Origin of the sequence: Calothrix sp. UHCC 0171 (genome assembly GCF_034931845.1) — a bacterium.
Taxonomy (GTDB): Bacteria; Cyanobacteriota; Cyanobacteriia; order Cyanobacteriales; family Nostocaceae; genus Brunnivagina.
In genome coordinates, this window is the sequence record NZ_JAYGHN010000004.1 from 57672 (window position 1) to 115342 (window position 57671).

Sequence of the window (57671 nt, forward strand, 5' to 3'; positions counted from 1 at the left end):
GATTCAAGAAATATATTTTTTCGTCATTTTTCATGACTGTCGCAATTGACTCGCGAGACAGAGGCGATTTTCTGATTAGCCTTATTTTGACAACTTTTTTTGCTTTTTTTGTTTGCTGCTTTACCAACAATATTGTCTTTGCTCCGAAATCCTACTGCAACCAGTTGAAGTAATCAACATGTGCTGATTGTTTTAATCACCGTTGTCAAAATATCAATGCACCGAATTCTCTTTTGGGTATTTTCTCCTTTGAGCTTGCTCCTCAATTTTTGGCAATCCAGGCTAAAACTAGACCCATCTGCCATACCTGTAAATACTCATAAAAATACACACTCCGATATTTCTGTGAAAGAAAATACTTTATCGCCTCTAGAACAACAGGTGATTGTGGAAATGAATAAAGCCAGAACCAACCCAGTCGCGTATGTGGCAATTTTAGAGGCTTACAAGCGGCGCTTTGAAGGTAAACGAGTCAAACTGTCAGCCCAGATTTATCTACAAACCCAAGAAGGAAGCATAGCAGTCGATGAAGCAATTCGCTACCTCAAAAAAGTCCGTCCAGTGCCAGCGTTAACAGCATCCACAGGTTTGTCACTTGCGGCACGCGATCATGTTAAAGACCAAAGTCAAACAGGTATGGTAGGTCATTCCGGAAGCGATCGCAGCACCCCATTTTCTCGGATAGAACGTTATGGCAGTTGGCAAAATACAGCCGGAGAAAATATTAGTTATGGCTCCCATACAGCCCAAGATATTGTCATGCAATTAATTATTGATGATGGAGTAGCAGACAGAGGTCATCGAATTAATATGTTCAATCCACAATTTCTAGTTGCAGGGGTTGCATTTGGGGTTCACTCTCGATATAGACAAATGTGTGTAATTGATTATGCTGGGGGATTTATAGAGAAAATCGCTGGAAATAGCTATAAAACTAGATGAAAAACCAGATTAATTAAATAATTTTTGCAAAAATACTTTTGATTTAGTAGACTCTATTTTAAAAAAGATAGTTGCTAGACAATAACAAAATAATATCATTCCAAATAGAACAAAAATTATATTTAAAGGAATACTTCCACTTACTGTCACTAATTCTGGAAAAGCTAGCTGAATTAGCTGAATAATTCCGACTATAAATATCATCAACAGCGAATAAATTAAAGGACTTGACCAAACAAATAAAAAGCAAATAACTATCAGATTCAGTCGCATTTTTAAGTCAATACAACATCCTGCTTTTGCTGACTTGATTTCACCCTGAATCACTGGCAAAAAGGAATTTCTATAATTTATTACTCGACGTATCTTAAACTTATATCCAATAATTTCTCCTCGATATGGCTTAATTACTGAAGCCCGAAAATTTCGATTTGAAGCAGAATCAACGACATCAATCAATTTTTGTATTGCTGATTCTTGAGTTAACTGAGAATAAATTATTAACCGTTCGTAAGGTAGAAATTTCATATTTTTTTCTGAGGATTAGATACCACAGCTTTCAAGTCAGAATTTCTGTAAAATTTATTCTTGTCTACGTCTAGAAGTAAATCATATTCTATACATGAGTTTTCTCAGTATAATAGTAATTTCGGGGATTGTGGAGTAAATATCTTGACTCAGAACTAATCCGCACCAGTCACACTATGTCCAAACCAACAATCAACTTACTAAAGATAAAATATTAGTACCAGACAATTCCTCTGAACTTGCTGAATTATGGCTGAATTGTGGAAATAATGCGATCGCAAACAATAAATGACTGTAAATAGGCATAATTTCAGATATTCTTGATTTTCTATTGTTAATTTTTTTAATGTCCTATCGTCCAGCGAATCTTAAAACTTACATTCAAGGTCAGGGTTTCCCCGTACTCTGCTTACATGGACACCCCGGTTCAGGTTTGAGTATGTCTGTATTTACTAACCATCTATCGACACGCTTCCAAACTATCGCCCCAGATTTACGAGGATACGGCAAAAGTCGATTTCACGGCAATTTCAACATGCACGACCATTTAGCCGATTTGGAAAACTTATTGGAACAATACCAAATTCAAAAATGTCTGGTTTTGGGTTGGTCACTGGGTGGAATTTTGGCGATGGAATTGGCACTACAATTACCTGAACGCATCGCAGGTTTGGTTTTAATTGCTACATCTGCTAAACCCAGAGGGAACCACCCACCAATTAGTCTACGAGATAATATTTATACTGGCATTGCTGGAATTTGCAATCTCATCAAACCAGGTTGGCAGTGGAATATCGACACTTTTGCCAGAAAATCCCTATTTCGCTATCTCATCCAGCAACATACCCCAAGTACCTACAAATACATTGCTGCTTATGCGGTTTCTGCTTACTTGCAAACCTCTTCCTCAGCGACAAATGCCTTATTTAAAGCTATTCGCTCTGGCTACAATCGCTTGCCGGATTTGCACCAAATCCAATGTCCAAGTTTAGTGCTGGCTGGTGCAGAAGACCGTCACATTACAGCTAGCTCTAGCCTGGAAACCTCCAGACACCTGAAATCTTGCGATTGGAAATGTTACCAAAATACAGCCCATCTTTTGCCGTGGGAAATTCCAGAGTTGTTATTAAACGACATTGATAAATGGCTTGTAGAACACCCAGAAATCACGGGATTTTAATTAAACAGCAAAATATACCCACAGCTTTTGGGAGAACTGCGGGTAATTATGTTTAAGCCCTAGATTAAATTTGACCGCTAAAGACAGGCTTAACTTTGCGGTCTATCCATTCCCCCAGGTCATCTGCAATTGTTAAAACTGAAGGTTTACAACGCTTAATATCTATTGATATCCCTTGTGCCCCTTCTTGTTCTAAGTCTTCGACATAACCTTTGATTGCGACTTTGGCATCAGCCGAACTCAGAAATGGTCCAAAATAATATGTACAATTTGGTGTTTGGGTCTTTACTTCCACCCACCACGCTAAACCAAGGTTTTGGTATGCATTAATTAACAATTCTTTGAAGTTATTCCAAACGATTTTCATGGTTTTCACCAAGTAGATGTTTTGAACTGTGTGTAAAAGAGTACCTTGAAAAAAAATTGTGCTTTACATTTCTTTATACTCTTTTACCTTAACTTTTTCCAAGAAATTGTTTCTTATTTATCAAGATGCAGGGTATTTTCCCAGCGTTGACGATAAATTTCGTAAAGAGCCATACCTGCGGCTACGGAGGCGTTGAGACTGGGTGTTTTCCCAGCGAGGGGAATTGATACTAAAACATCACAACAACGTTGTGTTAGCAGGCTTAGACCCTCGCCTTCAGAGCCAATTACCAAAACAATGGGGCTAAGTTTTTTGTTGGGGTCTTTGCGGTTACCAAAATCGGCTGTATGCAAAGGGACATTCCCATTACTGGCTGTACCGTAAATCCAGAAACCTGCTTCCTTGAGTTCTTCGAGGGTACGGCTGAGATTCACAACTCTGGCAACTGCAAAATTTTCGATCGCACCTGCAGCAACTTTCATCACGGTGGATGTGATCCCGGCAGAGCGACGTTGAGGAATAATTAAACCCTTTGCGCCAATGGCTTCAGCTGTACGAATGATTGCTCCTAAGTTGTGGGGATCGGTAATTCCATCAGCCACGACAAGCACTGGTGCATCGTTGCCAACAAAGGCTTTTGTGACTAAATCGTTGAAACCAGTATAGTCGTAAGGAGCAACTTGTGCAGCGACACCCTGGTGATTGGCTTGGGAGGTAATTTGATCTAAGCGTCTGGGTTCAACTTCATCAATTACCGTGCCGTTGTCTTTTGCCTGGATAATGAGGGAGTGAAAGCGGGGGTCATAACGCAAACGGGGTGTAATCCAAATGCGGTTGAGGTGACGTTTGTTTTCTAAGGCTGTTAAAACCGGATGGCGACCATAAATCATATCGGTTTCTTCAGCTTGCTGTTCGGATGCGAACGGTTGGGAGTTTTGTTGGGAATATTTACGATATGAACTGCGATCGCTGTTTTTTGCCCCGCTTCGATAATTATCATTTCGATAGTTATCATTTCGATAAGTGTCACTGCGGTAGCTATTTCCTCGACTTGTTTCTCCTGCTGCTTTTCGAGGAGTTCCTACCACACGGGAAACAACACGTTTACCCTTAATTTTTACTGGTTGTGGGCTAGAGCTTTTCTCGCCATAGCTTTTCTCGCCATAGCTTTTCTCACCATAGCTTCTATCGCCGTAGCTCTTATCACCATAGCTTTTATCACCGTAGCTTTTACCACCATAGCTTTTCTCGCCATAGCTCTTATCGCCATAGCTTTTCTCGCCATAGCTTTTATCACCGTAACTTCTTTCACCCCGTTCAACTTTCTTTGGTGCAGTAGTCGGTGGGGTAAACTTATCGCGTTTTCGTCCAGTAAATCCTTGTCCTTCAGGGGCAGATTTGCCAAGAGAGTACCGCCCAGTTGGTGGATTCTCTTCATCTTTAAATTTTCGGGGAGCGCCGACTGAATGCGAAACGATACGCTTTCCCTTAATTTTCAGGGATTGCCCGCGCTGCTTTTCGCCGCTTTTAGGATTAAACTTTTTGCTTTTGTTAATAGCCATGATTTTTTTTGGTGTACTTACAACCGGGCATCACTGTCATCCCAATATACAAACTAATTAATCACAAACTAACTAATGTAGTGTTGCCATTTTGAGATATTGATACTGATACCGCTATTTTTCTAGATTTAGTTTTTGCAGGAGTTCGGTTAAACGGGCTTTATCAGTCAAATATAAATAACCGATTAAAGTTTCTAAACTTGTCGCCTGTTGGTAGATATCGGGATCGACTCGCTTTCGTCGTCCTGTGGCGGCATTGCGACCCCGACGGACGATTTCTAATTCATTACCTGTTAAATGCGGTGCTAGCGATCGCAGATGGAGCGCCTGCATTTCAGCTCGTACCTGTCCCACAACCGAAAGGTGATAGCGATCGATTCTTTTTGGTGGTAGCAGATAATGCATTCTTACATATAGCTCGTAGACTGCATCTCCCAAATACGCTAAAGTTGCCGGGGAAAGTTGTTGAAGTTCGGAGCGAGATACCTGAGTCAGCATTTCCTCACAAATAGGATTGAGAAACTGATTCCCAGATGAATCTTGGCTATCAGGTAATGTATGCTCCTTTGAATTCACAAATTGATGATTCCTCACGACGAGATTTGGGAAACTTGCTATTGAATAAACTAGTTAGGCAAATGAGTCGAGCAAATTAGTTGAGCAAATTAGTCGAAACAATCTAAAAAATCCTGCAATCTGCCATGCAGGTTTATCACGCATAATTAAGGCTACATAATCAAAGAAATTTTTAATGTCAGCTTTAGAATCCAAGCTGTTTGGGAATACATGTATTTGAATTACACTTTAGCGCATTACATGGGTTGAAGTTGCAAATTTTCATCTGCAAATTTGAAATTTTACGCATTCACACAGTCCCTACTTTGCATTTTCAGCAACAGAGGAGAGATTATGGATAATTTAATTACCAGGGAAACGTTTAATAGGCGCTAATCAGACTTTATTCATTTTTTGACCATGCATCAACCCAATCGGGATGCAATTGCTATTCACCTACATACTTTTACCCTCATGACCCAAGTAATGCACCACAAAAATTATTCTAATCGAAATTGAGTAAAAATTAAGCTATCCAGATTTAATATCGGATAGCTAATCGGTCAGTTTGGTCAAACAATCCAGTTTGCTTAACTTTGCCCAGAGATATTACCTAGGGCAGAATCAACGCTGGTTTGTAAGGCGAGAAACTTCTCTAGGCGCACAAGCTTAACTGTTTGAGTCACACGGGCATTTGTGACAATTTGCAAAGTGCCTTCATTTGTTTGTGCTTGCTTTGCAAGTTGCACTAGCGCGCCCAAGCCTGAACTGTCAACAAAGTCAATTTGCGAGAGGTCGAGAATAATATTTTTTGGACCCTCGTCTATTTTGCCTCCGATTACCTTACGGAATGTCGGTTCGGAAAAGGCATCTAATAAGCCGGTGAGGCGGAATAGCTGACAGTTATCCCGGACTTCACGAGTGCCTCGCAGGCTAACGGTTAAATTTAATGGTTCAGCTATAACTTCCTCCTCCTATTTAAAGCGAACGCTCCAGTATAAATGGTTTTTGTGCATCTTGTCCATAATAGATTGGTTAACGGGAAATTGGGAATGCGGATTGGGCAATATTCCCAGGCGAAAATAATTATTTTCCCACACCACATCACAGATACCGATTAACCACCGACCATCAACTATCAACCATTAATTTTCTTATTTTTACCTGACACTGGCAATTTCTGCTTGTTTTGCTGTTTGCATTGTTTGTACAAATTGCTCAAAGAGGTAATCAGCATCGTGGGGACCAGGACTAGCTTCGGGGTGATATTGTACAGAGAATATCGGCAATGTCTTATGGCGGACTCCTGCTACCGTCTGGTCGTTGAGGTTCAGATGACTAATCTCGACTAGATTTTTGGGCAGCGAATCGGGATCAATGGCAAAACTGTGATTTTGGCTAGTAATTTCTACATGCCGTTGCAATCCCGCAGGTTGATTTAAGCCTCGATGTCCAAATTTGAGTTTAAAGGTTTCTGCCCCTAATGCATGTCCTAAAATTTGGTGCCCCATACAAATGCCAAACATCGGTTTTTGAGCCTTGAGCAGTGCTTTGGTGGTTTCGATGCCTTCTGTGACAGCTGAGGGGTCGCCAGGACCATTGGAGAGGAAAATTCCATCCGGATTATATTTGAGAATATCTTCAGGGCTAGTGTTTGCAGGGACAACAATAACACGACAACCATAGCTGGCAAGACGACGGAGGATGTTACGTTTTACACCAAAATCTAGCGCCACAACTGTATATTTAGGAGATGAATTTCCTTGACATCCTGGGTTAAATTCCCAAACATCAGTAGTTGGGTCAGACCATTCGTATACTTCTTTAGTCGTAACTTCACGGACAAGATTCAAGCCTTTCATAATCGGGGCTGCTTGGACTTGTTCGAGTAGTTCGGCAGGATCGAGAATTTCGGTAGAGATACCGCCATTCATGGCTCCGTACATGCGAATTTTCCGGGTTAGGGCACGGGTATCAATACCATAGATACCGGGGACACGATGTTGTTTGAGATAATCAGGTAAGGATTGGGTAGAACGCCAATTACTGGGACGATGGCAGATGTTTCGAGCGATCGCACCGCGAACTTGGGGAGCGCTGGATTCTTCATCTTCTGGATTAACACCCGTATTTCCGAGTTCGGGATAAGTAAATACTACTATCTGACCGTTGTAACTAGGGTCAGTGAGGACTTCCTGATATCCAGTCATCCCAGTATTAAATACCACTTCCCCAATAGTGGTATTGGTGGCTCCAAAAGACCAACCGCGATAAGATGTTCCATCTGCTAGTACAAAAAGGGCAGGTATTGCGTCAGATAGTGGCATAAGCAATGTAAAAAGGGGAAAGGAAAAATGTGAAGGTGGAGGGAGATGGGGACGGGGAGACAGAAGGATTGATTCTTCTTGTCCCTTATTCATATACTCCCGCTTCGATGGTTAATTATGACATGAGTCGATTCACTGCGAGGTTTGCTTCTATGAATAAAAATGAAATATTTGACTTTCAGAATTTTGTCTTTATTTTAAAGAAAGCAGGAAAAATTATCTCAGGTAGTAGATTTGTACAGCTTTGGGCGAGTAAAATCTGTTGTAATTATGTTTAATTATCTTTCCTTACGCGCGACGCTCTATTCTGTCTCGATTTCCTTGGCAATTTTGACTGTTGCTTGTGGGAAGGGCAACCAAAGTCAATTTAACCAAGCAAACAGTGAAATTCGCTCACCCAATCAATCTGCTTCGGTTCGGGTAGAGGCTAACTCTCAAAGTGGTACTGATGGCACTAGGTTGTCATCATCCTTAACACAGACTGCAAATGAAGTCAACCTTTTTGAACGGGGACTTGATAAAGCTGCGGGCGCTTTCAGCATCAGTCAGTCAGCTCAATCAATTTCTGACTGGGGTTTAGTAATTAACCAGTATCAAGATGCGATCGCATTAATGAATCAGGTACAGCGTGGTAATCCCTATTTTGACGTTGCCCAGAGCAAAATCAGTGAATACCGCCGCCAAGTTGAGTATGCCCAAATCAAAACTGTAGCCAATCGCCAAAAATCATTATCACCAGTCCAAAAACAAGTTGTGTCTTCTGCCTCTGGAGTGAATGTAGCTTCTAAATCTCCCACATCTGCAACTGGATTATCTCAAATTGCCTCACGTCCAAAATCTGTTGCCCCTGTTCAGGTGCCAGTTCCCCAAACAAAGCCTGTGCAGCGTGAGATTGTCCCTGTATATGTGACACAACCCATGCCAGAATTATTACAAGCGCAACTAGCGCAGCAAAGCGAAGAAAAGTTAGTTTCCATACCAATTAAACGCCGCATGGGTGGAACGCCAGTTATTGAAGTGACTTTTAATGGCAATCAATCATTTGAGATGATAGTTGATACGGGGGCTAGCGGGACTGTAATTACTGAGGATATGGCAAATGCACTGGGAGTAATACCCGTTGGCAAAGCAAAAGCCAATACCGCGAGTTCCAAATCTGTTATTTTCCCAATTGGTTATGTTAGTTCGATCGCAGTTGGAGCAGTTAAAGTCAATCGTACCGCCGTTGCGATCGCTGGGAGTGAACTGGAAACTGGACTTTTAGGACATGACTTTTTCGGTAATTATGACATCACGATTAAGCGGGATGTTGTCGAATTCCGCCCTCACGTGAATACTTCCACAAATAATCACTTAGCTAATCCCGTAGAACACAAACCATCTGTTCCAATTTATCCTTAGGAATGTGGATTAAATAAATTACAAAAGTAGGGTGCCGTTAGCGCAGCGTCACTAATACAGTCGAGATTTTAAATTTGAATAGCAAGAACGGGAATTTATAGAAATACACAAAGATGAAAATATAATTTAGAAGGGCACAGCGATCGCTATGCCCCCAAGGTAGCCTGGTAAGTTGTGGCGTAGTTCATAATTAATAGTCCATAGTAGATGACTAATGACTAATAACCCAAACTACACAGAAGAGAGAGAATAAACCTGACCATCAATCAATAAACGGGTGATGCCCTTAGCTTGCAGATGATAGCGAGCCTTGTGCAACATACGGCTGTCAGGAACCTTAATCACGCGATCGCGTTTTGTCGAGAAGCGCTTGGCAACCCGATGGTTATCAAACACAGGCAAGGTACGTTGTTGTGTTTCCGGGTTGGGAATTTGCCCTAAGTCACCAAAATCCCGTAGGGGGCGAGTGATAAGTTCAGCCGAACGGTCGATGACAAGGTAGCAAGTTCTCGGTAAGCTGGCGGCTGATAACGGCAGAACCGGAACTAAACTATCACCACTGCGAGAACGATTAACTAAAGGACGAGGAGCTTCCCACTCATCCTCATCATCTTCGTCATCCTCATCGTCACCGAAGTCATCATCCAAATCATCCAAATCATCAGTATCATCATCATCAAGTAAATCTTCACCAAACATTTCGGCGATCGCAGTTGTTTGGGAATTTACATCTACTAATAATGGACTTTGGATACTGGTAACTTCTGGCTCCTGTTCCAGTAAATCTAACTGTCTGGCGACAGGTAAGGGAGTTTGCAGTTCTTCATCGGCATTCAACGAACGCTTTCGCACTCGCCTAACTCCACCTTTGGGTTCGGGCACCTCGGTTTTGGATGGCATTTCTACCACCACAGGCTCTTTAGTAATAGATTTAGCTTTACGAGGTGTCGGCTTTGGCTTCGGTTCCGGCTCAGGTTCAGGTTTTAGTGTTGGCGCTTCCTCAACCTCCTCTCGAACAAACGCCGTTGGCAGATTATCGTAACTTACCTGCGCTCTCCCTTCAGGGGTTCGTGCAGCCCGTTTGAGGGAAACGAGAAATTCATACTCGTCTTCCTGTAAGGTACTTTTAAGCAAACGGCTAATTGTCGAGTTACTAACTTCATACTTTTCCGCCAAAGTAGAAGTTGTTTCCGCACTCTCGCGGTATAACTTGAGTATCTCTTGTTTATCTGATTCTGTTAGTTTTCTCACGGTAGACCCACATTTGCTAGTTTCGTTTTCGTCCTCGATCGCGTCGCGAACGTGATAGCGATGCGTCGTATTCTAAGACAGCACCCATACCAAATAACACACCACTCCACACATAGAACACTTCTAGTATCCCTCCACTTTGGTATTCGGGAATCGAAGTTGTGGCATATTTTTGCCACATATCTGCAATGTAGAGCGAAAATGCTGCGGCTGCAATCATTCGCCAAGACAAAGAAACACGTCCACCCCAAAATGCTAGCAGTAAAGTAGTCGCAACGATCAACAGCAATACATCGCAAACGACGTAAAACCAATTTAATATGGGAGCAATTTTAACTGCCCAATCAGCAACTGGGCTGCCTGCACTCGACGTTTGGTTGGAGATTAACCATGCTAGCGCACTTCCTGACACTGCGATCGCAATAATAATCATCCATTGCCAAAGTTCAAGGTTAATTCGTTTGGAAAGCAATGCCGAAATCATGGCGAAGCCTACGAATAGATAGGTAATTACAAAGAATATATCGCCGATTGAAGGGAATGGCTCCTCTTTGAGAACAATTTCGGTGTATCCAAAAAATATTCCTCCCAAACAAAACGAAAGCATTCCAATTCCAATTGCCAGCCAAACACCTCTACCACTGACAATTTGTTGACTTCGCCAATTTCTTAGGCAGAGGACACCCGCACCCAGATAAGCGATCGCCTCAAAAATATTTGTACCGATTATGTACCATTCAGCTCGCAGTTCTTCTATTCCTTGTGGTGTTTGTGTGGGTATTTGGGCGCTAAACAATAAAAAGTATAGCAATGCGAGTACACCCCAACCCATACAGACCAATACAATATTTTGGGTTGATAAAACTGGCTTCAAGCGATAAGACTTATTGTAAACATGACTCATATTCATCAAACCATGCCGATGCAACTTGTATTTTTTGGCTATTGATTTGCTTCTAAACAAAGTAAACCAATAGCTGTAGCCATCAATATACTCGCATCAGTTTCAAAACAACCTAAGTAAAACTACTAAATGCTAGTGCCATAGTTTACTTATTGGTGATTGTCCTAGCCAGCCCATAAACAAGGAGCGATCGCCTTCGGGCATATCCTGTAAGCGATCGACTACAGGATCGGCAAAATGAGTATTCCCAAAATAGGCTTTACCTAATCGATGCAACTCTTGTAAAAAAGTGATAACTCGGTCTTCTTGCCAAGGCGGTAATTGCAGAGCCTGTAGAGGATCAATACTCAGTAGATACTTCACTGCATCCGGCGAGGAAACTTGTGGAAATTGCTTTTGCCTACAAACCTCAGACATATCCTTTTGAAATAAAGTTGCCTGCTTACTGCCAAGCATTTCCTCGATATCGATTTGCACCGACTGTAATAGCAAAATACTGGCTTGGATCAAAATCCTCGTTCTGCTATGGTTGTCAGTGTCGCTACTAATCTGCTCGGCACGTATTTTCCCCCAAACACTATAGCGATCAGGCTCTTCTAACAAAACACAAGCTTTTCCACGGTTGTCGGTTAGTTCCCGCCACAAAGCTTTAGCTTCTTCTTCTTGGCTAGCCTTAAACACGCTAATCAAACGAAAAGTCTGCCCCTGATAATAAAGTATCGGTACCTGCTGGTCCCGCTTCGGGTGCTGAATGCTTGATATTTCAACATCCTGACGTTTAAGAATGAACATGACAAACGCAAATAACTCCTAACAGGGGCATAGATAATGGTAAAGATAAATCACACATTGTCTATGTTGTATATCGCCAAATATATTGACTTTACACTGAGACTATGCAGACAAATCATATTCCGTACAAGTTAACACATTTATAACAGGAAACCAGACAACACAATATACTCAATTACAGTTCTCTGCTGTGGGCTTTTTAATGTAAATTGATATATTGGCAACCATAAATGTCAGTTTTGCCTTGGTAAAACTTTGCAATTTTGATTGCAATTTTGGGAATACACGGATAGAATATCGAATGTGATTTAATCATGGGCGCATAACTCAGCTGGATAGAGTAACGGATTTCTAATCCGTTTGTCGCAGGTTCGAGTCCTGCTGCGCTCATCCGTTCATTTTTGCTTAGGCACGAACCGTTAACTAATCTCAGGTATGCTTGGGTGAATCTATAAGTTTGAGAACCCGGCGTTTTGGTATTTGGTTTACCATAGCTGAAGATAACGAGCCGCGTAAAAATAAGTTGAACAATTTAATATTTGTAGTGCGGAGAGGAGTTTCCGGGGAGATGCTCTTCACGGAAAACTCCGGAGCATCTTGCCCGCGTGAGCAAGATGTTTGTCCTTCCTACACACTACGCGAACGCATTACTAGTACGTGAAGGCAGAAGTAAGAGGGCTGAAGGCAGAAGGAATAAAGCTTCCAAAATAAGCTTTTTGTCACTTTAGAATGGTTGGTTCATTTCCGCCGAACTGTACTAGGTTTATTTTAAAATCTAAAATCCCAAATATCTTGTACGATCGCAGTTGCAGAGGCATGAAGGAGAAACTGGGATGATTCGGGTAATTGCGATTTGTTTGTTAATGGTATTTCTCAGTGCATGTAACAGTAACCCACTGACACCAACAAATGGATTGGTGAAAAAAGCTGTGACTCTGCAAGTGGAACAAACACAGCAACAACTCAGCCAGCAGTTAGATTTAAATGTCAAAAGCTTTGAAATTAAACACCTAGCGATTAGTGAGCAAAAATACCAAATAATCCAAACTTTACCTGCATATCATATTCGGGGAACCTATGACTTAACTCTAAAATTACCAAAACGCCAATTAAATCAAGCAAAAAAGCCTTTTGATGTTTACATGCAGCTACAAAAAGAAGGTAAAACTTGGCGGCTTTTGCAGTCTGAAAAAGTTAGTGGTGAGTTAGAGCCGATTTGGCGAAGTTATTTGATTCAATGATGACTCAAATCATTAATCTCAAACCAGAGTGTTAAATTGCTTAATTAAATTACTCAACCACAAAATAGCTGTGTGTAACTCTAGAAACCATCACATACACTGATTCAGATTGTTGCCTAAATGTCAAGATAAAGGCAATAGTTTAATTGGAAAATAGAAAAGATGTATTTGAATTTTTTCGTCGGTTCTAGCGTGGGAATCGTCGCTATAGTGCTGCTAATATTCAGTGTTTTGCAGTGGTTTCATATTTCTGCGGGAAACTTTCTGGATTGGGTGATTGGTGGTGCTAGTTTTTGGTGGTTATTAGTAATAGTCACAGTACCTTGGAATATTCATTTTCAAGCAAAGTCCGTCTTAGCTGAAGGAGAACAATCTCAAGAAAAAGGTATTTCCGTTGATGAAAAGCAACAAAAATATGTCAAAATCCTCGCTAAACGTTCTTTAATTATTGCGATCGCTCTACATTTAATTTCTGCTATTGGTTTGTATATATTAGCAGCTACAGGTATTAGTGCAGTTGGTTATATTTCCTCTGGAGCCGCATTATTATTAACAGGTTTAAGACCGGCAATTAGTGCTTATGAATATTTATATGCTCGCCTGACAATGATTCGCCAAGAGTGGAAATATCCCCGCGAAGACGTTATTGAATTACGTTATCGATTTAATAATCTTGAAGAAACAGTCAAACGTTTAGAAGAACAACTAAATCCTGAACAACCTTATTCAGTAGCAGCAAATCAACAAAACTATATTGAAGAAACCCGTCGAGAATTAGCTCGCATATTTGCTAATTTAGAGGAATTACGAGCAACAAATCAAACTGAACATGAGCGTTTATCTAGAGAAGCACGTCAAGCCATATCTCAGCTTTCTACCGACGGGCAATTTCTTGATCATGTACGCGAAATTATTCGGTTTTTTAAAACAGCATAGTAGAAGAATACAGAAGTTATATTCAAAAAAATGCGGTGATGGGGAGATAGAGTGATACGGAAATTTTTAACACCGAGTGTTCGCCAAACTAAACGTCAAACTAAAATTGACGGGTTGAGATTGCCTACTAGAAGCAGGGACGCAGATATTTTTACCCCACTCAATTTTGAATGAAGCTTGAGTAATATAAATCCTGTTTCACTCTTGATTCCTAAGACTAACTCCTTAATATTCCTCCACGGGAGTTTGTTCAACTTGATAGTAATAGTAATGGTTATTAATTAAATCATTTTTAACACGGTTTGCGACCATTCCTAATACTGGAATTTGCGACATTCTCAATCCATCCAGAGTTTGTTGAATTGTATCTCGCTCAGTGGAACCCATACCAACAACAAGAACAAGACCATCAGTATAAGATGCCAACAAACTCGCATCAGCAAGTCCAGTGAGAGGAGGTGCATCATAAATGACCAAATCAAATGCTTCGTTCATCTCCACCATGAACTGTCTCATTTTGCGAGATGATAGAAGTTTAGTTGGATCGGGTGGTGTTGGTCCTGCGGTGATAACAGTCAAATCACTCATAGCAGGCAAATGTCCCATTGCTTGTTCTAGCGTTGCAGAACCAGAAATAAAACTGCTTAATCCTTGATGGTTGTTTTGTGATGCCAGATTATGGATATTCGGGCGACGCATATTCGCGTCAACAAGTAGAACTTTTTGTCCCATTGCACATGCAGTTAATGCCAAGTGAAAAGCTAAAGTCGATTTTCCATCACCAGGTAATGCTGAACTCACAACCAATGAACGAATTTGGCGATCGCAATTCAATAGTTGAATATTGGTATACATTACCCGCAGTGCTTCCAAGAACTTAGATGATTCATCTTGATAAAGAAAGTCATAGGATGCAGGTGGTAATTGCCTTTGGTTAGTATTTCCAGCTAGTTTGGGATGATTGGATGCTGCCAGACTTGTAGAATAGCTCTGTTTTTTTTGCAGCTTTCTCTGAAATGGGATTGTCCCTAATAATGGTAATCTCAGTTTTTCTTTGAGTGAGTCTACCGAACGGAAAGTTGTATCCAACTTTTCCATGACTAGGGCAGCACTGACTCCTAATAGAGTACCTGCAACCAATCCTAATATTCCATTGCGCTTGGGATTTGGTGAAACAGGTTCTTTTTGCAGAGTAACTGCTTGGACTAACTGCCAAGGTGTTTCCTTTTGTGCTACATCAATTTTTAATGTTTCTCGAGTCGTCAAAAATCGATTCAAGCTATCAGTTGCAACCTGGAGTTTACGCTGAAGTTCAGTATACTGTCGAGCTAAAACTGGTAATTCTTTGACTTGACGGTCTAATACTAGCTGACTTTCATTAATTTTCTGTTTCTGCTGCTCTAAACTTTGAATTTCGTTCACAGCTTCAGATATTCTAATCGTCAGAACTCGCGTCGCTTCTTCTTGCAATATAGGCAGCATATTTTGCCGCTTCTCTCGCAAGACTTCAATCATGTCAGTGTCATCCCTAAAACGAGTTCTTTCTTTGGCTATTTCTGCCTCTACTTGCCGAATTTGAGTCACTACCTGCTTATACACATCAGCATCCCGTAATACAGCTTGCCCTCCTTCTGTTGTCTGTAATCTTGTATATTCTGCACGTGCTTTTGCCAAGCGCTGCTCTACACCTATTTTTTGCTCTGCCAAAAGTCTGAGCTGATTGGTAATTTGCTCCTGTTGAGCTTCAGGATTAATGAAATTATTGTTTTGTCGGAAAAATTGCAATTGCTTTTGGAGATTATCAACCCGCGTTTGCATTCCCTTAAGTTCTCGCTCAACAAAATTTAAGCCTTGGCGCAAGCTTGTTTGCCTATTTTCGCGGCTGTAATCTAAATATACAGATGTCAGTTTGTCAAGAACTTTCTTAATTTCAGATTGATTGCTACTTTTGTAGCTGACTTCAATAATTTTAGTTTCTCCAACTCGATTAATACTCAATTTTTCCAGCAGATTTTCTCTATCTATCTCTGGATATGAAACTTGCAATTGCCGAATCGCATCTTTCATAAATTCAGGACTCTTGAGAACCTGAATTTGTGTTTCATAGTCGAACTCAGACTTTTGTCCGTTTTCTTCTTTCGAGGATGTCACCTTGGACAAGCTAGTGTCATCCTTCACAGGTTCAACTAAAACCTGAAATTTTCCTTCGTATATAACCTCCTGCTTCAATGTCATTGCCATGACACCACCGACAACAGTCGTACTTACCCCTAACACAACAAATGCTCGTCGCCGCATCACACCAAAAAAATCGCGCAAACCTTGGTCTTCTTGTGATTCAGTGATGACAGAGGGTTGGCTGTGCAAAATTAGAGGTGACTGACCTTTTCCATTTTGCGAGTAGAAAGCTGATGATGAATTCTCGAATGTATTCATAGGTTTGGTCGCAGCAAGGTTTTGTATATAACGTTTTGTTGGTTGGAGTGTTTAAGTCAATAGTGCCTGCTTAGATAAGACAATCAAGATTTGCAACCAGTTATGTTTTGTCAGTTTTACTGTGCTTCCTGTGGAAATATTGCTCTTAAAAAATTGCTTCTTTAGATTTCCTTAAGAAGGATTACATAACTTGTTCTCGGTATAAATTTACTTTCCGGAATATTTTGACTAAATCTAGTTGCAAATACTTATATAGTAGATGTATGATGTGTTTTGTAAAAAAAACTACCTAAATTCTACAACTCAACTACATGTAGATAACTAAATTTACAATAACTTTATCTTTAACGTTTAAGTATTTTTAAGTTAAAAGTATTCAAAAATGCTTTTAGTCTAAGTAAAAGCATTTGTAATCAAGCTTGCTCATATTGTTCATATATTTAGAATTTCTTGTATTAAGTCTGTTCAGCATCTTTGAGCGATCTGTATCATAATAATCGAGTTTGTGTATCTAAGCACATATAAATATTTTGTAGTTAGAATTTAAAATCTTTTTATAATTTACGGACTATCTATAAAGTTTAAGTGAATTATGTACGTGTAATCAATCAGACTTTGATTAATGGTTTACATTTAGATACGGAAGTGATGGTCATAATCATGCTAAATAATCCTGAAATAAGTTTCTCCAAGTGGTGAAAATTTTGGGAAAAAGCGACCAACTCGCGAATAATATACAGTACAGTCCTAAGTAATAAATGCTGTATTGAATACATACCAGATTGCATTGAGAAAGTAAGCAATGCCAAATACTACTTTGAGTTTGCTTGCTGAACGGGTCTTTAAACCAGAGACGTATCTACCTACCACCTAATCATTCCTCGTTTGACATTCATTAGTCAATCGAAAACCTCGTGCTGCGGATTAAGTGCATTGCAACTGCACGACGACAGGAAAAACCTCAGGAGGATAGATAACTTGGCTTTAAGTGAAGAAGGTAGAAGGTTGCTGCAAAACGAATTTACTGCGTTTGAGGCAAAAAATCAGAGGGCAAAGACAACAGAGCAGGCAATAAAACTGTCTGTAATCACTCAATACTTCCCCCCAGATTATGCTGCTACTGGGCAGTTAGTCGAGGAATTAGTACATGAACTCGCGACTCTGGGGGTAGATATTGAAGTATTTACAGGTCAGCCAGGTTATGCATTTGGGACTACAAATGCACCTGCAATAGAAAAAAATGGTCGAGTCAAAATTAAGCGATCGCGTACTAGTCAGATGTTTCCTGGAAGGATTCGTGGTAAGGCATTGAATGGAGTGATGTTTTTTGTACGATCGCTTTCCCATTTAATTCGTCATTCTCGTAGTCATAATTTATTGCTTGTGACTACAGCACCACCGTTCCTACCATTGATTGGTTATTTAGCACACCTACTTTTAGGTATATCTTATGTCTGCATCCTTTATGATTTATATCCAGATATTGCAGTAGCACTAAATGTAATTCCCAAACATCATTTCATTAGTCGCTTTTGGATGGCTATTAACCGTCAGGTATGGCGGAATGCGAAGGGCTTAATTGTATTAAGTCCAGATATGAAAAAGCATGTGGTGAATAACTGTCCAGAAGTTGCCAATAAGATTACTGTGATTCATAGTTGGGCTGATTCAGATTTGATTGTACCCATACCCAAAAAATATAACTGGTTTGCTTGGAAACATGACTTAGTCGATAAGTTCACTGTTCTGTATTCTGGAAATATGGGTCGATGCCACGACATGGAAACAATTCTGGAAGCCGCCAAAGACCTCCAAGATGAACCAATTCACTTTTTGTTTGTTGGTGGTGGGGCGAAAGGCAAAATCCTCAAAGAGGAGGTGAAACGCTTAGGATTACACAATATTGCATTCTTGCCCTATCAAAACAAAGAAGATTTACCCTATTCTTTGACAGCTTGCGATGTTTCGCTGGTGAGTGTAGACAAAGGAATGGAAAACTTAGTCGCACCTAGTAAGGTATACGGGGCACTAGCAGCCGGACGACCGATGGCAGTTATTTGTCCACAGCATTCATACTTGCAGAACATGATGACAGAGGTTAACTGCGGTGGAGCCTTTGAGAATGGAGACAGTCGGGGACTAGCTGATTTTCTCAGTCATTTGAGTCGCGACAAACATCTGGCGGAAAAAATGGGTACAGCTGCACGAAATTATATGCAATCCAACTTTACTTGTGAAATTATTGCTAAACAATACTTAGAAGTATTACGTCGGAGTGTTTTATGAAACAATCAAACTAATTACTTATGATCCACTCGGAATGTGATTAGTGAATGGCTTGAGAATTAGAGCGATCAATCTTTACTTTCTTGATGATGATTATTATTTGCTCGATATAAATAACCAAAATAATTCTAATTCCAAGTCTTTATCTCTAATTTGTGAATTATTTTGAATAATCTCGAAAGATATACATAATCAATTACGTCTTGCTCTTATTCAATATTTTATAACTAATCCCATTCTCTCTCTTTATTTTCTTCGTAATGTTTATGTCTCAAATAACTACAAAAATTATCTTTCAATTTATAAAGCCTTTCTGGAATATTGCAGCTAAAGCTGTATTTCTAGCTTTAATTGTTTCGATTTTGGAAATTATTACTGTTATATTAGTGATGCCTCTAATTCAAAGTTTAGCTAGTAGTAGTAATAGTACTAATACTAGTCAAGCTCAAAAAGGTTTAGAAGGTGTAATGAGCTTATTTTCGCATCTTCCTCAAAATTGGCAGATATGGGCAATCACCATAAGTTTTTTAGTATTAACAATATTAAAAAATTTATCTCGCTATTTCTCTTATCTAAATATTCGTCAATTTCAACTAAGTGTTGGTTTGCATCTGCGCCAACTATGTACCCAAAGATTTTTAGATTTGGAACTATCATTTTATAATCAGACTAACTTAGGAGAAATACTTAGTTATGTAAACGAACAAGCACAACGTAGCGAAGTTCTTTCATCTTATATTATTGAGATTATTAGTGAAGTATTATTTATATCAGGATTGACAGTATTACTAATTAGCTTATCGCCAATTATGACAGTTGTGACTATTTTGAGTTTAGTGACTCTAGTTCCTGTTCTGAAAATAGTTATGAATGCAGTTCAAAAATATGGTAGAAACTCAGCAAAATCAATTGAGAACTTCTCTATTTTTATTACAGAATTAGTAAGTGGAATTCGTGTAGTCAAGTCTTTTAATGCAGAGTACCGGGAAATTAATCACGTAAATCAACTACTAAAAGAAAGACATCAGCAAGAGATGCAAGCTTATAAGTATGATTCGATTGTTGTACCGATAACCGAAACTATTGGAATTATTGTTTTACTAATTATAATTGGAGTTGGGACTAGTGTTGAAGCAACGTCTAGAAATTCAACTTTACCATTTTTGTTAACTTATACATTAGCTTTATTACGAATTCTCCCTCGAATTAATCATCTGAACGGGATGCGATCGCATATATCGTTATTATCGGGAAGTGTAGAAGCAATTTATGACTTTTTAAATCGTACTGCTGATTTGAGTTTACCCGATGGCAAAAAAATATACAAAGGATTGCAATCAAGCTTAAGTTTGGAAAATGTCACCTTTACTTTTCCTTCTAACTCAAGTCCTACTTTAAATGGGATGAGTTTACAAATTGAAAAAGGTAAAACAACTGCTTTAGTTGGTACTTCTGGTAGTGGTAAATCCACATTGGTAGATTTGGTAATGAGGTTTTACGACCCTGATTATGGCTGTATTAAAATTGATGGAATAGACCTCAGAGAAATACAACGTCATTCTTGGCGAAATGGGATTGCAATGGTAAGTCAAGATACTTTTTTATTTCATGCAACGGTACTAGAAAATATTGCTTACGGATATCCAGATGCAACTGAATTAGAAATTATCAATGCCGCAAAAAAAGCTTATGCCTATGAATTTATTCAAGAATTGCCACAGGGTTTCGCAACAATTGTGGGAAATAGGGGAGCTAGACTTTCTGGAGGACAACGCCAAAGAATTGCGATCGCCAGAGCAATCTTACGCGATCCAGAGATACTGATATTAGATGAAGCAACTAGTGCTTTGGACTCGACATCAGAGAAAATTGTGCAAAAAGCAATTGAAGAAGTCAGTCGCGATCGAACTGTAATTGTAATTGCTCATCGTCTTTCAACAATTGAAAAAGCAGACAAAATTGCCGTAATTTCTCAAGGTAGAGTTATCGAAGAAGGAAATCATCGAGAATTATTAGAAATTAAGGGAAAGTATTGGTCTTTATACCAATCACAGGTGTCTAATACTGAAATACAACTACGGTAGATTATATCTACAAAAAAACTAAATTGTCAATTCTACATCAAACGAAAAAATTGTATTCTTACTAGCTATGCAATTAAAAGCAACAAATAATAATAGTAAAGTTTTATTCTACTGTGGTGGTTTTGCACCAGTGGGAGGGATAGAAACTTTTGGAAAAAATCTTCTAATTTATCTTCAGAGCAAAGGCTTTGATTGTACATTACTTTGTTGGGGACAATTTTCGCCATTACTGGAAGTTATACAACAAGAACAAGTAAAAATAGTTCGTATTCCTTGGCGTTGGGGTTGTAATTTAAATTTACCAGATTGGATACTATTACCTTGGGGAATTGAGGAAATTAAAAAGGCAGATATTGTCATTTTAGGCAAGCTATTTCCATTAAAGATATTACAAAAGATGCGACTTGCTGCTAACAAAAATACAAAATTTGTTTACATTACTGCCCATAGACATTTATTGCCAGAGAATCTTACACAGAGAAATATACTTAGAGAAACACTAAATTTATTTGATATGATTCTGGTACAATCTTCTACATTTGTGCAAGATTTGCAGGATATTGCTTATCAAGGAATTATTGAAGTTATACCTCTGATTCCTCAAGAGTCTAAAAGATTAGAAGCATTACCGATGTATTCAGAGATAAAAATTGGGTTTTTAGGTCGATTAGTTAAGGAGAAGAATGTTCATTTACTATTAGAATCATTCCAGTATTTACAATCTCTATATAATCCTAAATTTCAGAAAAATACAGACAATAATAGCCGAGTCAGCTTACATATTTTTGGTGATGGCTATCAGCGTCAAGAACTTGAAAAATTTGCTGAAAAATTAGGGGTTAGAGATGATGTGATATTTCACGGTAATGTTCCTAATCATCAAGTTGGAGATGCGATCGCTGAATGTCATCTGTTTGCTTTTACATCTCGTTCAGAGGGACAATGTCTTGCCGCATTAGAAATTTTAGCTGGTGGTCGTCCAATTATCGCCACAAATGTCGGTGCATTCTCAGAAATTTTAAGCGATTCCCGCTTGGGTAAATTAGTTGAATTTGCAAATGCTGAAAACTATGCCTATGGGCTTCTAGATATCATCAATTTGATACATAAACAGGTAATTTCTCCGGAAGTAATTCGTTCCACTTACCTAGAAAGATACGATGCCGAAAAATTAGGTGATCGCTATATAAAAATAATCAATTCTCTTTGCATTCCCGTCTGTCAAAAGTAAGGATATATCGTCAGTGAAACGGTTTATTAGCATTCAAAACGGCGCACGTCGTAACTACGCGATACCAATAATTTTACAACAGGCAGGACTGCTAGAAGCTTTTTATACTGACCTTTGTGCAAATTCTGGTATCGGGAGAATATTAGATAGATTTTGTCCTGATTTTGTTAAAAATGATGCCTTAAATCGTTTGCTAAATCGCCGAGTTCCCTCATTAATTCAAGATAAAGTACATACTTTTGACCTAGTGGCTTTACGATATTTAGCTAGACAAAAATTAGCTGGAAATAATACAGTCAAGCAATATCAATCGTTGTTCGCTTCTAATCATGAATTTGGACAAGCAATGATACGAAAAGGCTTAGGAAAGGCGACACATATTTATTCCATGTTTGGGGAAGGTACAGACTTTTTAGAATATGCAAAACAAAAGCAGATCAAAATATTTACTGAGATTTATATCTCACCAATAATTCATACTATTGTTCAAAGAGAGAGAGAAGAATTTCATGATTTAGAACCATTAATGGCACAGAAAATTATTGAGCAAGATTATACTTCTTTCCAGAGATTCATTAATCTTACAGATATATTTATCGTGCCATCATCATTTGTAGTCAAAGGGTTACAAGAATTTGGAGTATCTCCAGAAAAATGTCAAATAGTACCTTATGCTGTGGGAGATTCTTGGTTTAAGCTGAAAAATAATCCCCAAAAAAATAGGATTTTATTTGTTGGAACAGCCGAACTTCGTAAAGGGATTCATATTTTGGGAATGGCTGCAAAAAAACTCAGTCATCGTAACTATGAATTTCGAGTCGCTGGAGGAGTTTCTGATATTATTCGTAATCATAAATTGACAGAAAAAATAAATTTTGTCGGTAGAGTACCTAGAAGTCAAATTCACCAAGAATTTATGCAAGCAGATATTTTTGTGCTACCGACTTTAGTTGAAGGTTCTGCGGAAGTTGTTTATGAAGCTTTAGCAGCAGGTTTACCAGTCATTACTACAGAAGCTGCTGGTTCTGTAATTAGAGATGGAATTGAAGGATTTATTATTCCCGAACGTAATTCCGAAATATTAGCAAATCGAATTGAAGAACTTCTAGAAAATCGAGAATTACGCGATCGCATGGCGATTGCTGCGAGAGAGAGGGCGAAAGACTTTACTTGGGATAAATATGCTGAAAGGGTTATAAATGTTGTGAATTCATAATCAAATAGTTGAGGTAACTTTCAATCAAATTAAGAGGAGAATTAAGGATGATGACTAAGAATATTATTAGTGAAAAAATGATGAGTAAACAACTGAAAGTTCTGCATATTTGTCAATCTGATGATCCAGCAACAGGTGGTGCAGTTCGAGTTGCTGTTGAGTTTACTAAACGTTTACCAGAATGTGGAGTAGATGCTCATTGTTTGTTTGTTTATGGAAAACCGGGTTTGTTTCAATCGGAATTAAAAAATCGTGCTCATTATTTAGGTATTGCTAACTCCAATGATGTTTGGAAGTTTGGACGTTTGCTTGAATTTATTCGCAAATTTAAACCCGATATTATTCACCATCATGATGGTTTGTTGTGGTGTCATCTACTAACATTTTTTCATTTTGGTGCAGTAAAAATCTCCCATGGTCATTTAAGTGCAACTGATAGATCGATATTTTCGCGGGCTATTTTTGCACAGAATATACAACGTTTATCTACCGACTTATTAATTTGCGTTGCTGAACATACTCGCTCTAGTCTAGTGAACCAAGGAGGCTATCAAACACAGCGTACTAGTGTTCTTTATAATGGCGTAAATCGCGACCGCTTTACTCCTGCGACAGAAAGTCAACGATTCACTGCTCGCAAACAATTTGGTATTCCTGATAATGTCTATGTAGTGGGTTTTGTCGGTCGTCTCCACTGCGGAATGAAAGGAACTGATGATTTTTTGAAAGTTATTAGCCTCTTACCATCAAATTATTATGCTTTGGTCGTTGGTACTGGTAGCGATGCGGAATTGTTAAAAAAATTAGCTGTAAATTTGAGAATTAGCGATCGCGTCATTTTTACCGGAATAGTTGATAACACTGTTACTGCTTATCATGCTTTAGATGTTTTAGGTTTTACCTCTCATTACGAAGAATTGAGTTTAGTAATAGGGGAAGCAATGGCTTGTAAAGTACCCATTGTAGGGTTTTCTTGCACTGGAGGAGTCAATGAAATCCTTCGTCCTGATACAGCTTATCTTTTCCCTAATCGAGACTTGCAAGCAATGGCAAAGGGAATTATCCAAACTATTGCCTATCCACAGAACTGGCAACAACGGTATCAGAATATTGAGTCTTTATTACAACAAAATCACGATTGGCGAAATAACACGCGAAAATTAGTGAATTTATATCAGCAAACTTGCTCTCATTCTAACTTTTTAGTCAAAAATGAAAGAGCTACTATCTAAAATATAAAATTCACAATACATTTGTAGCTAATGTTTATGGCAGAACTTTATCTTTATCTATTTATCTTTATTTGTGCAGGATTATTGATTTGGGGGTTAGTGAGTCCTGAAAGGGTTTATCAATACCCATTTTTTATGGGGGGTATTATTATTTCCTTCATTTTACCCCAGGCGATCGCATTATTTAATAACCCTTTACTACCAAACCAAGAAGCTTTAGAAAGGGTATTATTAATGTGCTGTTTATGTGCAGCAATGTGTTGGTTTGGTTATCAATTACCAATCAATCGTAAATTTGTTAGTAGTTTTGATGCACATTTTGACGATAAAAAAATGATGTATGGAGGAATTGTTTTTACAATTATTGGTTATATTGCGACAATTCTTATCAATCTGCAACCGGAATCAGTGCGAGCAAATACTCAGTGGACTGGTATTATTACTATTTATTTTTTCTTTAGTGGGTTGATATATCCTGGTTTTAGTATTTTTTTATTATCAGCTTTAAAACGTCCAACATTCATCAAATTTGCTTTGACTGCTTTTGCTGCGGCTATTCCCATCCAAACAATTATTCTTTATGGAAGACGGGAAGTTACAGCAACATTTATTCTGAGTATTGGACTTTCGATTTGTTTTTTTCGCCGTTATGTACCACCTCGCTGGTTAGCAGTAGGTTTTATTATCCTAGCTCTATTTGCCATTCCTTTAATTGGTGAATATAGAACTATTGCAAAGTCTGGTAATTGGGAACAACTGTGGCAATTAAAACCAGTTGAGAACCTCCAAAACTTTGTCATGAAGGGTAAAAATTTAGAATTAAGAAATGCAGCATTACTTATGGATGCAGCAGTAAAAAATAGCCAATATGGATTTGGAACACAATATTGGGACTCCGTGATATTTCAATTTGTACCTGCCCAATTTCTCAGCGCTGAGTTTAAGAATAATCTACAATTTAAAATGTCTGAATATGATACTAAAAGCTTGTATGGTTACACAATCCCAGTAGGAACAACAATTACAGGTATTGGAGATTCATTTACTCAATTTGATTATTTAGGATGTATGTTTTTTGTCTTTGTTGCTTATATATTTAAAAATCTCTGGATAGCTGCCATCCATAAAAATAGTCTGGGTGCTCAACTTTTTTACATTAGTTTATTTTCGCCAGCTATGTTATCAATAACGCATGGAACAACGAAATTTTTTGCAGATTTATTATTTAGATTAATTTTTATGGGAGGATTGCTTGTTTTTGCAAGAGTCAAAACACCTCAGTTTAAGCAATTTCGAGTAAATATATGACATTAAAAATTGCGATTATTTTTTGTAATTACGGGCCTTATCATTTAGCTAGATTAGAAGGCTTTTTTCAGCATTGTCTGCAAAAAAAATGGCAAGTTATAGGTATTGAATTAGCCAGAAATGAAGCTGAGTACCCTTGGGAAACACAAACAGAAAAATTCCCTTGCCCAATTATCTCAGTTATTCGCGATCGCACTCTGGAAACTGCGGGAATAAATTTACTTGGTCGCAAGTTAATTAGTGTTCTCAATCAAGCCCGTCCTGATGTTGTTGCTATTGCTGGCTATGCCCATCCCGGAATGTTGTTGGCACTGTTGTGGTGTATGTGGTATCGCAAAGGTACTATTCTTTTTTCGGAGACTGCGGAGAATGATGGCTCGCGTTCCTGGTGGAAAGAAAAGTTGAAGAGCTTGATTGTGAGGCGCTATCATGCCGCTCTAGTTGGTGGACAACCGCATAAACGCTATACTATCAAACTTGGAATGCCTGCGGATGCTGTATTTTGTGGCTATGATGTTGTTGGGAATGATATTTTTCATACCGACTACATTCAAGCTTTACCTCGTCCGCTTACAAAGCCTTTTTTATTAGCAATTAATCGATTTGTTCCTAAGAAAAACTTACCATCTCTCATTTCTGCCTATGCTACTTACCGTCAGTTAGCTGGTAAGAATGCTTGGGATTTAGTGCTTTGTGGTGATGGTAAATTGCGTCCAGAGATTGAGCAACAGATTAACTCATTTAAGTTACAAAATTGTGTGCATCTACCTGGATTTCTCCAACAAGAGCAACTATTACCCTACTTTGCCCATGCTGGTTGTTTCGTCCATGCTAGTTTTCAAGAAGAGTGGGGACTAGTAGTTAATGAAGCCATGGCAGCAGGTTTGCCAGTGATCGTTTCTAAATGCTGTGGTTGCTTTGAAGATTTGGTCATCGAAGGAGTCAATGGGTTTGGTTTTGACCCGAAAAATGCTTCTGAACTAGTCCAATTATTACTCAAAATTACCTCAGATGAAATAGACCGTAAGGCAATGAGTCAAGCTTCACTCCAACATATCCAAAAATTCTCTCCCGCATACTTTGCCCAAGGTTTAAGTCAAGCAGTTGATTATGCTCTGACTCATCGTTAAGGGATATTCATTAAATATTGAAAAGATGTTCAAACAATTAAAAATTTTAGTTGTAATTCCTGCGCTTGGAAGTAATTATGGTGGACCTTCCAAATGTGTCATTGAATTAGTAGAATCCCTTGCTAATGCTGGAGTTACTATTGATATTGTCACAACCAATGCCAATGGTTCAGAAGAACTCAATGTACCTCTACAAACTTGGGTGACTCACCATAATTATCGCATCCAATACTTCCCTTACCTAAAAACAGGTGATTATAAATTCAGTTTTTCTCTAACTCGATGGTTGTATAAACATGTTAGTGATTACGATTTAGTACATACAAATGCACTATTTTCCTATCCTGTTTTACCAGCTCATTGGGCTTGTCAGATGCGGGGAGTTCCTTACATGATGACACCACATGGAATGTTAGAACCTTGGGCACTAGCTTACAAAGCCGATAAGAAACGTCTTTATTTTTCATTTCTGGAAAAACCGGCATTGGAACGTGCCAGTGCTATCCAAATGCTGGCATCATCGGAAGCAAAATCGATCACACAACTTAACTGCAAAACTCCAATATATATTATCCCCAATGGTATTCATCATCATGATTTTGTCCCACTATCCAACCCGGCAATATTTTGGAATGAATTTCCCCAAACTCGCGATCGCAAATTAATTATTTTCTTAGGTCGTATTGATCCCAAAAAAGGTTTGGACTTACTCGCGAATGCTTTTAAACAAGTTAGACATCAGTTTCCCGATAGCCATTTAATTATTGCTGGGCCAGATAATACAGGTTTTTTAGAAACTGTTCGAGGTTATTTTGATGAAGTTGGCTGTTTGGATGCTGTGACTTTTACAGGAATGCTCACTGGTGCAATCAAATATGCAGCTTTAGCTGCTGCTGATATTTACATTGCACCTTCATACTCCGAAGGTTTTAGCGTTTCTGTATTAGAAGGTATGGCTTCAGGACTGCCTTGTATCATTACGACTGGTTGCAATTTCCCGGAAGCTGGAGAAGCTGAAGCTGCTTACATTGTTGATATTAGTCCAGATTCTATTACTGATGCATTGATTGCTTGTTTAAGCAATCCCCAACAATCAAAATTAATGGGCGATCGCGCTCGTAAATTAATCCTTGAAGAATATACTTGGAACCGCATTGCCGCCAACTTAATTCAAGTTTATCAATCCATTCTCAACCAACAGCAATCTTGCCAACATGCTTGAATCAAACATCCTTGAATGTATCACGCCTTTAATTCTTACTTATAATGAAGCTCCGAATATCAGTCGGACTCTAGAGCAATTGACATGGGCAAAACGTATAGTCGTAATTGATAGCTATAGTACCGATGATACACTACATATTTTGCGATCATATCCTCAAGTGGAAATTTTTAAACGTAAATTTGATACTCATACTTTACAGTGGAATTACGGTTTAGAAAGAGTTAACAGTGAATGGGTTCTTTCCCTTGATGCAGATTATATTCTTTCAAAAAAGCTAGTAGAAGAAATTAAATGTATTTCACCCCAAACTGATATCGATGGTTATTTTATCAATTTTGAGTATTGTGTTTTTGGTAAACCATTGCGGGGAACTATATTACCTCCGCGTCAAGCATTATTTCGTAAATCAAAATCTATTTATATAGATGATGGTCACACCCAATTATTAGAAGTCAGAGGTAAACAAGATACATTAAAAAATAGTATTTACCACGATGACCGTAAACCACTCAGTCGTTGGTTATGGGCACAAGACCGTTATATGCTGATTGAAATCAAAAAATTATTAGAAACACCGACACAAGAGTTAAGTTTAGGCGATAAAATTCGCAAGCAAAAGTACATTGCCCCATTGATTATATTTTTTTACTGTCTAATTCTTAAAGGTGGAATTTGGGATGGGAAGGCTGGTTGGTATTACGCATATCAACGTATGTTAGCTGAAATATTATTATCCATTAGATTAATAGAGTCTGAAAATCCCAATAGAATAATTAGTAAACCAGCACAATATTCATTATCTACAAATGTCAAATAAATAATTAGATTTACTTGAATATCAAATCCGAATGAGCATACTTATGTTTCTTGATTAGTTTTGCTGATAATCATCTACTTGAATCAATAATACAGATATGTTAAGAGTGAGAAATTTAAGTTATTGGACTAAAAAATATGGAATTTTATTTTTCACAGGTTTTATTATCTTTTTAGTATCTATTATTCCACTGCGTCTTTATATCACCTCTTTGCAAGCACCCCAACCGCAAGCAATCCTAACACTTGGAGGTGAAACTGAACGTGAAGTCTACACCGCAAACTTTGCCAAATATTATCCGGAATTGGAAATTTGGGTTTCCACTGGAATTGTACCTCAAGAAGCACGTACAATTTTTCAGACCGCAGGTATAGCAGATAGTCGCCTTCACCTTGATTATCAGGCTATCGACACTGTGACAAATTTTACGACTCTAGTAGAAGAATTCAAAAAGCGGAAAATCCAGCATTTATACTTGATTACATCAGACTTTCACATGCCCAGAGCAAAAGCGATCGCAACTTTTGTTCTCGGTAGTCAAGGTATTATTTTCACCCCTGTGTCAGTTCCTTCCCACCAACCCAAAGAATCTAAATTGCGTATTCTTCGTGACAGTGGTCGCTCAATCCTCTGGATTATCACAGGTCGTACTGGCGCTAGTCTGAAAACTCGTCAACAGAATTTATATGCGTTTAAATAATTATAGCACTGGTCATTACAGCCCTGGGGCACCTTTATGGAAACAAATATTATGGTATTTTATTGGTTCACCTCTGGTTGAAAATCATTGGCTACCTGTATCTCATCTCAAAGTATTTATCCTGCGATTATTTGGTGCCAAAATTGGTCAAGGAGTGCGGATTAAACCAGGAGTTAGAGTTAAGTTTCCTTGGCGTTTAATTATTGGTAATTATGTTTGGATTGGTGAGGATGCTTGGATTGACAACATTGCCACTGTGATAATTGAAAGTCATGTTTGTATTTCTCAAAATGTATATCTTTGTACTGGAAATCATGACTGGAATCACCCAGATTTTTTGCTTATTCCTGCCCCAATTCATATTCAAGAAAGTAGTTGGATTGCAGCAAAATCAGTAATTGGACCTGGTGTCACTGTTGGTAAAGGCGCAGTATTGACACTAGGAGGAGTTGCAGGAAAGTCGTTGGAACCAATGACAGTGTATGCAGGAAACCCCGCAGCCCCCATTAAGGAGCGTAAGTTAGGAATTTTAAGTAATATGAATCATATATGTCCGGTTGGACTTAGAGACGCGGGGACTTAGAGACACGGGGACTTAGAGACGCGGGGACTTAGAGATGCGGGGACTTCAGAGATGCGGGGACGTGGAGAAATCGTAATTGTAAGTGATTAGGCGAATATAATAACACTCTATCTCCCCATCTCCGCGTCTATTTTATCCCCGTGATTTAGGAGAACCTGACATGACTCCTAACCCCTACATTTCCCTACTTTATGTAAAAGACTTAATTATTGCCTCGGCAAACTCCGAACATTTTAACTCTTTTACCGGTGGTTCCATTAATCTAGCTAAATCGTAAGTGACTTTGCCTTGGGCGATCGCAGAACCTAAGCCTTTTTTAATTAAGTCGGCTGCCTCTTGCCAACCCATATATTCCAGCATCATTACGCCAGATAATATGACTGAGCCAGGATTGATTTTATCTAAACCTGCATGTTTAGGTGCGGTTCCGTGGGTGGCTTCAAATATTGCACAGGCATCACCAATATTTGCCCCTGGTCCCATTCCCAAACCACCAACGATGGCTGCTGCCGCATCCGATAAATAATCTCCATTCAGGTTCATAGTTGCCAAGATGGAATATTCATCGGGACGGGTTTGGATTTGTTGGAAGATACTATCGGCAATGCGATCGTTTACCATGATTTTATCTTTCCATTTGCCCTCACCGTGGGTTGACCAAATTGTATTAAGAACTGTTTCAACTTCCTTGACAATTTGTGTTTTCTTTTCTTGAGTTAAGTTATCAAAACCAGGGTCAATTTTTCGGGCATTATCTTCTGAAGAAATATTGGGATTTTTTTCTTTATTTTCTAAAATCCAAGATTCCCTTTCCGTGACACATTCGTTGCGAAACTCACTGGTTGCGAGTTCGTAACCCCAATCGCGAAATGCACCTTCGGTATATTTCATGATGTTGCCTTTGTGTACCAAAGTCACCATTTGCTTGGCTTTTGGTAGTGTCAAAGCATGTTTCATGGCTCGACGTACTAGACGTTGCGAACCTGTTTTACTAATGGGTTTGATCCCAATACCCGCATCAAGGGGAATTTGTTTTTTGCCATGTTCAGGAGTTGCGGGAATCAGTTCTTCGTTCAGGAGTTTAATTAATTTAGTACCGATTTCGCTACCTTGCTTCCATTCAATCCCCAAATATATATCTTCAGTATTTTCGCGATAAACAATTACATCAAGTTTTTCTGGGGACTTGTGGGGGGAAGGGGTTCCGGCATAGTAACGGCAGGGACGTACGCAAGTATAAAGGTCAAATATTTGACGTAATGCCACATTTAAAGAGCGAATCCCACCGCCCACGGGTGTAGTCAGTGGTCCTTTGATGGCGATACCATATTCTGCGATCGCGGTCAGTGTGTCTTGAGGTAAATACTGATATGTTCCGTATAAATCGCAAGCTTCATCGCCCGCGTAAACTTTGAACCAGCTAATCTTGCGTTTACCTTTGTACGCAGATTCGACTGCTGCATCTAATACTTTCTGTGTAGCGGGCCAGATATCAATTCCCGTACCGTCTCCTCTAATAAAGGGAATAATTGGGTTATCGGGAACAATTGGTTCACCGTTTTTGAAAGTAATTTTTTCTCCCGTCGTTGGGGGGGTAATTTTTTCGTACATCTACAATATTCTCCTGATATCTTTGCCGCAACACAATATTTCCCAGGTTTACTAAGGCTGGGAGGATAAAATCTTTAATTTTGGGTAAACGCAGATTTTCTAAATCTAAAATTTGCCAAACTTATTCTTACATAGTCATGAAGCGCAGAGATACTATTATTCAGCAAGTACATCTCAAACATGAAAATTCGGCTCAAATTAAATATTAATTAAGCCTGAAGAGATTATATAACAGGATGCTAGTTTTTGATTAATTGCTTATTTGCTGATGAATTGGGGAGTTTTAAGTTCTGGTTCCTCTCCTGGGCTAAGAGTTACACCCAAGTGCAGTAGTAGCCACGGTATAATTCGGTTAGGCTCCCAATCTTATTTTGCCCTCAACTCACGAAATTTTCGACTTTAAGCTTTGATATCAGCCACTTCTATGCGTTAATCTAAAATGTGAAACTCAAAAATCCTTAATCCAGAATCTAAAACTTATCAGGCAGACGGACTCTATGACTTTATCAGGCAATACAAGCGATATCGATGCTCTCCGCGCTCAGTTAGTCGATGGGTCTGAAAAAGTCCAACAACAACTGATCCCCCAGTTGGCTGGTTTGGGTGACGGTGGATTCGATATCCTCATGGAATTTTTATACACTCGCCGTGAAACCCCCGCAACATGGCTTGATGGTAAGATTTATCAACTTTTGTTAAACGCCAACTCCGATAAAACCAGAGATTTTTTACAAACCCATTTTCCTGAAGGTGTAGTCCCACTCAAATCGGATTGTGGTATCGATTATCAGCCTCTACAGCAATTGCTAGCAAAGCAGGATTTTGAAGTCGCAGATCAAATGACAATTCAAAAAATGTGTGAGGTGGCGGGTGAAAGCGCATCTCAGCGCAAATGGCTGTATTTTACCGAAATAAATAGTTTCCCCGTGACAGACTTACAAACCATCAATAAATTATGGGCAGTTCATTCCGAAGGGAAATTTGGCTTTACAGTCCAACGGGAAATTTGGCTCGCACAGGGAAAAAACTGGGATAATCTCTGGACAAAAATTGGCTGGAAGGATGGTAACAATTGGACACGTTACCCAAATGGTTTTACTTGGGATTTGAGCGCACCTAGAGGACATTTACCACTATCGAATCAGTTACGAGGTGTGCGAGTGATTGCGGCGTTGTTTACTCACCCTGCTTGGGAATCTAAAAACTCCTAATTGCTGGACTATAACTCTCATGATTAATCCCAGCAGTCTAATTGTTGAATGCAGTTTGCACGAAATTCAGAAATTTTAACCAACTATGACATAAAAACTATGAACATCCAACTGAAAGCGGAATATGAGCAATTTATACAAACTCGGATTGCTACAGGTAGATATGAAAATGCTGAAGATGTAATTGTAAAAGCATTGAAACTGCTGAAGGAATGGGAGAAAGGTTATCAAGAATGGGAAGAAGAAACTCAGAAAAAACTAGCTGCTGGGCTTTAGTGGTTATCGGGATTTAGAATCTATATTCGCAGATGTAGACGATGAGTAGATTTTTGAGTTCTCTGAAAATTTTGGTGATTTGATGCAAAAATTGAAGTACATAGACATGAATGTATAAAGAAATTGGTCATTTAAAGTAAAAGATTGCCTAGGAACTAACTGGCTTTACAGTCGAATACTTGTTGTGTGAGAATGCGATCGCCTCTGATAGACTGAGTATTGAATTACTAAGCTGTTTTAAGACAACGCCAAATAATTAAACCATCTTCGGTACAATTGTAAGGTCAAGGTGCAGGGACTCTTTCCCTTTTCCTATACAGTAATTTCCGTTACCTCCTCCCAATTGGAAAATGGCAAATGTTCGTCTTGAAAGTATCAAACGTCGCTTTAACAATGTTACGGCAATAGAAGATATCACTTTTGAAATTCCCGATGGTGAATTTTGGGTTTTGGTAGGACCATCCGGTTGCGGAAAATCGACAATTCTCCGGACTATTGCGGGTTTGGAAAATGCAACATCAGGAAACCTCTATATCGGAGAACAATTAGTCAATAATATTCCTGCACGTCAGCGCGATGTGGCGATGGTGTTTCAAAATTACGCCCTGTACCCCCATATGTCGGTTGCCGAAAATATCGCATTTGGGATGAAGATGCGAAAAATGGATGCCAAGCTAATTCAACAACGGGTAGGAGAAGTTGCCCGATCGCTTTCATTAGAACATTTATTAGACCGCAAGCCCAAACAACTTTCGGGAGGACAGCAACAACGTGTAGCATTAGGTAGAGCGATCGCTCGACAAGCCCAGGTGTTTTTACTGGATGAACCTCTCTCAAATCTTGATGCTCAATTGCGGGATGATACAAGGGCTGAGTTAAAACAGTTGCACCAATCCCTGCGTAATACTACGGTATATGTGACGCACGATCAAGTAGAGGCAATGACTTTAGCAGATAAAATTGTGGTGCTGAATCGGGGAAGAATTCAACAAATTGGCGCACCGCAAACAATTTATAATCAGCCTGCAAATCGAATGGTGGCTACTTTTATTGGCAATCCACCGATGAATATTTTACCAGCTAAGTTTACGGGTGATGGCTTTGATGTTTTTGGTCAGATTTTACCAATTTCTTCAGTCGTGAAAGATCAATTGAAGCTAGCTACTGGACAGCAGATTGATTTGGGTATTCGTCCTGAACATATTACCATTTCTCCTAGTCCTTCTCTAATTTCTGTTGAGGTGAAGGTGGTGGAACCTTTGGGAAGGGAAACTCTCATTCGCACAGCTTTAGCAGGCTCGACGGAAATGATCAATATTCAAGCGGGTGGAAATATCAATGTGCATCCCGGTGAAAGGTTAAATTTAAAATTGGATTTAGATTATTTGTTTGTGTTTGATGCGGCGAGTGGGGATAAGCTATATCCGTAAATCCGCAAGAATGAAATAAATCAAGGGAAAAGTGTCGAAAGGTTTATTTGTAGAGCAGTCTCTCAAGAGTAAACAATTACTGCTACGGAAATTTGGAAATTATTAAGATTGTATACATAACCTTCCTAGTTAGGGAAAGTTATGTATTGCCGGGAAAATTATACATTACTTAACTGCTTGGATATCCACATCGGAACATCTACTAGCGCGATCGCATGTTACAACTATTAATGAACCGTTAGGTCGAATCGACATTAAAAAGTTGTCTGGACTATAGTTGACCGGTCTTTTGGTGTAATAATCAGTTGGATTGGAACCGACTAAAATTAGTCCTTGTGAAGAGGAGCCAAGTCGCATATATTGAGAAATAACTCTAGTTCTTCTGGTACGAGGGTCAAAATATGTGGTTCCCATTCCTCCTGTATATCCATTCATAATTAAAAAGCTTTCATACACAATCCCATCAATACTGTAGCTTAACTTCCAGCTTCCATAAAGGGGAGAATTTGCTCTCGAAACTTGAGCAAGAGTATATGGTGAAGATTGAGAAATATTAACTTGATTTGCAGGTGCATTCAATTGAATTTTGACATCTTCAGCAAGTTTTGCATCTGCTGATTTTGCATGAAATAAGCCCATTCCAACTAATAAAATAGCAATAGAAGCTGTTTTGTTCGCATTCATGTGGTTTTTCTCTGTTTAACTCTTCACATACTCCTATTTCTCCACGTAAGTAGCTTATGCAAATTCTCAAATTATTCTCTTAAATGCTATTTATCAACTAAACCTAAAACCAAAAAAGCCGGTTTTTTTTGGTTTTCAGCATCTAGTAGATACTTATTAACACCTCACTTTCCTTAACCATATAACCAATAACCTATCGCTCATATTTCTCATATGCAGCCACAATTCGTTGTACCAATGGATGCCGTACCACATCTTTTTGCGTAAATTCACTGAAGGCGATTCCCTCAACACCCTTCAAAATACGTAATGCCACTATTAATCCCGATTCTTGATTGGGTAACAAATCTGTCTGTGTCATGTCACCAGTAATGACCATCCGCGATCGCATTCCCAACCTGGTTAAAACCATCTTCATTTGCGCGGGTGTGGTATTTTGAGCTTCATCAACAATCACAAAGGCATTATTCAATGTGCGTCCACGCATGTAAGCAAGGGGTGCAACTTCAATCACACCTCTTTCAATTAATCCAGGTACTTTTTCGGAATCAATAAACTCATTAATTGCATCGTAAAGGGGGCGTAAATAGGGATTGACTTTTTGCTGCAAATCCCCAGGTAAGAAACCAAGTTTTTCCCCTGCTTCTACTGCGGGACGAGTCAAAATAATTCTTTCATACTCGTTATTTAACAATGCTTGCACTGCCACAACCACAGCTAGAAAAGTTTTACCTGTACCAGCAGGACCAGTACAAAAAATTAAGTCTTGGTGGCGAAGTGATTGAATATACTGACGTTGGCGAAAAGTTTTCGCACGAACTTCCTCCCCACGACGAGTTCGGGCAACCACATCGCGCTGTAATTCGTGTAAATCACCCTCCCTCTGGGTATCCAGGGCTTGAAGTGCCGTTAAAATATCGGTATTAGAAACAGCTTTGCCTTGACTCCACAAATATTCCAGCGATTTGACGAGATTTGCGGCTCGTGCGACTTGTTTTTCCGTCCCAGCAATTACCAATTCTTGTCCGCGTAAAACCAGGTTAGCACCAGTCTGACGGGATAAAAGTTTGAGATTTTCTTCCAGCTTACCAGCAAGTGCGATCGCACTTTCGATATTGGGCAGTTGAATGGTTGAAGCACCTGCCATAATTTTCGGAATCAAAAAAATTAATAATCAAAAAACTAAACTTAACTGAGCCTGACTGAGTGAGCAAAAATACGCAATATTTAAATAATTAAAGTAGAGACGCGAACAATTGCATCTCTACCTTATGCGTACTGGTTTGAACAAATCAATGATTCAAACCTTCACTTAAATAAAAATCAATCACCAAGGTGAATTATCATCCAGAAGTTAAAAGGGAGAATTTGCAATCAAGTAGAAGGTTTCAGAAATAAAACAGAAATAAAATCATTATTCCTTTTACCTGCCACCTCTCTCCCTCTTCCTCTTAATACCGTCCACCTTTACGTGCGGCTTCCGCTTTATGTTTGCGGCGTAGGCTGGGTTTCTCGTATCGTTCTCGGCGTTTGACTTCCGATAATATTCCGGCTTTCTGAATTTTTTTCTTAAAACGTCTGATTGCCGAATCAATTGACTCATTTTCACCCAAACGGACTTCAGCCACCCTTTAATTTCACCTCCTGAAAAAATTCACTTAATTTATTTAAGTAGAACGGTGCAAATAAACCGTAGACGCGGAGCGGCTTCTCGCAGAGTAGTATATAACGAAAAGTAAAGTTACCTAAAACCCTCTTCCCTTCTGCCTCTCCGCAGTTGCTACAACGCGGGGTAGACGAGCGGAGCGAGGCTTCTCGAAGAGTACCCGCGCAACGCTGCTCTCTGCCCTCTGACTTGAAAGAGTCATTAGTTATTAGTCATTTATTATTCCCCGCGTCCCCGCGTCCCCTATTATTCCCCGCGTCCCCTCGTCCCCCTTTCATGCTTGGCGATGAAATTTTTTCATTAGGACTGCCTCCTGCCTTGTCATAACGACAATTTTTAACACCGACCTACTTACATGACCATAACCAACAGTAAATATTATGGCAAAGGTTAATACCATTAGAAAAAAGATAAATTTTTCCCCACTGCAAAAACTTTGGTATCTGGAGTTTTTAGTTATTCAATTAAGTCATTGCAGCGCCAGCGAGCAATCTCAAAATCTCACCAAAAACTATAGTTTTCCAAGTAGACGCGGTTCATGGACAACGTCTTTATCTGCGGGTAGACATGGAGTAGTTTTTGGGATTCGCCTACTCCACAATCACGCTTCGTCTGGCTTGCTTTCCCAGAGGGGCAAGCGTTTACATCTGCAATTTTACTTGTTCTCCATACCTCATTTATCTGCAAGGTGCAATACATGCCTAAAACCCTTCAGATAAATGCTGCTCTCAAGCTATCTACTACATTCTGGTATTAGAATTTGAGCTTAAGCTTGGCGGGTACGGGGTTTGATGAAATTAGGACGATTAGCGCCGCTATTGCTGCTGCTATTGTTAACGTTAATTTGTCTATCTCTAGCCCTTGGCGGTGGTAATCGCTCCGCAGTATCTTCATCAAAGGATAGACCATCGCGATCGCTATTACTGCCATAAATATCCAAATACACAGACTGCCCAACTAATTGAGCCGCCGCCGATACACAAGTACGAATTGCCTGGATATTACGTCCGCCTCGACCAAAAACCTTGCCCTTGTCTGCACTATCAAAAGCAATACGAATCCAAACCCGATTTCGAGTTGGAGAAGTTTCGCAATCGATACTCAAAGATTCCGGAGACTCTAAAAACGGTTGGATGAGAAACCTGACTAAACCAATGTAGTCAGGAACTGATGTAGAAGATTTAATCGCCACCTTATGATGCGGGTTTTGCACTTACTTTTTTTTCTAGAATATTGGCATTCTCGAGGATGCGGCGCACTGTGTCCGTGGGTTGAGCGCCTTGCTGCAATCGTTTAGCAATGCCGGCTTCATCCAATTTTACTTCCTTAGTTCTGGGGTTATAAAACCCTAATTCTTCAAGGGGAAGACCATCACGACGAGAAAGACTGTTCATCGCGACAATACGGAAACTAGCTTCCCGCTTCTTACCGAATCGCTTCAAGCGCAATTTAATCATGACTGAGAGATAATTCTCCTAATTGATTCCAGATTTCACAGTTTAATACTGAAATGCTAATTTTAGCACTTTAATTGGTTAATGGGGAAAGGGGGAAAGCCGAAAGGCAAAAGGCAAGAATATTTAACTGGGCAGACTCTGCACAGGCGAGCCATTTCCCCTGGATAAAATGCAGGCTCGCACCGATCGCGACTGAACTACAAACTCCCAAAACCTTTTTTCTTTTTATCCTTTTTGGGCTTTTTCTTGCCAGCACTGGCGGCATCATTATAACCCCGCCATCCGGGCGCTGGACGCTTGCCACCTCCAAATGGGTTGGCTCCACCACCTCCACCAAACATTCCGCCGCCTCCTGGCATTCCTGGAAAGCTTCCCTGACCCATTTGCTGCATCATAGTACGCATCCGTTGGAAGTCGCTAACTAATTTACTGACATCAGGCTCCCGGTATCCTGAACCTGCGGCAACACGCTTCCTGCGACTAGGGGAACTCGCAAGTAAATCCGGATCGTGACGTTCCTGCTTAGTCATCGAATTAATCATTGCCTCGCAGCGTTTAAGCTGGGTTTCCCCCTGTTTGAGTTGGTCATCGGTAAGCTTATTCATACCTGGGATGAGCTTCATAATCCCCCCCAGGGAACCCATATTTTTCAACAATCGCAACTGTTTGAGGAAGTCGGTAAAATCAAACTTGGCTGAGAGGATTTTCTCCTGCATTTTCTCAGCATCAGCAAGATCGATTTCTTCCTGGGCTTTCTCTACCAGTGTCAGGACATCACCCATACCCAAAATTCGCGATGCCATGCGATCGGGGTAAAATGGCTGTAATGCCTCGACTTTTTCACCCACACCCACAAATTTAATTGGCTGACCGGAAATTCTCCGTACCGAAAGGGCTGCGCCACCACGACTATCACCATCCATTTTGGTGAGAATTGCCCCGGTAATACCAATTTGCTCGTGGAAAGTACGGGTCAAATTCGCTGCTTCTTGACCCGTCATTGCATCCACTACGAGCAGAACTTCGTGGGGTTGGACAGTCTCTTTGATGCTGGCAAGTTCTGCCATCATTTCTTGGTCGATTTGCAAACGACCCGCAGTATCAATAATTACAGTGTCAACACCTTCTGCTTTCGCTCGTTCAATTCCTTGTCTGGCAATTTCTACAGGATTAGCATCACTTCCCAAGTCAAATACTGGTACTTCGATTTGTTTACCCAGGGTTTTCAATTGATCGATCGCAGCTGGACGGTAAACATCCGTTGCAACCATCATACAAGAGCGGTTGATTTTCCGCAGATGTAAGGCTAATTTAGCTGTAGCTGTAGTTTTACCAGTACCTTGCAACCCAGCCATCAACACAATAGTCGGGGCTGTGCTAGCCTGTGCGAGAGGGACATTTTCTTCCCCCATCACTTCTAACAACTCGTCGTAAACAATTTTAATAAATTGCTGGTCAGGTCGCACGCCGGAAATAACTTCGGCACCTTGTGCTTTTGTTTCAACTTCGGTAATAAAATCTTTGACAACCTGAAGGTTGACATCAGCTTCCAAAAGGGCGCGGCGCACTTCCCGCAAAGCATCTTGAATATTCGATTGGGAGATTTTATCTTGCCCCCGGAGCTTTTTCCAGGCGGATTCTAAACGGTCTGATAGTGCGTCAAACATGATTTGGTTACAGGTAGGAATGGCAGTTTTGAGAAAGATTTAGCGTTTTTTAAGAGTACCGCTATTTTTTCTAATCTTAACTGCGACAGAGTTTTGCGCTATTAACCAGCTTAGTAGTTTTCTTGATGACTGTAACAGCTTGGAGGAGAAAAACTAGAGGTAAAGGGACAAAGATATCAAGAATGCAACACAAAACTGGGTGAGATACTTAAATAAGTATTTCAAATTATTTTGAAGTGGTTGACTCAATGTGATTTTTCTAGGACTTACGCAAATAAACCCGGTTTCTATGCAAAATCGTTGTTTTGACGACCAGATATCGACGAAGATACTGGGTTTCTGGCTTCACGTGCGTAAGTCCTGTTTTCTTACGTAGAATATTCAATAGAAGAATTAATATTTGTTACTGCTGTTATAATACATACTGAATACTGAAGCGGAACTTCAAAGAATCTTTAAAAAGATTATTTTTTCAAGGATACATTAAATTATTTATTGGGAAAATTTATATTGCCTGGTCGTATTTAATACTTTATGTGCTGTCAAATCTGTCTTCACTGTTGTATCATTTTTTAAGAACAAGATATCGTGACAGTAGCTGCGAATTTAATCAAGATGAAATTATCAAAGCCCTTGCATATCCGATACAGGGAAATAAACTACCAGGAGCTTGCCCACTTAGGATTGTGCGGCTCCACATCACAAGTTAAATAGCCACTGCTTGTACTACGTATATTTAATCACTAAATAAGTGGCGTGAGTAATTGTTGAATAAGTAAAAATTAATTGATTAATTTTGGGCTAGGGAGAAAGTAGGTATGACTATAGCCGATCGCGATCAAGGTGTTTTTGAGAATCAAGCTCAGGGGAGATTATTTTTTTTAGTGAAGTTTATGGCTGTGATTGCTGTATCTTTGTCACTGTTATTGTGGTTAATGAAGGATGATACATCGGTGTTGCTGATGGGGATTTGTTTATTTTTGAGTCTAGTTTTGATAATTTTTCTCTTAAAATCTCAGTATTCTCAAGAATCTTCAAGACAATTATGTGTTATTCAAGGTGAAGATATTGGTGAGAATAACCTAAAGTATTCCCATCCCACTCAGTCAAATATTGAAAATTTAGCACTATCTCATCTTACAAGTAACGCCAATAATCACAAAAATAACGAAAGTGGTTTGGATAGTAATTTATTAAATCAAATTCTGAGTCTAAGCTCTCTAGCAGATTCATATCCAGAGAAAAACGGTATCAGCTTGATTCTTGCGGATTTAGAGAATGCACAGTTGGCAGGAGCAAACTTAAACAACATTTATCTTAGCGGTTCAAAGTTGAACGGCGCTAATCTTAGTTTTGCTCAACTCGAAAATGCAAACCTGAGTGGTGCTAATTTGCAGAAGATTAACTTAAGTTTTGCAAATCTTAGTAAAGCGAATGTTAGTAGCGTTAATTTAAAGGAAGCGAATTTAAGCAAAGCAAATTTAACTTCAGTAAATTTAAGCAAAGCAAATCTTGCTCATGCTATTTTAATGGAAGTAAATTTGGATAATGCCAACCTGACTGATGCCAATTTAGTTGGCGCAGAACTGAATCATGCTAGCCTCAAAGGTGCTTATTTATGGAATACCAATCTAGATAATTCTCAGCTTGATCATTCTGACTTTCGTAATGCTTATATGAATAGTACGAAATTAAATCAGGCGAGTCTCCAAGAAGCGACTTTGCAGAGTGCGAAACTTACCGAAGCAAAATTTAAAAATGCAAATTTAAAAAATGCTAACCTCAGTAATGCTCAATTGGAAGCAGCTAACTTGATGAATGCAAATTTAGAAGGTGCAAACCTGGAAGGAGCAAATTTAGAAGGGGCAAATTTAGAGGGGGCAAATTTGGATAGAGCCAAATTAAAATTTGTGAAAATTAATCAAGCAACTAAACTAGATCGCAAATGGCTGGTGGTTTGGCAAATTTTGAATGGTAAGTATGAAGGCAAAGATTTAACATCGGTAAATTTTGAACATGCTAATCTTGAGGGTGCCGACTTGAGAGGCTTTAATTTAACTAATGTCAAACTTAATCATGCGAATGTGCATAATACTTGGTTGGGATGGAATACGGGTATTTCGGAAGAAATGAAACTTGATTTAAAACAACGTGGTGCTGTATTTGAAGAGTAGTATAGTATTCAATTAGAGACTTGCAAAAAAAATAAAATACCAGATAGTCTAATGTCGAGCAATTCAAAATAGAATTAACTATTCAATCAGGGTCATTCAACTTAAGTAATGTTAAGCCAAAAAATAAAATCAACATTGAAAGATGCAGCGAAAAAGCTGACAGAAGTAAAAAAATCCTAAATCTCTGAGGATATCAATTGATTCAAAAGCAAAAGTCAAAATCGGAAACTTATCACGAAATGGCTACTCACGAACCATAAAGCCAAGAAAAGCTGATGATCATGATAGCGAATGGTCTGCGGTACTAGTTCCATTTGAGATTTTAGATGTTCAAAGCGATCGCTTATCAATTTACTTTTGGTACTTTATTTTCACGCAAGTCCCAAATATCATAGATATTTATGACTTTAACTTGCTTGATTTTGGCTTTTCTGCCAATCATCCAAAGCTGCGATCGCAAATGTGGCTGCGGGGTGATTGAGCATTTGTCCTAATGCTGGAATACCACCAGTTTTTAAGGCGCTGAGTACCCGTTGACGCAGGGTGTGATTATTTTCTATATGTTGAATAGCTGCACTTGCTACCGTCATTTTTTCGCTAGTTGTGGTTGTCGGGTAGGTTTGGGATAATTGGTTGAGTAGCTGTTGAAAATTGTCCAAACTTCAGCAGCTACTGCCGATAGTGCAGCAATGCATAAGGCTGTATTATTGTGTTTGTTGAGGGACATTTTAAATAAAAATTTATATTTACAGCATCAATCAATATGTAAATGATAAGTTGTAGCCCCACTTGCACAAATTACTACTACGAGAAATTCTGCTGTCCATGCTGGAGTAAAGGAAACTACGGCATCACTAGCATAGGAATTATCTTTACCCAATAAATTACCATTTGTATCAAAAATATAAATATCTAAATCAACTCCTGGTAGAGCATTTTGAACATATATTTGATAAGTTAGTCCTGCTCTGAATTGAAACTTGTAAGCATGTTTATCACCAGTGTTAATATTATCAGCAGCTATAAGTGCCATTAGTATGTCTCCTTATTTATTGTTTACGTATTTTGGATGAACTATTTTTTTTGAAGACTTAACTGTAATAGCTGTTTCCAAACATATTTTCGATCCACCTTACTTTTAAAATCTTAAATTCTACTTTTATACCATCAAGTTCAAACACTTTGTTCCTTGTGATAAAGAATAATTTAATCTCACGGTAAGATTAATATTATTGACATTTTTCTTCATAATATTCGATTACAGCTTCACCCAAGGCTTTAATTATAGGTGCTGCAATTGCAGGTTTTATTACATAAGCAAATGGTCCAGTTAGAGTGGCAAGTTCTAATGCAGTTATTTTTCCAAGAACAGTAGCTAAACCTATTCTTAATGCATGATCGCGAGCAATTTCCCAAGTCATTTCATATTCATATATATTTCCTATATGGAAACACATTGTAGTTTCTATCCCAATACAAGCAACTGTACCTGCTCCTGGAATTCCTGCTGCTGCAAACACAATTCCTATAGCTGTTGCTGTATATCCATTAACCCAGCTTGAAGCCTCTTGCCTCTGTGAATTTATCATTGCAAAATCCAGATTATTAATATTAGTAAATATTCCAATTATATCTAGTGCAAACTTTTTAATATCGGCATAATGCGGTTGTCAAATTATTGATTGAGAGGTAAGCAAAAAGTAATACAAACAATTACCATATCTGCTGAAATAAAGCTTGTATCAACTGCATGATTAGTGGATTGCATAGTGCGTTAGACCGAAGCCATAAGTAGGAAGGCGCAATTAAATATAAAACCTTTGTAGGATTGGTTAGCGCAGCGTAACCCATGCAGAAGAAGACTTTGATACGTTACGGCTACACCTAACACATCCTACTTTTAATTAAACCTGGCTACTTAACGCACTCTAGTTGCTCAATTACCTCGTTCTAAATCTATCTACATCTTCTACTAAATTCATTTGCGTGTCGATTCATAGCATTCAAACTTCCTTGAGCAGAAGCTAAACTAGCTCTTCTGTTAAATTGAGTTGGAGAATTGTTAGCAGTATTCATCCATCTCAAATAATTATTTCTATTTAATTGCCATCTATTCCTCAACTCACCACAAGAAAGATTAGAAACTATTCTTTGATTATGGTAATCTCCTATTTTTTGAATATTGTCATATTCACGTTCTAATTTTCTTACTTCATCTAAATAAGGATTTGCTCTTGAAGGAGTAGCAAAAATAATAACCTGCAAACCAGAAAATAATACTCCAAGCATCAATAAGGCTACAGGCTTGTTAGATTGAAAATTCATAGTTTAACCTCATAAACTCTGTACAAACTTTAAATGGAAATTATGTCATGAACATTAAAATACAATCGAGAACTCGAAAGTCAGACTTGTGAATGTGATTTATACCTTCAAAACATAACTTTCAAGTAATCTCCTGTATCCTTTCACCCTTTCATCATCAATGAAGATACTGAGAAGCAGCAAGCACAAATCCGGATCAGTTACACCCCACTGTGTAGTGTTCCGTGAATGTACTTGAAATAACTCTAGTAATTAGTGATAATGCGGAGCTTAAAATCATCGCCAACAGGGCTAAAGCAAATCAAAGAAGCGCGGGAGTCACGAGAACTAGCCATTGACCGAGAAGAGTGGCTGGAAGAGGCAAGTAATTTTATACCGCCAGTGAAAAATGGTAAAAATGTTGTTCCTGCAACTGTGTCGATTGGGACTTGGAAGCGTTTTTTGCAGGGGAAAGCCGTTAAATCTATATACTTCAAGGCTTTTTGCCAAGTCCTTAAATTGGACTGGGAGGAGGTTGTTGAAACTGAAGATGAAGTTGAAAGCGCGAAGGATGAAGACAAATCATCAACGGCAAATCATGACTGGGATGGTGCGCCGAATATACCAATTTTCTACGATAGAAGTATAGAAAGAAACCAATTAAAACAATGGCTAATTAAAGATAAATGTCGCTTGGTGACAATTTTGGCGATGGGTGGTGTGGGTAAAACTGCTTTAGCGAAAAAATTAGCGGAGGAGGTAAGTGGGGAATTTGACTACATTATTTGGCGAAGTCTGCGGGAAGCACCAACGGTAGAAAAAATCATTACAGATGTAGTTAAGTTTCTTTCCCAGCAGCAAGAAGTTGATTTACCGGAAAGTCTAGGGGACAAAATCACGCGACTTATCCACTATTTAAATACCTCCCGTTGTTTGCTGATTCTCGATAATGGGGAGTCAATTTTGCAAGGTGGTGCTTCCACTGGTTGTTATCTTCAGGGATATGCAGGTTATGGTGAGTTGTTTCGACGAGTGGGAGATTCTCAACATCAAAGTTGCTTGGTGTTAACTAGTCGTGAACAGTTTCCAGAAGTGCGACGATTAGCGGGAGAAAGTTTACCTGTGCGGGTTTGGGAGTTGGCAGGTTTGGAATCAGGAACGGAGATTTTGACTGCGAGGGGTATCAGTGGTTCTGCGGAAGATATTAAAGATTTGGTAAAGCATTATCACGGGAATCCTTTGGCTTTACAAATTGTCCCAGCGACGATTAAAAAGCTGTTTAATGGGGATATTAGGACTTTTCTTAATTCTGGAACTAGGGTTTTTGATGATATTGATGATTTATTGACACAACAGTTTCAAAGATTATCTAAACCAGAACAATCTTTGATGTATTGGTTAGCAATTCATCGTCAACCTGTGTTGGAAAGTGATTTAATTGAGGATGTTTTGGGTTTATCACCGAAAGATATTCGAGAAGCTTTGAATTCTCTATCACGACGTTGTTTAATTCAATCTACCCATGAGGGTGTAACGCTACAAAATGTGGTGATGGAATATGTGAGTGAGGTTTTGATTCACAAAGTAATTAATGAGTTGGAAAGTTGCGAATTAGATTTATTGAGAACTCATGCAATTATTCAAGCTTCTGCACCAGATTCTATCCGGGAAAATCAAACCCAGATGCTATTAAAACCAATAGTAAAATATTTATGCAAAAATCAGACTAAAAAAGTTATAGAACATAAATTCCGTCTGATTGTTGAGAAGTTAAGAGAATCAGAATTAGAAGTACCCGTGGGATATGCGGGGGGAAATTTAATCAATCTATTAATTCAACTACAAGTAAATTTAACTGGGTACGATTTTTCTTGTCTTCCCATTTCCCAAGCTTATTTACAGGGGGTGGAATTATCACAGGTAAATTTTAGCGATTGCAGTTTTGATAAAACTGTGTTTTCTCAATCTTTAGGGAGTATATTTAGTGTCACATTTAGTCCCGATCAAAAATTACTCGCAACAGGGGGAATGGATGGACAAATTCGTTTTTGGAATGTAACTGACGGTACGCAAATCTTAGCATGGCAAGCTCATGATGATTGGATTCGCTGCGTCGCTTTTAGTGCCGATGGTAAGTTAATTGCTACTTGTGGTAATGACCATACGGTGAGAATTTGGGATAGTCAAACTACAAAATGTTTAAAAATATTGCGTGGACATACTGATTGGGTATGGTCGGTGTATTTTGTTTTAGGTAAGCGATTGGTGATTAGTGCCAGTAGCGATCGCACTGCGAAAGTTTGGAGTCTGGATTTAGGGGTTTGCGTTTACACTTTCCACGAACCAGATCGAGAGGTTTGGTCTTTTGCGTTTAGTAATGATGGTAAAACTTTAGCCACAGGTGGTGCTGATTCCGTTAAATTATGGAATGTTTGGACAAATCAATGTATGAAAACATTTGATGAAAGTTCTACGCGGGTGCGGACTTTAGCTTTTAATCCAGATGGTAAAACCTTGGTGGGAAGTAGCGATAATCAAAGCATCACCGCTTGGGATGTGAAGACAGGAAAATGTTTGCGGAGTATAAAAACCGCACCAACTGGGGCTATTTGGGCTGTAAAATTTAGTCCAAATGGGGAAACGGTGATGAGTTGCGGAACCGATAAAATTCAACTTTGGAATTTGGAAAATGGGGAACCGCAGATGACGTTACACGAACCCCATCATCGCATTCGTTCTCTAGCTTATAGTTCCGATCAAAAAATGATTGCAGTGGGTAGTGATGACCAATTAGTGAGGTTGTGGGATACTCAAACAGGCACACCCATCAGAACTTTGCAAGGTTATAGCAATCGAATTTGGACTGTCGCAGTTAGTCCTGTCCCTAACCCGAACAATCCACTGGATGAACCATTTATTTATCTAGCCAGTGGTAGCGATGATGGTAAAATCAGGTTGTGGAATCCAGCAACGGGAGAATGTTGTCAAACATTATCGGGACATAAAGGCAGAATTCGTCACCTTACTTTTAGTCCAGATGGTAAATTACTCGCAAGTGCTAGTCACGATCGCACTATTAAAGTTTGGGATATCAATACAGCCACCTGTTTGAAAACTTTGGGTGGTCATACAGACTGGGTATGGTCTGTTCTGTTTTGCCCTGATAATCATACATTAATTAGTGCCAGTGATGACCACACGATTCGATTATGGGATATAAACACCGAGCGACAAGCGGAGCTTAATGCCTCCGGCATATCGCAAATTTTAGGTAATTTGGAAACAGAATGGATGTGGGCGATCGCATCCCATCCCCAAGCAAATATTATTGCCACAGCTGGAACAAATCAAGCCATCAATTTGTGGGATATTCACAAGGGTATTTGTTTAACTAGCTTGAAAGGACATACCCATCGAATTCGAGCCATCACTTTTAATAGTTCTGGTAAATTACTTGCTAGTAGTAGCGACGATTTCAACATCAAACTGTGGGAAGTGGAAACCCAAAAATGCTTGCAAAACTTTTCTGGACATCAAGGAGAAATTCGTGCCCTCACTTTTATTCCTTCATCCTCCAACACCCCATCCATCCTTGCTAGTGCCAGCGATGACCGCACCATTAAATTATGGGATACTCAAACAGGAAACTGCATTCAAGTATTAACGGGTCATCAAGACCGTATTTGGTCAGTTTGTTACAGTCCCCAGTTAGATGTCTTATTTAGCTGTGGCGAAGATGAAAGCATCAAATTATGGGATATTCGCACATTTAAGTGTATAAAAAATATCAGAATTCCTAAACCCTACGAAGGAATGAATATTAAAGGTACTTTTGGTTTAACAGAGGCAGGGCTGGAAACATTACGAGTTTTGGGTGCTGTTTCCGGTAGAGATGAAGAGACTTCCAATTAAACTAGCGATCGCACTCGGACTTAAGCAACGAATTGAGAATCGCGATCGCGTTAGTTATTTTTATCAGAGGAGATTGTACCAGAAATCTGGTATTCTGTAAATGAATTGGAACGCGACAAGCTGATTAATTGCGATCGCAATATGTAAAAGACTATTTATAAAGTAAATATTAAGAATAGTCGCTCAGGGAGAAACCCGGTTTCTCATCAAAAATTCAGATGATGCTTGAGACTTAAATCCAATAAACCGGGTTTCTTTGGTCTTAAGGTTTACTTTATACATAACCTCTAATCAATACCAATTAATTAAACACTTTCTACAACCGCACATTATTTAAATTACTACGGGGATTATAGGAACGAATACTACGAAGTTTTTCGTATAATTCCTGTTCTTGCGGGGTGACATCTTTGGGAGTAGCGATCGCAATTTTCACCATCAAATCCCCACGTCTACTGTCACCTAATATCCAACCTTTCCCCCGTAGTCGTAATGTTTGTCCAGAACGGATTCCCGGCGGAATATTAACTTTAGCGGTCGTATTTTCAGGTGTAGGAACATCCACCGATGTACCTAATACTGCTTCATCTGGGGTAATTGGCACTTCACAAATTAAATTATCACCTTCCAATTGAAAAAATACATGGGGTTTTAATTCGACTTTCAGATATAAATCACCACGCTGTTGATTAAAAGGGTTAACTGGACCTTTTCCCCGTACCCGCAATTTACTACCAGTTTTTGCACCCGCAGGAATACGAACTTTAATAATTTCATTCCCCAAACTTAGTTGTTTTTCGACACCGTGAAACGCCTCTGCAAAAGCCAAGGAAATTATCGCTTCACTATCCTGAGTCTTTCCTGCACTCGGAGTTTGAAAACCATAATCGTTAAAGCCAGTCGAACCACCAGGTCTAGTGGAAGTACGATAAGAATAACTTTGCGAATTACCACGCGCACCGCCAGGAGTAGCACCGCCAAAACGCCCTAATAATTCATTGATAAAATCATCGAAGCTACCATATTGGCTGAAGTCAAAACCTCCCACATCAACGCCAACGCCGCCAGCACCATTGGGAAAGCCTTCTCCAGCTTGCTTCCAATACTGACCAAATTGGTCATATTTTTTACGTTTGTCGGAGTCGGATAAAACTTCGTAGGCTTCGCTAACTTCTTTAAATTTAGCCTCTGCTTGTTTGTTATTAGGGTTTACATCTGGGTGATATTTACGCGCTAGTTTACGAAAAGCTTGTTTAATTTCATCTTGACTAGCAGTCTTGCTGACTCCCAAGACAGAATAATAGTCTTTAAAATCAGTTGCAGCCATCTAGCAGCCTCCTGTAAATATTACTAATAAGTATTGTGAGATTTATACAGTTAATCTAATTACTAGTTATTACTGGTTAAATTCCAGTTCAACAGCTTTATTCTCCTGGTTGCTATGCAAAAAATCCCAGGAAATATGATTCCAATCTTTAAATTAACAAAGTTTGAATAAAAAGAAGTGTGGTTCCTGCTCAATGACAAAGGGAAATTCCCGAACAAAAATAAGTGCTGAGTGTTAAGTAGAGTCAACTGTCGCCCTGAATTTTGAAAGTAGCGAAAAAGAGGTCTTTGCGTAGGCGAAGCCAGACCTTTGGACATGGATACTAGTCTTAGGTTTCCCAAAGAGGTATATGCATTCCTGGGGGTAAGCAAGCTACGCAATGACGTAAACCTTTAGTCTTTGCTTAGTGACTAAGCATTTGACACACAAAAAGACTCAACACTCAAAACTAAATGATCATTCCATTGGGGATTAAGGCATTTTTCAAGATAACTACAATACCACTGCGTATGTAAAAACCCTGACTTTCGCGGTTTGCTTCTTGCACATTATCTTTATTGATAATTTTCACATCGTGACCAATACGAGCGTTTTTATCAATAATTGCACGACGAACAATTGTATCTGTTCCAATACCAACAGGAACATCACCATGCTCAACATTACACTGGCGTTCTGCAAAGGCTTGATAATAGTCAGCACCCATGAGCATTGAATCTTCGATAATACAACCCGATTCTACACGCGATCGCACACCTAAAACCGAGTGTTCAATACGGCAATTTTTGAGAATACAGCCTTCGCCAATAATTGATTGGGTAATCTGACAATCGAGCAATTTGCTTGGAGGCAAGTAGCGAGGACGGGTATAAATTGGTGCTTCTTCGTCGTAAAAACTAAATGGCGGCAGTGGTTGTTGTGTTAAAGCCAAATTAGCATTATAAAAGGCTTCAATCGTCCCAATGTCTTCCCAGTAACCATCAAATAAGTAGGCTTGAACGTTATAATCTTTAGCTGCATCTGGAATAATCTCTTTTCCAAAATCTGTCCGTTCTAAAGACTCATTCAACAATTTAATCAAAACTTCTTTCTTAAAGACGTAAATCCCCATCGAAGCAATGTAAGGCTGAATTTCGGCTTGTTGTGGTGTCAAACCAAGTACAGTTGTATCAACCTGCATTTGCTTTAATGTATCACCCTTCGGTTTCTCGCTGAAATCAATTACCCTACCAGAGTCATTAATCTTCATCAAACCGAAATCCGAAGCACGACGTTCGTCCATCGGAATTACCGACAGGGTAATATCTGCACCAGTTTGACGGTGACGTTCTACAAACAAGCGGTAATCCATCCGATACAAATGGTCTCCCGAAAGGATCACAAGCTCATCAACTTTCCACTCTTCCAACAACCACAAGTACTTACGTACCGCATCCGCCGTTCCTTGGAACCAACTCGGATTTTCTGGGGTTTGCTGCGCTGCTAAAACTTCGACAAATCCCTCACTAAAGCCAGCAAAGCTATATGTGCGGGCAATATGGCGGTTTAAAGAAGCAGAGTTGAATTGCGTCAGGACGTAGATTTTAAAAATTTCCGAATTTATACAGTTACTAACAGGGATATCGATTAGGCGGTATTTCCCTGCAACTGGTACGGCTGGTTTCGCACGTAATTTTGTTAATGGGTAGAGGCGGGTTCCTGCACCACCGCCGAGAATAATTGCTAATACGTTTTTCACTCTTATTTCTCCCGACTGCCGTTCAACTGTTCAACTCCACCTTCAGTTTAGGATGCTCTGTAGCCACTGGTAAGGGGGATCGAAGATTGGATTACGTTAAGTTTTTGCTTTTTTAATGTAATAAATACAACTACATAATCACGCTTACATCAATCTGCTGCATTTTCTAATACATTTACGATAAGTATTTATACTTAAAAATATTTTTGTTCTTAAACAACTAGCTTTGAAAATTGAAAAATAAATTCTTAATGGCAATATACGGGCATGACGATAAGACAAAATCAAATTTGCAAACAAGCCTCTAAATATAAAGTTACTTACTTAAGTTACGTATATTTACCTGCTAGAATGAATCAAGCTTACTCTTGAAAATTTAATTTTAATGAATGGTGTGTAAAAACAAAACGAGTGAAATGCAAGACAAAATGCAAAAAATGAAATTTCAACCAGCTATCGATTCATGAGGCGCAATTTTTGCGAAAGTCTAAGATATTTTATCCAAGGCTGCTGAGATAATTCGGAAATTGCATTTGGTGAAAGAGTGGCAGTAAAAATATCCTTTCCTTCTCTGAATCCACTCAGATGCAAAGAATCGAGGAATGCGAATGCATTTGCATCTAATGGTTGATTAGTATGGACAAATACCACCAAACTTGCTTCGTCTGAATTTTCTACCTCGTCAAGTGCCATTGCCAAACTTGCATCTAGCTTTTGATAGTTCATAGAGTTGTTTCCAATTCAATACAGCAGGTTAAATTACCTGTTTAATTCCAAACTATCAAATTTAGGGAAAGACTGTGCCTACCAGAATGCAGAATTTTAATCTCATACCATGGAATCAACATTCTTGACAAATATGCGGATATGGGCATTTAGTTGACTCCCAGAGGATTCTGTCTAGATGAAGAACAGTACGCTATCTTTAATTTTGTTATCTATTGGCATGGTGATTGATAAAAATCAATAATGATTACCATTTATGATGTTTCTTATAGTAATCTTATAATCATCTCATTTTCGCAGTCCTTCAGACTCTGAGACCTTTCTCCTACTTATGCACTGCGCTGCTGTTTAAATACCTAATGAGACGTACTTGTGGTCAAACCCAGATAAAATCAACTTGTCTTGCTCACGTGGAGATAGACATAAATCAAATTCATTATCAGGTTAATAATTGTTTGGTATAATTAAGAAATGTTAAGTGAAAGTTGCTAATGTATGTAGGAGCAGATTCGTTAAAGATAATCAGTTCGCGACAAATTATCTGAAAATGAACCCGCCCTTATTTCAGTTATTGGTGAATTGCTGGTAGATTCCGATTGTTTCTTATAGTAACTATCGAAAAATAGCAATTAACTATTGACAGTTGACAACTAACAGCTAACAGTCAACAATCCACAGAATTGGAAATATGACTTTATCGATTAGTCCTGAACTAACATCTGCTGAACAGGTTTTATCATCTTTAGCTACTCAAGCAAAGCCTAAAGTAACCGATGCGGAGATGATGCAGGCTGTGCGTACTTTACTAATTGGGTTAGGAGAAGACCCAGACCGGGAAGGGTTAAAAGATACTCCAAAAAGGGTGATGAAAGCTTTACAATTTCTCACCAAGGGATATCATGAATCTTTAGATGAATTGCTCAATGGAGCAGTATTCACCGAAGATGCAAATGAAATGGTTTTAGTTCGGGACATTGATATTTTTAGTTCTTGTGAACACCATATTTTGCCAATAATTGGTCGCGCTCATGTCGCATATATTCCAAATGGTAAAGTCATTGGATTATCGAAAGTTGCCCGTATTTGTGAAATGTACGCACGTCGTTTACAAGTACAAGAAAGGTTGACATTTCAAATAGCCGACGCATTACAAAGATTGCTCAAACCGCAAGGAGTTGCGGTTGTTATTGAAGCAACCCATATGTGTATGGTAATGCGTGGTGTTCAGAAACCTGGTTCTTGGACTGTCACCAGTGCAATGCAAGGTGTATTTGCTGACGACGCGCGTACTCGCGAAGAATTCATGAATTTAATTCGCCACAAACCACGTTTTAGTTAATTTGGGATGCTTGGTAGTTAATAGTTAATGGTTAAAAGTTAGTAGTTGGTAGTTAATTCTTTTTGGTTCTCTAATATCTATTAACTACTTAACTTATTACCAATTAACCATTTACTAATGAACTAATGAAATATTCGTACTATTCGTACTAACGACCGCCAGCCCAAGTAACCCACTTGTGAGATGAACCTGTGTACGTTTTTTCCCTACTCATTTCTTCTTCAGTGATAATAGCTCCCGTTAAATCCGCACCAGTAATTTCTGCTTCATACAGATTGGCCGCACTAAAATCTGCATGAAATAGATTTGCTCCACTGAAATTTGTACCGCTTAATTCGGACTCACTTAAATTGGCACGAGCTAGATTTGCTAAAACTAAACTAGCACTTCGTAGGTCAGCACGCTTCAGATTGCTGGCTTCCAAATTAACATGAACCATATCTGCACCAATCAAATTGGTGTCACTTAAATTTGCACCAGAAAGATTTGCACCATTTAGGTCTGCATCAGTAAGGTTGGCACAACTGAGGTCACATCCAATCAAATTTGCACGATTAAGGTCTGCACCACTCAGGTCTGCACCACTCAGGTTTGCGCCACTCAGATTTACGTCTCGAAGATTGGCTTGATGCAGAATTACTCCACGAAAATCTCGTTCTCCTGCTGCATATCGACTCAGGATCGTATTCTTGTCCATATTGCCCTCACTATAACTGACAGGTCAACTTTCTTGATTGCACTTTAGTTTGTTAGGAGTTACTTTTCCCCTCACGCCAGACTCTAACAACTATTTTGTGAAAAGAAGTTTTGCGAAAACTTGTATTTCTCATTGTGCTTGAATTTATTATTTTTGGAGCGATCGCTTAACGTAAAATAATAATCAAATTATTCAAAATTTATTATTAAGTAATAAGACTTAAATTTTCCATGAAACTCTTAATATATCTCAATAATCGTACAACTAAGATATGGAGATACAGTTTATATGCTCAATTTTTAAAAATGGTCATTATTTATTGTTTGTAAGTATTATAAAAAATAATTCCTTTTCATCTATCTATAGTTAGATTAATTAAAAATTATATTATCTTATGGTATTTTTGTTTTATTTTAGATTCCCGACTCTGCAAACAGCCGGGAATACTAGTTTTAGTTTGGTTGAACTGAGCGATCGCACTCTCTCAATTTAGGCAGTAACCGGGACATTCTCGGAACGGGAGGAACCCGCCCAGATTGTATTCACCATGCCCTACAAATTACAGATTACAAATTCTCAGTATTAATTAACCCAAAACCCCATTTAGGGTCAAATGTACCAGTTGGTTGTCCGGGAATCGCACTATTATTCTTCAATAATTCCTTCACTGTATCGGGCGTTAAGCTTGCATCCCTCTGCAACAACAAGGCAACTAAACCCGACACAAATGGACAAGCCATACTCGTACCAGCCATAACGACAAACTTAGAGTTAATCATCATCGATTTATCGAAGCCAGCTGCTGACGACATAGCCGAAACAATCATTGCTCCAGGAGCCGCAACATCTGGTTTTTGCAAACCATTGCGTAATGGTCCTTCGCTGCTAAAGTCGGAAATATTATCCAACTTCAAACCAACTTCGCGGTCTTGGCTGTTAATATCTTTAAACTTGCTTCTTGTTGTATAAGCAGCAACTGTGACTGCACTCTTCGACGCACCAGGTGAACCAATTTTCATTGTATCTTGGGCACTTTTACCTGTGAAAAAGACGGAACCAGTATTATCAATTGTCCAAACATCTACACAAGTTTCCTTCGCCGAATTGTTTCGCAGACGTAATTGCCAAACCCCACCTGTTACAGGCAAACGTCCCATCCCCCGAATTTGAGCGAAGAAATTATAGTCGCCGTTAGCAACATCTTTCCCTGGTGTGACCACTTGAATCTTGGCATCGGTTAAGGTGTAATCCTTGGATGGGTTGCCGTCGGTAATAATTTTTTGCCAAGGGGTAACGAAACCGCTAGGACTCCGCAGCTGTACTTCTAATTCCGCATTACCGGAGTACCAGCCATTGAGCCAAACAATTCCAACCTGTGTCGTTGGTACACGGAAACGCATTGATTGCATTGAATTCGCTGCAACTATAGCCTGTCCGTGAATATTATCGTTACCTTCATTTCCCGCCGCACAGCAAACAATTCTGCCGGGTCCTGATTCGGCATCAATAATTTGAGATAGGGAGTCACTACCATCATGTGCATCAGCATGTCCGCCTAAACTTAAGTTGACAACTGCTGGTTTACCCAATTCGCTGGCAATGCGGAAAATGTAACGAATCCCATCAGCAATGTGGGCATCTTGTAAATCACTTCTAACTACAACTAATTCCGCTTCGGGCGCGACACCACCATATGTTGCATCTGCACCGGAAGCGATACCAGCTACATGAGTACCATGTCCATCTTCATCTGGGGAAATGGTTAGTTGTTCGCCTTTAAATTCTGCACCGTAGCTACCTTCTGCTACTCCAGGTCCAGACATGGTTTGATCCCAAATACTTAAGATGCGTCCAGCAAAGGCTGGGTGTTTAGCATCAATGCCGCTATCTACAATCCCAATAATTACATCTTTTCCGGTTAATCCGGTTTTGTTTTTGAACTCTGGTAATTTTACTTTCCCCGGAGCCACGTCCATCGACAGTTTCATCTTCCGTGATGGTTTGATGCGGACAACAGCATCCTCTTCCGAAAGGGCATCTAAACCATCCATGGGCAAAAATGCGGTTCGTACGCTTCCCGTATTCTGGTTCAGGTGAATGCCGTATTGTTCTAAGTGGCTGAGGTTGGCTTGTTCGTCACAATAGACAAACACAACACTTCTAGTCGGTTTGACGTTGCTTTTTGCTGTCACGATACCCAAAGAGCGTTTGTGGGGTGTTAAGGCTGCTTCGCCTTCGTGTTTATAGTCTTCGTATGCTACCAATAAACCAGCAGAAAGTTTTTCGTGTCTCATTTTTACCTCAAGTTAATTTGATTTGCTGCAAGATTTTAGCAAGTATAATTCCTCTAGGCTTGAACTAATGCTAAGTATTTTTTATTGCATTAATTACTAAGTAGCTTTATGGCTATATATTCGCTATTGACTTTGGTTGACAGGGATAGAATGTATTGTGTGTTTACTTCTTTAATTTAAGGATTTTTTGCTAGAGTGACTTGAATAAATGTATTTTCATGCTCCTAAAAGCCTTGTTGATTAAGTATTTCAGGTCAGTTAAGTCAATTAACAAAATTTTATGTTCCTAAATCCTAATTGAGTAATACAAGTTTGGTTTGAGGATTTACAGAAAAACTCACAATATTCCTCAACTCCTCAACAAGAAATATTACGCAACCTAACTAATTAATTTACATGTAAAAATAAGACTAACACTGAATCTGAAGCTGATATAAATAGTACAGTAGATTTTCTTTTTGTTTTACATGTGCTATGTAAAATGTCTGAGATTTTTATACGTTTTGTGTATAAAAAACACGTATTAAAGTATCTAGTTGCTATGTGATGGTGTGTGATAGCTAAGATTTACTTTAAATAATCAATCAGTTGTGTAAGTAGGTCGGTGGGAAAAAACACAACTATGTTAAGAAAGATAAACAAGGCTAAAACCCTCTTCCCTCCTGCCTCTCCGCAGTTGCTACAACGCGGGGTAGACGAGCGGAGCGAGGCTTCTCGAAGAGTACCCGCGCAACGCACTGCTCTCTGCCCTCTGCCTCCTGCCTTATCCCAATGATAAATATTCGCGCCTACTTACTTAATCAGTTGTGTTGCCACCATAGTCCATTTAACTGAAGTATATTTAACTAGCATCCAGTTGAATTTCACAACCTAATCTTTTGGGTAAAGAAATTTTATAAACATCACCTTGATTCATTTCTCCAG

General features: G+C 39.1%; 49 protein-coding genes, 1 tRNA gene and 1 pseudogene (1 of these 51 only partly in view). 24 read left to right on the forward strand and 27 right to left on the reverse strand.

Annotated features, from left to right (window positions below):
- The first annotated feature begins 216 nt into the window (after nucleotides 1-216).
- The gene (locus VB733_RS04785; RefSeq protein ID WP_323339101.1) at nucleotides 217-942 is read left to right on the forward strand and encodes a CAP domain-containing protein; all 726 of its coding nucleotides are present in this window, start codon (nucleotides 217-219) and stop codon (nucleotides 940-942) included.
- 9 nt (nucleotides 943-951) lie between these two features.
- Here the strand turns inward: VB733_RS04785 and VB733_RS04790 are convergent, their stop codons facing one another.
- A complete protein-coding gene (locus VB733_RS04790; protein ID WP_323338965.1) occupies nucleotides 952-1470 on the reverse strand; it encodes a hypothetical protein in 519 nt (172 codons plus the stop codon).
- Nucleotides 1471-1816: 346 nt separating this feature from the next.
- Between VB733_RS04790 and VB733_RS04795 the strand changes: the two genes are divergently transcribed.
- Nucleotides 1817-2650, forward strand: coding sequence for an alpha/beta hydrolase (locus VB733_RS04795; protein WP_323338966.1), 834 nt, complete (start codon nucleotides 1817-1819; stop codon nucleotides 2648-2650).
- 64 nt (nucleotides 2651-2714) lie between these two features.
- Here the strand turns inward: VB733_RS04795 and VB733_RS04800 are convergent, their stop codons facing one another.
- From VB733_RS04800 to carA, 5 genes are all read right to left on the reverse strand, one after another.
- Complete coding sequence (locus tag VB733_RS04800) at nucleotides 2715-3017, reverse strand: DUF1816 domain-containing protein (protein ID WP_323338967.1); 303 nt, start codon at nucleotides 3015-3017, stop codon at nucleotides 2715-2717.
- Nucleotides 3018-3130: 113 nt separating this feature from the next.
- On the reverse strand, nucleotides 3131-4132 hold the full coding sequence (rlmB, locus tag VB733_RS04805) for a 23S rRNA (guanosine(2251)-2'-O)-methyltransferase RlmB (RefSeq protein WP_323339102.1): 1002 nt from the start codon (nucleotides 4130-4132) through the stop codon (nucleotides 3131-3133).
- A 561-nt stretch (nucleotides 4133-4693) separates the two neighbouring features.
- Nucleotides 4694-5155 (reverse strand): Mini-ribonuclease 3, encoded by a 462-nt coding sequence (locus VB733_RS04810; protein ID WP_323338968.1) that lies wholly within the window; start codon nucleotides 5153-5155, stop codon nucleotides 4694-4696.
- A gap of 569 nt (nucleotides 5156-5724) precedes the next feature.
- On the reverse strand, nucleotides 5725-6096 hold the full coding sequence (locus tag VB733_RS04815; protein ID WP_096617469.1) for an STAS domain-containing protein: 372 nt from the start codon (nucleotides 6094-6096) through the stop codon (nucleotides 5725-5727).
- 198 nt (nucleotides 6097-6294) lie between these two features.
- The gene (gene carA / locus VB733_RS04820) at nucleotides 6295-7461 is read right to left on the reverse strand and encodes a glutamine-hydrolyzing carbamoyl-phosphate synthase small subunit (protein WP_323338969.1); all 1167 of its coding nucleotides are present in this window, start codon (nucleotides 7459-7461) and stop codon (nucleotides 6295-6297) included.
- A 270-nt stretch (nucleotides 7462-7731) separates the two neighbouring features.
- On the opposite strand from carA, the gene VB733_RS04825 reads away from it, so the two are divergent.
- Nucleotides 7732-8862 (forward strand): retropepsin-like aspartic protease, encoded by a 1131-nt coding sequence (locus VB733_RS04825; RefSeq protein WP_323338970.1) that lies wholly within the window; start codon nucleotides 7732-7734, stop codon nucleotides 8860-8862.
- A 231-nt stretch (nucleotides 8863-9093) separates the two neighbouring features.
- Here the strand turns inward: VB733_RS04825 and VB733_RS04830 are convergent, their stop codons facing one another.
- The 3 genes from VB733_RS04830 to VB733_RS04840 form a co-directional block, all read right to left on the reverse strand.
- Nucleotides 9094-10113: a transposase gene (locus VB733_RS04830; protein ID WP_323338971.1), complete on the reverse strand. Its 1020-nt coding sequence runs from the start codon at nucleotides 10111-10113 to the stop codon at nucleotides 9094-9096.
- Nucleotides 10114-10129: 16 nt separating this feature from the next.
- Nucleotides 10130-11017 carry a hypothetical protein gene (locus tag VB733_RS04835; protein WP_323338972.1) on the reverse strand — a complete coding sequence of 296 codons (888 nt, stop codon included), beginning with the start codon at nucleotides 11015-11017 and terminating at the stop codon, nucleotides 10130-10132.
- A 132-nt stretch (nucleotides 11018-11149) separates the two neighbouring features.
- On the reverse strand, nucleotides 11150-11809 hold the full coding sequence (locus tag VB733_RS04840) for an Npun_F0813 family protein (protein WP_323338973.1): 660 nt from the start codon (nucleotides 11807-11809) through the stop codon (nucleotides 11150-11152).
- A 316-nt stretch (nucleotides 11810-12125) separates the two neighbouring features.
- Between VB733_RS04840 and VB733_RS04845 the strand changes: the two genes are divergently transcribed.
- From VB733_RS04845 to VB733_RS04855, 3 genes are all read left to right on the forward strand, one after another.
- A tRNA-Arg gene (locus VB733_RS04845) sits at nucleotides 12126-12199 on the forward strand.
- Between the two features lie 443 nt (nucleotides 12200-12642).
- Nucleotides 12643-13050 carry a hypothetical protein gene (locus VB733_RS04850; protein WP_323338974.1) on the forward strand — a complete coding sequence of 136 codons (408 nt, stop codon included), beginning with the start codon at nucleotides 12643-12645 and terminating at the stop codon, nucleotides 13048-13050.
- 162 nt (nucleotides 13051-13212) lie between these two features.
- Nucleotides 13213-13986, forward strand: a complete 774-nt coding sequence (locus VB733_RS04855; protein ID WP_323338975.1) for a hypothetical protein — start codon at nucleotides 13213-13215, stop codon at nucleotides 13984-13986.
- 225 nt (nucleotides 13987-14211) lie between these two features.
- Here the strand turns inward: VB733_RS04855 and VB733_RS04860 are convergent, their stop codons facing one another.
- The gene (locus VB733_RS04860; RefSeq protein ID WP_323338976.1) at nucleotides 14212-16422 is read right to left on the reverse strand and encodes a polysaccharide biosynthesis tyrosine autokinase; all 2211 of its coding nucleotides are present in this window, start codon (nucleotides 16420-16422) and stop codon (nucleotides 14212-14214) included.
- Between the two features lie 978 nt (nucleotides 16423-17400).
- On the opposite strand from VB733_RS04860, the gene VB733_RS04865 reads away from it, so the two are divergent.
- The 11 genes from VB733_RS04865 (at nucleotide 17401) to VB733_RS04915 (ending at nucleotide 30234) form a co-directional block, all read left to right on the forward strand.
- On the forward strand, nucleotides 17401-18708 hold the full coding sequence (locus VB733_RS04865; protein ID WP_323338977.1) for a glycosyltransferase family 4 protein: 1308 nt from the start codon (nucleotides 17401-17403) through the stop codon (nucleotides 18706-18708).
- 266 nt (nucleotides 18709-18974) lie between these two features.
- Entirely contained in the window at nucleotides 18975-20792 is a 1818-nt protein-coding gene (locus VB733_RS04870; RefSeq protein WP_323338978.1) for an ABC transporter ATP-binding protein, read from the forward strand.
- 67 nt (nucleotides 20793-20859) lie between these two features.
- Nucleotides 20860-22023 carry a glycosyltransferase gene (locus VB733_RS04875; protein ID WP_323338979.1) on the forward strand — a complete coding sequence of 388 codons (1164 nt, stop codon included), beginning with the start codon at nucleotides 20860-20862 and terminating at the stop codon, nucleotides 22021-22023.
- A gap of 13 nt (nucleotides 22024-22036) precedes the next feature.
- On the forward strand, nucleotides 22037-23239 hold the full coding sequence (locus VB733_RS04880; protein WP_323338980.1) for a glycosyltransferase family 4 protein: 1203 nt from the start codon (nucleotides 22037-22039) through the stop codon (nucleotides 23237-23239).
- A gap of 47 nt (nucleotides 23240-23286) precedes the next feature.
- Entirely contained in the window at nucleotides 23287-24471 is a 1185-nt protein-coding gene (locus tag VB733_RS04885; protein ID WP_323338981.1) for a glycosyltransferase family 4 protein, read from the forward strand.
- Nucleotides 24472-24507: 36 nt separating this feature from the next.
- Nucleotides 24508-25779: a hypothetical protein gene (locus tag VB733_RS04890; RefSeq protein WP_323338982.1), complete on the forward strand. Its 1272-nt coding sequence runs from the start codon at nucleotides 24508-24510 to the stop codon at nucleotides 25777-25779.
- Nucleotides 25776-26909 (forward strand): glycosyltransferase, encoded by a 1134-nt coding sequence (locus VB733_RS04895; RefSeq protein WP_323338983.1) that lies wholly within the window; start codon nucleotides 25776-25778, stop codon nucleotides 26907-26909. The genes VB733_RS04890 and VB733_RS04895 overlap by 4 nt, the downstream gene beginning before the upstream one ends.
- Nucleotides 26910-26934: 25 nt before the next feature.
- Nucleotides 26935-28131 carry a glycosyltransferase gene (locus tag VB733_RS04900; RefSeq protein WP_323338984.1) on the forward strand — a complete coding sequence of 399 codons (1197 nt, stop codon included), beginning with the start codon at nucleotides 26935-26937 and terminating at the stop codon, nucleotides 28129-28131.
- Nucleotides 28132-28138: 7 nt separating this feature from the next.
- A complete protein-coding gene (locus VB733_RS04905) occupies nucleotides 28139-28951 on the forward strand; it encodes a glycosyltransferase family 2 protein (protein ID WP_416336291.1) in 813 nt (270 codons plus the stop codon).
- Nucleotides 28952-29048: 97 nt separating this feature from the next.
- Nucleotides 29049-29651: a YdcF family protein gene (locus tag VB733_RS04910; protein ID WP_323338986.1), complete on the forward strand. Its 603-nt coding sequence runs from the start codon at nucleotides 29049-29051 to the stop codon at nucleotides 29649-29651.
- Entirely contained in the window at nucleotides 29638-30234 is a 597-nt protein-coding gene (locus VB733_RS04915; protein ID WP_323338987.1) for a WcaF family extracellular polysaccharide biosynthesis acetyltransferase, read from the forward strand. The genes VB733_RS04910 and VB733_RS04915 overlap by 14 nt, the downstream gene beginning before the upstream one ends.
- 189 nt (nucleotides 30235-30423) lie before the next feature.
- Here VB733_RS04915 and VB733_RS04920 read toward each other — a convergent pair whose 3' ends face one another.
- Complete coding sequence (locus VB733_RS04920; protein ID WP_323338988.1) at nucleotides 30424-31845, reverse strand: NADP-dependent isocitrate dehydrogenase; 1422 nt, start codon at nucleotides 31843-31845, stop codon at nucleotides 30424-30426.
- A gap of 497 nt (nucleotides 31846-32342) precedes the next feature.
- Between VB733_RS04920 and VB733_RS04925 the strand changes: the two genes are divergently transcribed.
- The 3 genes and pseudogenes from VB733_RS04925 to VB733_RS04935 all read left to right on the forward strand — a co-directional run bounded on the left by VB733_RS04925 (nucleotide 32343) and on the right by VB733_RS04935 (nucleotide 34762).
- Complete coding sequence (locus VB733_RS04925; protein ID WP_323338989.1) at nucleotides 32343-33056, forward strand: GUN4 domain-containing protein; 714 nt, start codon at nucleotides 32343-32345, stop codon at nucleotides 33054-33056.
- 99 nt (nucleotides 33057-33155) lie between these two features.
- Nucleotides 33156-33329: pseudogene (locus tag VB733_RS04930) on the forward strand (ribbon-helix-helix domain-containing protein); the annotation flags it as partial.
- A gap of 353 nt (nucleotides 33330-33682) precedes the next feature.
- A complete protein-coding gene (locus VB733_RS04935) occupies nucleotides 33683-34762 on the forward strand; it encodes an ABC transporter ATP-binding protein (RefSeq protein ID WP_323338990.1) in 1080 nt (359 codons plus the stop codon).
- Between the two features lie 165 nt (nucleotides 34763-34927).
- Here VB733_RS04935 and VB733_RS04940 read toward each other — a convergent pair whose 3' ends face one another.
- From VB733_RS04940 to ffh, 6 genes are all read right to left on the reverse strand, one after another.
- Complete coding sequence (locus tag VB733_RS04940) at nucleotides 34928-35446, reverse strand: hypothetical protein (protein WP_323338991.1); 519 nt, start codon at nucleotides 35444-35446, stop codon at nucleotides 34928-34930.
- Nucleotides 35447-35639: 193 nt separating this feature from the next.
- A complete protein-coding gene (locus VB733_RS04945; RefSeq protein WP_323338992.1) occupies nucleotides 35640-36593 on the reverse strand; it encodes a PhoH family protein in 954 nt (317 codons plus the stop codon).
- Between the two features lie 304 nt (nucleotides 36594-36897).
- Nucleotides 36898-37074, reverse strand: a complete 177-nt coding sequence (gene rpsU, locus VB733_RS04950) for a 30S ribosomal protein S21 (RefSeq protein ID WP_096617420.1) — start codon at nucleotides 37072-37074, stop codon at nucleotides 36898-36900.
- An 804-nt stretch (nucleotides 37075-37878) separates the two neighbouring features.
- Nucleotides 37879-38325 carry a KH domain-containing protein gene (locus VB733_RS04955; protein WP_323338993.1) on the reverse strand — a complete coding sequence of 149 codons (447 nt, stop codon included), beginning with the start codon at nucleotides 38323-38325 and terminating at the stop codon, nucleotides 37879-37881.
- The gene (gene rpsP, locus VB733_RS04960; RefSeq protein ID WP_096617418.1) at nucleotides 38306-38569 is read right to left on the reverse strand and encodes a 30S ribosomal protein S16; all 264 of its coding nucleotides are present in this window, start codon (nucleotides 38567-38569) and stop codon (nucleotides 38306-38308) included. The genes VB733_RS04955 and rpsP overlap by 20 nt, the downstream gene beginning before the upstream one ends.
- A 197-nt stretch (nucleotides 38570-38766) precedes the next feature.
- Entirely contained in the window at nucleotides 38767-40236 is a 1470-nt protein-coding gene (gene ffh, locus VB733_RS04965) for a signal recognition particle protein (protein ID WP_323338994.1), read from the reverse strand.
- Between the two features lie 818 nt (nucleotides 40237-41054).
- Here ffh and VB733_RS04970 point away from each other — a divergent pair.
- Both VB733_RS04970 and VB733_RS27490 read left to right on the forward strand, forming a co-directional pair.
- The gene (locus tag VB733_RS04970) at nucleotides 41055-42410 is read left to right on the forward strand and encodes a pentapeptide repeat-containing protein (RefSeq protein ID WP_323338995.1); all 1356 of its coding nucleotides are present in this window, start codon (nucleotides 41055-41057) and stop codon (nucleotides 42408-42410) included.
- 190 nt (nucleotides 42411-42600) lie between these two features.
- Entirely contained in the window at nucleotides 42601-42891 is a 291-nt protein-coding gene (locus VB733_RS27490; protein WP_416336292.1) for a hypothetical protein, read from the forward strand.
- Here the strand turns inward: VB733_RS27490 and VB733_RS04975 are convergent.
- From VB733_RS04975 to VB733_RS04990, 4 genes are all read right to left on the reverse strand, one after another.
- Nucleotides 42818-43069 (reverse strand): hypothetical protein, encoded by a 252-nt coding sequence (locus tag VB733_RS04975; RefSeq protein WP_323338996.1) that lies wholly within the window; start codon nucleotides 43067-43069, stop codon nucleotides 42818-42820. The genes VB733_RS27490 and VB733_RS04975 overlap by 74 nt on opposite strands.
- A gap of 95 nt (nucleotides 43070-43164) precedes the next feature.
- The gene (locus VB733_RS04980; RefSeq protein ID WP_323338997.1) at nucleotides 43165-43443 is read right to left on the reverse strand and encodes a hypothetical protein; all 279 of its coding nucleotides are present in this window, start codon (nucleotides 43441-43443) and stop codon (nucleotides 43165-43167) included.
- Between the two features lie 196 nt (nucleotides 43444-43639).
- Entirely contained in the window at nucleotides 43640-43999 is a 360-nt protein-coding gene (locus tag VB733_RS04985) for a hypothetical protein (RefSeq protein ID WP_193916075.1), read from the reverse strand.
- 367 nt (nucleotides 44000-44366) lie between these two features.
- A complete protein-coding gene (locus VB733_RS04990) occupies nucleotides 44367-44735 on the reverse strand; it encodes a hypothetical protein (RefSeq protein ID WP_193916078.1) in 369 nt (122 codons plus the stop codon).
- A gap of 261 nt (nucleotides 44736-44996) precedes the next feature.
- Between VB733_RS04990 and VB733_RS04995 the strand changes: the two genes are divergently transcribed.
- Nucleotides 44997-48626 (forward strand): NB-ARC domain-containing protein, encoded by a 3630-nt coding sequence (locus VB733_RS04995; RefSeq protein ID WP_323338998.1) that lies wholly within the window; start codon nucleotides 44997-44999, stop codon nucleotides 48624-48626.
- Between the two features lie 316 nt (nucleotides 48627-48942).
- On the opposite strand, the gene VB733_RS05000 is transcribed toward VB733_RS04995, so the two are convergent.
- The 3 genes from VB733_RS05000 to VB733_RS05010 all read right to left on the reverse strand — a co-directional run bounded on the left by VB733_RS05000 (nucleotide 48943) and on the right by VB733_RS05010 (nucleotide 52417).
- Nucleotides 48943-49953 (reverse strand): DnaJ C-terminal domain-containing protein, encoded by a 1011-nt coding sequence (locus tag VB733_RS05000; RefSeq protein WP_323338999.1) that lies wholly within the window; start codon nucleotides 49951-49953, stop codon nucleotides 48943-48945.
- Nucleotides 49954-50401: 448 nt separating this feature from the next.
- Nucleotides 50402-51691 (reverse strand): glucose-1-phosphate adenylyltransferase, encoded by a 1290-nt coding sequence (locus VB733_RS05005; RefSeq protein ID WP_323339000.1) that lies wholly within the window; start codon nucleotides 51689-51691, stop codon nucleotides 50402-50404.
- 453 nt (nucleotides 51692-52144) lie between these two features.
- Nucleotides 52145-52417, reverse strand: coding sequence for a hypothetical protein (locus VB733_RS05010; RefSeq protein ID WP_323339001.1), 273 nt, complete (start codon nucleotides 52415-52417; stop codon nucleotides 52145-52147).
- A gap of 688 nt (nucleotides 52418-53105) precedes the next feature.
- Here VB733_RS05010 and folE point away from each other — a divergent pair.
- A complete protein-coding gene (gene folE, locus VB733_RS05015; protein WP_323339002.1) occupies nucleotides 53106-53756 on the forward strand; it encodes a GTP cyclohydrolase I FolE in 651 nt (216 codons plus the stop codon).
- Between the two features lie 148 nt (nucleotides 53757-53904).
- Here folE and VB733_RS05020 read toward each other — a convergent pair whose 3' ends face one another.
- The 3 genes from VB733_RS05020 to VB733_RS05030 all read right to left on the reverse strand — a co-directional run.
- Nucleotides 53905-54453, reverse strand: a complete 549-nt coding sequence (locus VB733_RS05020) for a pentapeptide repeat-containing protein (protein WP_323339003.1) — start codon at nucleotides 54451-54453, stop codon at nucleotides 53905-53907.
- A gap of 566 nt (nucleotides 54454-55019) precedes the next feature.
- On the reverse strand, nucleotides 55020-56747 hold the full coding sequence (locus VB733_RS05025; RefSeq protein WP_323339004.1) for a S8 family peptidase: 1728 nt from the start codon (nucleotides 56745-56747) through the stop codon (nucleotides 55020-55022).
- A gap of 841 nt (nucleotides 56748-57588) precedes the next feature.
- Nucleotides 57589-57671, reverse strand: the end of a protein-coding gene (locus VB733_RS05030) for an ureidoglycolate lyase (RefSeq protein WP_323339005.1). It continues 493 nt past the right edge of the window; only the last 83 of its 576 coding nucleotides appear in the window; its start codon lies off the right edge, out of view — the gene reads right to left on this strand; the stop codon is at nucleotides 57589-57591.

What these genes read in the sequence shown, in the direction of transcription:
- VB733_RS04785 (WP_323339101.1), top strand. Translation starts at nt 217, where the DNA reads ATGCACCGAATTCTCTTTTGGGTATTTTCTCCTTTGAGCTTGCTCCTC.
- VB733_RS04790 (WP_323338965.1), bottom strand. Translation starts at nt 1,470, where the DNA reads ATGAAATTTCTACCTTACGAACGGTTAATAATTTATTCTCAGTTAACT.
- VB733_RS04795 (WP_323338966.1), top strand. Translation starts at nt 1,817, where the DNA reads ATGTCCTATCGTCCAGCGAATCTTAAAACTTACATTCAAGGTCAGGGT.
- VB733_RS04800 (WP_323338967.1), bottom strand. Translation starts at nt 3,017, where the DNA reads ATGAAAATCGTTTGGAATAACTTCAAAGAATTGTTAATTAATGCATAC.
- carA (WP_323338969.1), bottom strand. Translation starts at nt 7,461, where the DNA reads ATGCCACTATCTGACGCAATACCTGCCCTTTTTGTACTAGCAGATGGA.
- VB733_RS04825 (WP_323338970.1), top strand. Translation starts at nt 7,732, where the DNA reads ATGTTTAATTATCTTTCCTTACGCGCGACGCTCTATTCTGTCTCGATT.
- VB733_RS04835 (WP_323338972.1), bottom strand. Translation starts at nt 11,017, where the DNA reads ATGAGTCATGTTTACAATAAGTCTTATCGCTTGAAGCCAGTTTTATCA.
- VB733_RS04840 (WP_323338973.1), bottom strand. Translation starts at nt 11,809, where the DNA reads ATGTTCATTCTTAAACGTCAGGATGTTGAAATATCAAGCATTCAGCAC.
- VB733_RS04850 (WP_323338974.1), top strand. Translation starts at nt 12,643, where the DNA reads ATGATTCGGGTAATTGCGATTTGTTTGTTAATGGTATTTCTCAGTGCA.
- VB733_RS04855 (WP_323338975.1), top strand. Translation starts at nt 13,213, where the DNA reads ATGTATTTGAATTTTTTCGTCGGTTCTAGCGTGGGAATCGTCGCTATA.
- VB733_RS04860 (WP_323338976.1), bottom strand. Translation starts at nt 16,422, where the DNA reads ATGAATACATTCGAGAATTCATCATCAGCTTTCTACTCGCAAAATGGA.
- VB733_RS04870 (WP_323338978.1), top strand. Translation starts at nt 18,975, where the DNA reads ATGTCTCAAATAACTACAAAAATTATCTTTCAATTTATAAAGCCTTTC.
- VB733_RS04875 (WP_323338979.1), top strand. Translation starts at nt 20,860, where the DNA reads ATGCAATTAAAAGCAACAAATAATAATAGTAAAGTTTTATTCTACTGT.
- VB733_RS04885 (WP_323338981.1), top strand. Translation starts at nt 23,287, where the DNA reads ATGATGACTAAGAATATTATTAGTGAAAAAATGATGAGTAAACAACTG.
- VB733_RS04890 (WP_323338982.1), top strand. Translation starts at nt 24,508, where the DNA reads ATGGCAGAACTTTATCTTTATCTATTTATCTTTATTTGTGCAGGATTA.
- VB733_RS04895 (WP_323338983.1), top strand. Translation starts at nt 25,776, where the DNA reads ATGACATTAAAAATTGCGATTATTTTTTGTAATTACGGGCCTTATCAT.
- VB733_RS04900 (WP_323338984.1), top strand. Translation starts at nt 26,935, where the DNA reads ATGTTCAAACAATTAAAAATTTTAGTTGTAATTCCTGCGCTTGGAAGT.
- VB733_RS04910 (WP_323338986.1), top strand. Translation starts at nt 29,049, where the DNA reads ATGTTAAGAGTGAGAAATTTAAGTTATTGGACTAAAAAATATGGAATT.
- VB733_RS04915 (WP_323338987.1), top strand. Translation starts at nt 29,638, where the DNA reads ATGCGTTTAAATAATTATAGCACTGGTCATTACAGCCCTGGGGCACCT.
- VB733_RS04920 (WP_323338988.1), bottom strand. Translation starts at nt 31,845, where the DNA reads ATGTACGAAAAAATTACCCCCCCAACGACGGGAGAAAAAATTACTTTC.
- VB733_RS04925 (WP_323338989.1), top strand. Translation starts at nt 32,343, where the DNA reads ATGACTTTATCAGGCAATACAAGCGATATCGATGCTCTCCGCGCTCAG.
- VB733_RS04935 (WP_323338990.1), top strand. Translation starts at nt 33,683, where the DNA reads ATGGCAAATGTTCGTCTTGAAAGTATCAAACGTCGCTTTAACAATGTT.
- VB733_RS04940 (WP_323338991.1), bottom strand. Translation starts at nt 35,446, where the DNA reads ATGAATGCGAACAAAACAGCTTCTATTGCTATTTTATTAGTTGGAATG.
- VB733_RS04945 (WP_323338992.1), bottom strand. Translation starts at nt 36,593, where the DNA reads ATGGCAGGTGCTTCAACCATTCAACTGCCCAATATCGAAAGTGCGATC.
- rpsP (WP_096617418.1), bottom strand. Translation starts at nt 38,569, where the DNA reads ATGATTAAATTGCGCTTGAAGCGATTCGGTAAGAAGCGGGAAGCTAGT.
- ffh (WP_323338994.1), bottom strand. Translation starts at nt 40,236, where the DNA reads ATGTTTGACGCACTATCAGACCGTTTAGAATCCGCCTGGAAAAAGCTC.
- VB733_RS04970 (WP_323338995.1), top strand. Translation starts at nt 41,055, where the DNA reads ATGACTATAGCCGATCGCGATCAAGGTGTTTTTGAGAATCAAGCTCAG.
- VB733_RS04980 (WP_323338997.1), bottom strand. Translation starts at nt 43,443, where the DNA reads ATGGCACTTATAGCTGCTGATAATATTAACACTGGTGATAAACATGCT.
- VB733_RS04985 (WP_193916075.1), bottom strand. Translation starts at nt 43,999, where the DNA reads ATGATAAATTCACAGAGGCAAGAGGCTTCAAGCTGGGTTAATGGATAT.
- VB733_RS04990 (WP_193916078.1), bottom strand. Translation starts at nt 44,735, where the DNA reads ATGAATTTTCAATCTAACAAGCCTGTAGCCTTATTGATGCTTGGAGTA.
- VB733_RS04995 (WP_323338998.1), top strand. Translation starts at nt 44,997, where the DNA reads ATGCGGAGCTTAAAATCATCGCCAACAGGGCTAAAGCAAATCAAAGAA.
- VB733_RS05000 (WP_323338999.1), bottom strand. Translation starts at nt 49,953, where the DNA reads ATGGCTGCAACTGATTTTAAAGACTATTATTCTGTCTTGGGAGTCAGC.
- VB733_RS05010 (WP_323339001.1), bottom strand. Translation starts at nt 52,417, where the DNA reads ATGAACTATCAAAAGCTAGATGCAAGTTTGGCAATGGCACTTGACGAG.
- folE (WP_323339002.1), top strand. Translation starts at nt 53,106, where the DNA reads ATGACTTTATCGATTAGTCCTGAACTAACATCTGCTGAACAGGTTTTA.
- VB733_RS05020 (WP_323339003.1), bottom strand. Translation starts at nt 54,453, where the DNA reads ATGGACAAGAATACGATCCTGAGTCGATATGCAGCAGGAGAACGAGAT.
- VB733_RS05025 (WP_323339004.1), bottom strand. Translation starts at nt 56,747, where the DNA reads ATGAGACACGAAAAACTTTCTGCTGGTTTATTGGTAGCATACGAAGAC.